General features: G+C 42.2%; 48 protein-coding genes and 11 tRNA genes (2 of these 59 only partly in view). 25 read left to right on the top strand and 34 right to left on the bottom strand.

The genetic code is table 11. The features are described 5' to 3' along the window. From S4054249_RS17845 to miaB, 8 genes are all read right to left on the bottom strand, one after another. Positions 1–74, bottom strand: the 5' portion of a protein-coding gene (locus S4054249_RS17845; RefSeq protein ID WP_046356164.1) for a hypothetical protein. 271 nt of this gene lie to the left of the window's left edge; the window shows 74 of its 345 coding nt (coding positions 1–74); it begins with the start codon at positions 72–74; its stop codon lies off the left edge, out of view. Between the two features lie 100 nt (positions 75–174). Beyond that, complete coding sequence (locus S4054249_RS17840; protein ID WP_046356153.1) at positions 175–711, bottom strand: GNAT family N-acetyltransferase; 537 nt, start codon at positions 709–711, stop codon at positions 175–177. A gap of 1 nt (position 712) precedes the next feature. Continuing rightward, complete coding sequence (locus tag S4054249_RS17835) at positions 713–952, bottom strand: hypothetical protein (RefSeq protein WP_046356154.1); 240 nt, start codon at positions 950–952, stop codon at positions 713–715. Between the two features lie 191 nt (positions 953–1143). Continuing rightward, complete coding sequence (gene lnt / locus S4054249_RS17830; protein WP_046356155.1) at positions 1144–2721, bottom strand: apolipoprotein N-acyltransferase; 1578 nt, start codon at positions 2719–2721, stop codon at positions 1144–1146. Beyond that, complete coding sequence (gene corC, locus S4054249_RS17825; protein WP_046356156.1) at positions 2699–3577, bottom strand: CNNM family magnesium/cobalt transport protein CorC; 879 nt, start codon at positions 3575–3577, stop codon at positions 2699–2701. Before corC ends, lnt begins: the two co-directional genes overlap by 23 nt. 18 nt (positions 3578–3595) lie before the next feature. Continuing rightward, positions 3596–4057 carry an rRNA maturation RNase YbeY gene (ybeY, locus tag S4054249_RS17820; protein WP_046356157.1) on the bottom strand — a complete coding sequence of 154 codons (462 nt, stop codon included), beginning with the start codon at positions 4055–4057 and terminating at the stop codon, positions 3596–3598. Then, a complete protein-coding gene (locus tag S4054249_RS17815) occupies positions 4054–5103 on the bottom strand; it encodes a PhoH family protein (protein ID WP_046356158.1) in 1050 nt (349 codons plus the stop codon). The genes ybeY and S4054249_RS17815 overlap by 4 nt, the downstream gene beginning before the upstream one ends. Before the next feature lie 54 nt (positions 5104–5157). Beyond that, positions 5158–6591, bottom strand: coding sequence for a tRNA (N6-isopentenyl adenosine(37)-C2)-methylthiotransferase MiaB (miaB, locus tag S4054249_RS17810; RefSeq protein WP_046356159.1), 1434 nt, complete (start codon positions 6589–6591; stop codon positions 5158–5160). 266 nt (positions 6592–6857) lie between these two features. Between miaB and S4054249_RS17805 the strand changes: the two genes are divergently transcribed. Continuing rightward, positions 6858–8021: an FAD-dependent oxidoreductase gene (locus tag S4054249_RS17805; RefSeq protein ID WP_046356160.1), complete on the top strand. Its 1164-nt coding sequence runs from the start codon at positions 6858–6860 to the stop codon at positions 8019–8021. A gap of 69 nt (positions 8022–8090) precedes the next feature. On the opposite strand, the gene S4054249_RS17800 is transcribed toward S4054249_RS17805, so the two are convergent. The 19 genes from S4054249_RS17800 to lolB form a co-directional block, all read right to left on the bottom strand. After that, on the bottom strand, positions 8091–8645 hold the full coding sequence (locus S4054249_RS17800) for a hypothetical protein (protein ID WP_052960962.1): 555 nt from the start codon (positions 8643–8645) through the stop codon (positions 8091–8093). Between the two features lie 2 nt (positions 8646–8647). Continuing rightward, a complete protein-coding gene (locus S4054249_RS17795; RefSeq protein ID WP_046356162.1) occupies positions 8648–8965 on the bottom strand; it encodes a hypothetical protein in 318 nt (105 codons plus the stop codon). Between the two features lie 105 nt (positions 8966–9070). Further along, positions 9071–9155, bottom strand: a tRNA-Leu gene (locus S4054249_RS17790). A 29-nt stretch (positions 9156–9184) separates the two neighbouring features. Next, positions 9185–9259 (bottom strand) — tRNA-Gln (locus S4054249_RS17785). 38 nt (positions 9260–9297) lie between these two features. Next, positions 9298–9382: transfer RNA gene (locus S4054249_RS17780), tRNA-Leu, on the bottom strand. 22 nt (positions 9383–9404) lie between these two features. Beyond that, positions 9405–9479: transfer RNA gene (locus S4054249_RS17775), tRNA-Gln, on the bottom strand. Positions 9480–9517: 38 nt separating this feature from the next. Then, positions 9518–9602 (bottom strand) — tRNA-Leu (locus tag S4054249_RS17770). 22 nt (positions 9603–9624) lie between these two features. Further along, positions 9625–9699 (bottom strand) — tRNA-Gln (locus S4054249_RS17765). 42 nt (positions 9700–9741) lie between these two features. Beyond that, positions 9742–9826: transfer RNA gene (locus tag S4054249_RS17760), tRNA-Leu, on the bottom strand. A 22-nt stretch (positions 9827–9848) separates the two neighbouring features. Next, positions 9849–9925, bottom strand: a tRNA-Met gene (locus S4054249_RS17755). A gap of 2 nt (positions 9926–9927) precedes the next feature. Then, positions 9928–10002: transfer RNA gene (locus S4054249_RS17750), tRNA-Gln, on the bottom strand. 138 nt (positions 10003–10140) lie between these two features. Next, a tRNA-Leu gene (locus tag S4054249_RS17745) sits at positions 10141–10225 on the bottom strand. 47 nt (positions 10226–10272) lie between these two features. Beyond that, positions 10273–10349: transfer RNA gene (locus tag S4054249_RS17740), tRNA-Met, on the bottom strand. Positions 10350–10669: 320 nt separating this feature from the next. After that, positions 10670–11761, bottom strand: coding sequence for a redox-regulated ATPase YchF (ychF, locus tag S4054249_RS17735; protein WP_039608386.1), 1092 nt, complete (start codon positions 11759–11761; stop codon positions 10670–10672). Between the two features lie 46 nt (positions 11762–11807). Further along, positions 11808–12392 carry an aminoacyl-tRNA hydrolase gene (gene pth, locus S4054249_RS17730; RefSeq protein WP_039608387.1) on the bottom strand — a complete coding sequence of 195 codons (585 nt, stop codon included), beginning with the start codon at positions 12390–12392 and terminating at the stop codon, positions 11808–11810. Between the two features lie 19 nt (positions 12393–12411). Next, positions 12412–13020, bottom strand: a complete 609-nt coding sequence (locus S4054249_RS17725) for a 50S ribosomal protein L25/general stress protein Ctc (RefSeq protein WP_046356450.1) — start codon at positions 13018–13020, stop codon at positions 12412–12414. 201 nt (positions 13021–13221) lie between these two features. Then, complete coding sequence (locus S4054249_RS17720) at positions 13222–14169, bottom strand: ribose-phosphate pyrophosphokinase (protein WP_023397324.1); 948 nt, start codon at positions 14167–14169, stop codon at positions 13222–13224. 84 nt (positions 14170–14253) lie between these two features. After that, entirely contained in the window at positions 14254–15108 is an 855-nt protein-coding gene (gene ispE, locus S4054249_RS17715) for a 4-(cytidine 5'-diphospho)-2-C-methyl-D-erythritol kinase (RefSeq protein WP_046356451.1), read from the bottom strand. Beyond that, the gene (lolB, locus tag S4054249_RS17710; protein ID WP_080928365.1) at positions 15105–15695 is read right to left on the bottom strand and encodes a lipoprotein insertase outer membrane protein LolB; all 591 of its coding nucleotides are present in this window, start codon (positions 15693–15695) and stop codon (positions 15105–15107) included. Before lolB ends, ispE begins: the two co-directional genes overlap by 4 nt. A gap of 83 nt (positions 15696–15778) precedes the next feature. Between lolB and hemA the strand changes: the two genes are divergently transcribed. The 11 genes from hemA (at position 15779) to rlmM (ending at position 26227) form a co-directional block, all read left to right on the top strand. After that, positions 15779–17035 carry a glutamyl-tRNA reductase gene (gene hemA / locus S4054249_RS17705; RefSeq protein ID WP_046356453.1) on the top strand — a complete coding sequence of 419 codons (1257 nt, stop codon included), beginning with the start codon at positions 15779–15781 and terminating at the stop codon, positions 17033–17035. 7 nt (positions 17036–17042) lie between these two features. Next, positions 17043–18128 (top strand): peptide chain release factor 1, encoded by a 1086-nt coding sequence (gene prfA, locus S4054249_RS17700; RefSeq protein ID WP_046356454.1) that lies wholly within the window; start codon positions 17043–17045, stop codon positions 18126–18128. After that, positions 18121–18972, top strand: coding sequence for a peptide chain release factor N(5)-glutamine methyltransferase (prmC, locus tag S4054249_RS17695; protein WP_187301392.1), 852 nt, complete (start codon positions 18121–18123; stop codon positions 18970–18972). Before prfA ends, prmC begins: the two co-directional genes overlap by 8 nt. Before the next feature lie 67 nt (positions 18973–19039). Next, positions 19040–20587 carry a DUF3369 domain-containing protein gene (locus S4054249_RS17690; protein WP_046356455.1) on the top strand — a complete coding sequence of 516 codons (1548 nt, stop codon included), beginning with the start codon at positions 19040–19042 and terminating at the stop codon, positions 20585–20587. A 7-nt stretch (positions 20588–20594) separates the two neighbouring features. After that, positions 20595–20969: a SirB2 family protein gene (locus S4054249_RS17685; protein WP_046356456.1), complete on the top strand. Its 375-nt coding sequence runs from the start codon at positions 20595–20597 to the stop codon at positions 20967–20969. 140 nt (positions 20970–21109) lie between these two features. Further along, positions 21110–21913: a tetratricopeptide repeat protein gene (locus S4054249_RS17680; RefSeq protein ID WP_046356484.1), complete on the top strand. Its 804-nt coding sequence runs from the start codon at positions 21110–21112 to the stop codon at positions 21911–21913. Between the two features lie 350 nt (positions 21914–22263). Then, positions 22264–23115 carry a 3-deoxy-8-phosphooctulonate synthase gene (kdsA, locus tag S4054249_RS17675; RefSeq protein WP_046356457.1) on the top strand — a complete coding sequence of 284 codons (852 nt, stop codon included), beginning with the start codon at positions 22264–22266 and terminating at the stop codon, positions 23113–23115. A 96-nt stretch (positions 23116–23211) separates the two neighbouring features. Then, positions 23212–24105, top strand: coding sequence for a transcriptional regulator GcvA (locus S4054249_RS17670; RefSeq protein WP_063360586.1), 894 nt, complete (start codon positions 23212–23214; stop codon positions 24103–24105). Positions 24106–24120: 15 nt separating this feature from the next. After that, positions 24121–24762: an alpha/beta family hydrolase gene (locus tag S4054249_RS17665; RefSeq protein WP_046356459.1), complete on the top strand. Its 642-nt coding sequence runs from the start codon at positions 24121–24123 to the stop codon at positions 24760–24762. Then, complete coding sequence (locus S4054249_RS17660) at positions 24755–25123, top strand: DUF423 domain-containing protein (RefSeq protein WP_046356460.1); 369 nt, start codon at positions 24755–24757, stop codon at positions 25121–25123. Before S4054249_RS17665 ends, S4054249_RS17660 begins: the two co-directional genes overlap by 8 nt. 18 nt (positions 25124–25141) lie before the next feature. Continuing rightward, positions 25142–26227, top strand: a complete 1086-nt coding sequence (gene rlmM, locus S4054249_RS17655; RefSeq protein WP_046356461.1) for a 23S rRNA (cytidine(2498)-2'-O)-methyltransferase RlmM — start codon at positions 25142–25144, stop codon at positions 26225–26227. Positions 26228–26307: 80 nt separating this feature from the next. Here the strand turns inward: rlmM and S4054249_RS17650 are convergent, their stop codons facing one another. From S4054249_RS17650 to S4054249_RS17635, 4 genes are read right to left on the bottom strand one after another with little or no spacing between them, the layout of a single operon-like run. Continuing rightward, entirely contained in the window at positions 26308–26754 is a 447-nt protein-coding gene (locus S4054249_RS17650) for a hypothetical protein (protein WP_046356462.1), read from the bottom strand. A gap of 57 nt (positions 26755–26811) precedes the next feature. After that, entirely contained in the window at positions 26812–27726 is a 915-nt protein-coding gene (locus S4054249_RS17645; RefSeq protein ID WP_046356463.1) for a hypothetical protein, read from the bottom strand. A gap of 11 nt (positions 27727–27737) precedes the next feature. After that, on the bottom strand, positions 27738–31643 hold the full coding sequence (locus S4054249_RS17640; RefSeq protein ID WP_046356464.1) for a DUF637 domain-containing protein: 3906 nt from the start codon (positions 31641–31643) through the stop codon (positions 27738–27740). 12 nt (positions 31644–31655) lie between these two features. After that, on the bottom strand, positions 31656–34022 hold the full coding sequence (locus tag S4054249_RS17635; protein ID WP_046356465.1) for a hypothetical protein: 2367 nt from the start codon (positions 34020–34022) through the stop codon (positions 31656–31658). A gap of 1093 nt (positions 34023–35115) precedes the next feature. Between S4054249_RS17635 and S4054249_RS17630 the strand changes: the two genes are divergently transcribed. The 6 genes from S4054249_RS17630 (at position 35116) to S4054249_RS17605 (ending at position 46491) form a co-directional block, all read left to right on the top strand. Continuing rightward, on the top strand, positions 35116–35466 hold the full coding sequence (locus tag S4054249_RS17630; protein WP_046356466.1) for a hypothetical protein: 351 nt from the start codon (positions 35116–35118) through the stop codon (positions 35464–35466). Positions 35467–35637: 171 nt separating this feature from the next. Then, on the top strand, positions 35638–42681 hold the full coding sequence (locus S4054249_RS17625) for an FG-GAP-like repeat-containing protein (protein ID WP_046356467.1): 7044 nt from the start codon (positions 35638–35640) through the stop codon (positions 42679–42681). Further along, positions 42663–43415 (top strand): ankyrin repeat domain-containing protein, encoded by a 753-nt coding sequence (locus S4054249_RS17620; RefSeq protein ID WP_145925047.1) that lies wholly within the window; start codon positions 42663–42665, stop codon positions 43413–43415. Before S4054249_RS17625 ends, S4054249_RS17620 begins: the two co-directional genes overlap by 19 nt. A 141-nt stretch (positions 43416–43556) precedes the next feature. Continuing rightward, positions 43557–43856 carry a hypothetical protein gene (locus S4054249_RS17615; RefSeq protein ID WP_046356469.1) on the top strand — a complete coding sequence of 100 codons (300 nt, stop codon included), beginning with the start codon at positions 43557–43559 and terminating at the stop codon, positions 43854–43856. Positions 43857–44374: 518 nt separating this feature from the next. After that, entirely contained in the window at positions 44375–46003 is a 1629-nt protein-coding gene (locus tag S4054249_RS17610; RefSeq protein ID WP_046356470.1) for an FAD-dependent oxidoreductase, read from the top strand. Positions 46004–46221: 218 nt separating this feature from the next. Then, positions 46222–46491 (top strand): hypothetical protein, encoded by a 270-nt coding sequence (locus S4054249_RS17605; RefSeq protein ID WP_046356471.1) that lies wholly within the window; start codon positions 46222–46224, stop codon positions 46489–46491. Between the two features lie 53 nt (positions 46492–46544). Here S4054249_RS17605 and S4054249_RS17600 read toward each other — a convergent pair whose 3' ends face one another. Both S4054249_RS17600 and cysZ read right to left on the bottom strand, forming a co-directional pair. Beyond that, positions 46545–47729, bottom strand: coding sequence for a glycerophosphodiester phosphodiesterase family protein (locus S4054249_RS17600; protein ID WP_230851922.1), 1185 nt, complete (start codon positions 47727–47729; stop codon positions 46545–46547). Between the two features lie 94 nt (positions 47730–47823). Next, positions 47824–48549 (bottom strand): sulfate transporter CysZ, encoded by a 726-nt coding sequence (gene cysZ, locus S4054249_RS17595; RefSeq protein ID WP_046356473.1) that lies wholly within the window; start codon positions 48547–48549, stop codon positions 47824–47826. Positions 48550–48780: 231 nt separating this feature from the next. Here cysZ and S4054249_RS17590 point away from each other — a divergent pair, with 231 nt between their 5' ends. Together S4054249_RS17590 and S4054249_RS17585 are read left to right on the top strand one after the other, a co-directional pair. Then, positions 48781–49053 (top strand): hypothetical protein, encoded by a 273-nt coding sequence (locus S4054249_RS17590; protein WP_046356474.1) that lies wholly within the window; start codon positions 48781–48783, stop codon positions 49051–49053. Positions 49054–49105: 52 nt separating this feature from the next. Continuing rightward, positions 49106–49693, top strand: a complete 588-nt coding sequence (locus S4054249_RS17585; protein WP_046356475.1) for a hypothetical protein — start codon at positions 49106–49108, stop codon at positions 49691–49693. 83 nt (positions 49694–49776) lie between these two features. On the opposite strand, the gene S4054249_RS17580 is transcribed toward S4054249_RS17585, so the two are convergent. Next, complete coding sequence (locus S4054249_RS17580; protein WP_046356476.1) at positions 49777–50070, bottom strand: hypothetical protein; 294 nt, start codon at positions 50068–50070, stop codon at positions 49777–49779. Positions 50071–50286: 216 nt separating this feature from the next. Here S4054249_RS17580 and S4054249_RS17575 point away from each other — a divergent pair, with 216 nt between their 5' ends. The 5 genes from S4054249_RS17575 to S4054249_RS17555 all read left to right on the top strand — a co-directional run. Continuing rightward, the gene (locus S4054249_RS17575; protein WP_046356477.1) at positions 50287–51018 is read left to right on the top strand and encodes a TrmH family RNA methyltransferase; all 732 of its coding nucleotides are present in this window, start codon (positions 50287–50289) and stop codon (positions 51016–51018) included. A gap of 43 nt (positions 51019–51061) precedes the next feature. Then, positions 51062–54451 (top strand): chromosome segregation SMC family protein, encoded by a 3390-nt coding sequence (locus S4054249_RS17570; RefSeq protein ID WP_046356478.1) that lies wholly within the window; start codon positions 51062–51064, stop codon positions 54449–54451. Between the two features lie 18 nt (positions 54452–54469). After that, positions 54470–55183, top strand: coding sequence for a cell division protein ZipA (gene zipA / locus S4054249_RS17565; RefSeq protein ID WP_046356479.1), 714 nt, complete (start codon positions 54470–54472; stop codon positions 55181–55183). A 97-nt stretch (positions 55184–55280) separates the two neighbouring features. Beyond that, entirely contained in the window at positions 55281–57302 is a 2022-nt protein-coding gene (gene ligA / locus S4054249_RS17560; protein ID WP_046356480.1) for an NAD-dependent DNA ligase LigA, read from the top strand. A 79-nt stretch (positions 57303–57381) separates the two neighbouring features. Then, a protein-coding gene (locus tag S4054249_RS17555; protein WP_046356485.1) for a DUF2919 domain-containing protein crosses the window boundary here: on the top strand, positions 57382–57671 show its 5' portion. Its footprint extends 184 nt past the window's final position; the window shows 290 of its 474 coding nt (coding positions 1–290); it begins with the start codon at positions 57382–57384; its stop codon lies beyond the right edge, outside the window.

Here is a 57671-nt window from a genome sequence, read left to right as displayed (position 1 = left end):
ACTTTTGCCTGTGCAGCGAAGGTGCTGCCAAGAATGCAAAGGCTGACTAAAGCGCTTAAAGTATGAGTTTTCATTTTTTCTTCCTTAAGTTTAATGGATGCCAACATTGGCGCTAAGAAGATTAAACCTTTGCGATGAATAATTTGTGTACTGTGCATTTCATTTTCATTTAATTTACATTTGTTGAAGCCCGTCACTATCAAGGTATTTATAATAGTAACTGGTGCTATGCAGTTGACCGTGTTTATCGGAAACATAGCAGGGGATCTGACCGGCTTTGGTGTAACCTATGGCTTGATAGAATAGCTCTGCCTTATCGCCGCTTTGGGTATCTAAAACCAGCAGCGTTCGCTTATTTTGCGATGCACTTTGTTCGATATGGCGCATTAATATTGTGGCGTAGCCAGTGCGTTGTGTATTCGGATGAACCAGTAGCTTTTTGACTTCAGCTCGATGCTGACCATTTTCTTTTATGCACAATGAGAGTTGGACTGTTGCAACCAAGGTTTCTCCTTGGAAGAGCGCAAAGAGTTGGCGCTCTTTATTGATGATGGCTTGTGCAACTGATTGCCAATATTGCTGCACCGTATCGAGGTTGGCCGGATCGTGAAAGCCAAGGGATGCGCCTTGCTCAATACAGTCTGTCAGCAGTGCACACAGCTGAACATGCGCATTTAAATCTATGCTATCGAGTTGTTTGATTATTAGCATGCTAACTTCCTTTGTTGAGCTGTTTGATGTCAGCTTCAATAGCATTTAATTGCTGTAATAACTTTTGCTTTTGTTTATAGAGCTTATTTAGTTGTTGTGTATGGCAGGTATTGTGCGTACGTACAGCGCGATATAACGCTTGCTTAGATATTTGATAAGTTTCGGCTATATCACTAATGCTTAATCCATGATTGCTCACCATAGAAACGGCGTGTACGAGCTTTGGCGTATTATTTATCAAGCTAGGTTCCTTAACTGACTTAGTCGTTATATTGAACCTCAGAGTAAGAAAGAATAGTGCCAGAAGTATAAAGTTATAAATTTCAATATATTAACTTTTTTGAGGGTGAGTTAGATGCGCCAAAAAAGGGCTATGTTTCTGAATTTGCACCACATTGAGGCGCATATTGAAGGGTTATGAAGTAAAAGGCATTAAAAAAATGCCTTTTCCATTTTTGAAGATAAGTAACGTTTACTATTTACCAGCAATACCAGTAACAATAAGATACCAACTAAGAGCCACGCAGGTGTGTGACCATGTTTACTAAAAAAACTATGGCCGGATATCAGTTTTAAATCTGTACTGAGAATTCCACTGGTAAACTGCGCAATGGTGACTTGTTGGTTCGAGATAGGATCATATACTCCGCTGATCCCATTATTTGTGACTCTGACCATCGGCCTCTGTAGTTCTAGAGCGCGCATTCTAGCAATTTGCATGTGTTGATGTGGACCATGCGAGTCACCAAACCAAGCATCATTACTGACGGTAAATAAAATATCCGATGAGGTCGTATAATTACCTCTGACCAGTTCACTGAAAGCAATTTCATAGCAAATCGCTGGTAATACATGAATGCCATTTGCAAGTAGATTATTTTGTACCGCGTCCCCACGAGAAAATGATGACATAGGTAAATCAAATAGCGGAGCAAGAGGTCTAAGTAAGTTCTCAAAAGGAACAAACTCACCAATTGGCAGGAGTTGATGTTTTTGATAGCGATTTTTATGTAAGTACTGATATTGCCCTTCGGTATCTTCGTGGTGCTCTTTACCAAGCACAATTAGGGTATTGTATACATTACGTGTGTCGAATTGATAATCAGGAATGCCTGTTATCAAAGCGGTATTGTTAAAGGCAGCGGCTTTATCTAAATTGACCAAATAATCAAAAGCATAATCTTCAATCTCAGGGATTGCTGCCTCTGGCCATACTACCAAATCAACATCAGCCCAATTTGGCCTCGTCATATCTTGATATTTGGACATGGTTGGCCAAAATTGTTCAGGTTGCCAGCGCAGGCTTTGCTGTATATTCCCCTGCACGAGCAATGTTTTTAATTGGTTACCACTGTAATGGGTGTCTGTGCTCTGAGTAGAAAGAACATAGGCGATACAGACTGGCAGCATCGTCATAATAGCCGCTTTATATTGCTTGTAACGGATCAACCAATAAAATGTATAGGCGATCATAATACACAATAAAGTTAAGCCAAATTCGCCTATCCAGGGGGCCAATGTATTGAGTGGAGAATCAGTGAGCGTATAACCAAAACTGAGCCATGGAAAGCCTGTTAAGAGTGTGCCTCTTAAATACTCTGTGATTGCAAAGCCACTGATTAAAAGCGCAAATCGTTGCCAAGGAGATTTACTATAACGGGTAGCAAACGCAAATGCCAAAGCTGGATAAAGCGCTAAGTAAGCACATAACATGGCCATAGCCATGAGTGACAGTACAATGGGCAACCCACCAAACTGTGCAATAGACACATGCACCCAGCTAATGCCCAAGGCAAACCATCCAAAGCCAAATAAAAAGCCGTATTTAGCAGCTTGCTTGGGGGTTGGTTGATCTGTCACGTAAAAGGCGATGGCAAGGCAGACAAAAGTCAGCGGCCAAAAGCCAAAGGGAGCGTATGCAAAAGTCAGCGCACAGCCTGCAATAAGTGCAAGCCATGCGTTTTTATCTTTTGTAAGCGAGGTGAGTTTACTCCGTTGTGTCTTCAACATGTTCTGTTTTTGGAACTGTGACCTGAAGCTGCAATATACGGCGATTATCTGAATTAGTTATTTTGAATTGCAGCGGTCCGACATCAATGGTTTCTCCTTTGCTCGGCATATGGCCAAATGCATGTAGGATGATACCCCCAATGGTGTCAGCTTCTTGTGTATCATAGTCTGTCTTAAAGAATTCATTAAACTCTTCAAGCGGTGTTAATGCTTGCACATTAAACACATGCTTTGACAACTGACGAATATCTTGTTGATCGTCTTCATCATCATGCTCATCCTCAATTTCACCCACAATGGTTTCAAGGATATCTTCGATAGTGACAAGGCCCGATACGCCGCCATATTCATCAATTACAATCGCCATATGGTAGCGTTTTTGTCTAAATTCATTGAGTAAAGTGTCTACACGTTTACTTTCTGGTACTACAATAGCCGGACGCAAATACTCTTTTATTGCAGGTAGCGCACCATTCTGCTGCACTATCAGGGGTAAGAGATCTTTTGCAAGCAAAATACCTTCTACGTGGTCTTTGTCTTCGCAAACGACAGGGAAGCGAGAGTGACTAGACTCTACCATAGCAGGGAGTTGTGATTCCAAGTCTTGCTCAACATCTAGCGTTATCATCTGAGAGCGCGGGATCATAATATCGCGAACTTTAAGTTCAGAGACGCTCAGCACGCCTTCCATCATGTCTTTTGTCTCAGGGTCGATAAGTGCTCGTTCTTGAGCGTCAGCAATGACTTCTACCAACTCTTCTTTATTTTGGGGTTCCCCTTGCAGCATCTGAGTGATGCGTCCCAGCCAGTTTCTGCTAGAAGAACCCTGGCTACTTTGCGAGTTATCGTCGCTCATTGTAGTTCTTTACTCCACTTAGTTAATGTCATCACGATATGGGTCTGCAATGCCCAGATCGGCTAAAAATTCTTTTTCTAGACTTTCCATTTCCATGGCGTCTTGTTCATTTATATGGTCAAAGCCTAACAAATGCAAGCACCCATGTATGACCATATGTGCAAAATGATCATGGAAAGTTTTTTCCTGCTCCTGTGCCTCATTAAAAACCACCTGAGGACAGATAATTAAGTCACCGACTAACGGCAATTCAATGCCAGGCGGTGCTTCAAATGGAAAAGACAACACATTGGTTGGCTTGTCTTTTCCACGATATTGGCTGTTAAGCTCTTGGCTCTCCGCCTCATCGGCAATGCGAATAGTCACTTCGGCGTATTCTCTATACGGCAAAAGTGCTTTTTCGGCCCAACTTTGAAATTGCTGTTCATTGGGTAAATTGTCAAACTCACAGGCGAGTTGTAAATCTACATCGACACTCATGATTCAGGACCTTGTTGCTCAGCAGCTTGTTGTTTTGCCTTTTGCTTAGCGACTTTTTCTTGACGCTCTTGCTCTTCTTTAGCTTCATAGGCTTCCACAATTCGTGCCACAACTGGGTGACGAACGACATCGTGAGATTTAAAGAAGTTAAATGAAATCTCATCGACATTGCTGAGTACTTCAATGGCATGACGAAGACCCGAACGCGCGCCTCTAGGTAAGTCGACCTGTGTAATGTCACCCGTGATGACGGCTTTTGAATTAAAGCCGATACGCGTTAGGAACATTTTCATCTGTTCTGTGGTGGTGTTTTGGCTTTCATCCAAAATGATAAAGGCATCGTTCAAAGTTCTACCACGCATGTATGCCAGCGGTGCTACTTCTATGACATTTTTTTCAATTAAGCGTTCAACTTTTTCAAAGCCAAGCATTTCAAATAATGCGTCATATAAAGGACGTAAGTATGGATCTATTTTTTGCGTTAAATCACCCGGTAAAAAGCCCAGTTTTTCACCAGCTTCAACCGCTGGACGCGTGAGTAGAATGCGTCTGATCTCTTGCCTTTCTAGCGCATCGACTGCAACTGCTACGGCAAGATATGTTTTACCTGTGCCTGCAGGGCCAATACCAAAACTGATGTCATGCGTTAAGATATTTGCCACATATTGGCTTTGATTTGGGTTACGTGGTTTAACAACACCACGGCGAGTTTTAATGAAAACTTCTTTTTCCCATACATTCGGTGCATCTTGTTCTAGGCAATTTGCTTCGGTGATGGCGAGGTGGACATTGTCTGGCTCTATCTCTTTGGCTTTGCCTTTCACTGGCTGAGTATCAACATATAGAGACTTTATAATATCAACAGCGGCTTTTGCTGTAACTTGATTACCCGTTACTTTGAACCAGTTATCTCTGTGTGTAACTTCAACACCTAGGCGGCGTTCAATTTGTTTTAGATTATCGTCAAAAGGACCACAAAGAGAAGAGAGGCGGTTGTTGTCGGCAGGTTCTAGATAAAACTCAATATTTTTTACTTGATTGCTCAAAATGACTTCCTAAGATTGATTGCGCCAGCAAAATGCTGGCGCAAAACAAGTGTTTTATGGTGTAAAGGTTGCAACACCAATCTCATTGGCTTCCGGTTCTGACGGTACACGACTAAGGATATCTGATGGTGCAACATCACGTCGCAAGTCCATTTCAGTCTCAGTTCGGATCAATTCTCCACGCAATGAGTTTGGCAGCGCCTCAGTAATACGCACGTCAACGAACTGACCGATCACTGAGTGTGGACCTTCAAAGTTTACTACACGGTTATTCTCTGTACGGCCACGCAGTTCCATTGGATTCTTTTTCGAAGGGCCTTCAACAAGAATACGCTGTTCAGTATCAAACATTTTACGGCTGATATCTTGTGCCATTTGGTTGATACGGTTTTGTAATAGATACAAGCGCTCTTTCTTTTCTTGCTCTGGTACATCATCCGGTAAGTCTGCCGCTGGAGTACCTGGGCGCGCTGAGTAGATAAAGCTGAAGCTCATATCAAAGCCAATCGCATTGATAAGGTTCATAGTCTCTTCGAAGTCTGCTTTGCTTTCGCCAGGGAAACCAATGATGAAGTCCGAGCTCATGCTTAGGTTTGGACGGATCTTGCGAAGTTTACGGATAGTAGACTTGTATTCAAGTGCAGTATGGCCGCGTTTCATTAAGTTAAGTACACGGTCTGAACCACTTTGTACTGGCAAGTGCAAGTGATCAACAAGCTCAGGTACGTCTGCGTAGGCTTCGATGATGTCTGGCGTAAACTCAACAGGGTGTGACGTGGTATAACGAATACGGTCAATACCATCAATCGCAGCTACATAACGCAGCAGATCAGAGAAGTAGCATACTTCACCATCGTGCATTTCACCGCGATAAGCGTTTACGTTTTGACCCAGTAAGTTCACTTCTCGCACGCCTTGCTCTGCAAGTTGCGCAACTTCTAAAATTACATCGTCAAGTGGACGGCTTACTTCTTCACCACGGGTGTAAGGCACAACGCAGAAAGTACAATATTTAGAGCAACCTTCCATAATTGATACGAACGCCGTAGGGCCTTCCGCTTTTGGCTCTGGTAGACGGTCAAACTTTTCGATTTCAGGGAAAGAAATATCGACTACAGAGCCTTCTTTGCTTTGCACTTGTTTGATCATTTCTGGTAGACGGTGCAGTGTTTGCGGACCGAATACGATATCTACAAATGGTGCACGTTGACGGATTGTGTCACCTTCTTGTGAGGCGACACAGCCACCTACGCCGATAACCAAGTCAGGGTTATCTTCTTTTAATAACTTCCAGCGACCCAACTGGTGGAATACTTTCTCTTGTGCCTTCTCTCGAATTGAACACGTGTTGAGTAGGATCACATCCGCCTGTTCAGCTTCTTCTGTCAGCTGATAGCCGTTAGTGGCATCAAGCAGATCCGCCATTTTCTGGGAGTCATATTCGTTCATTTGACAGCCCCAGGTTTTGATATGCAATTTTTTACCCATTGAAATAAAGCCTCGTTTTCAATTCGATGATCAGCACAACGCCTTGCCAGTTATTAAAAATACCCCAAGAACTGGCAAACACTTACTAAAATAGCTTAAAAAGAGGCGTATTTTATCTGACCTATAGTCACTAGCCAAGTATAGATTTCATCTTTCAAAATGGGGATCAAGGAGGGTTGTAATTATTCGGCTACAATCATGCAAAGAGATCTTTTTTTCACGAATTAAGATACAATGTAATTACACCAGCTAATTTAGGCAAATTTATGAAAAATAACGTGTTGATCGTCGGTGGCGGCATGGTTGGCGCAGCGGCTGCGGTGGAGCTTGCTCGTCAAGGATGTCAGGTCACTGTGATAGAAAATAATCCCATAGATCCGAAAGCCATACTTGAAGGCGAGCAGGTTGACATTCGAGTCTCTGCCATCAACCGTTTTTCAGAAGCGTTATTAGATAAACTAGGTGCAATGCCACTGATAAGGGCGAGCCGCAATGCGCCTTACCACCAGTTAGAGGCGTATGAACGATGCAGCGAGCATTTAGTGTTTGATAGAGCCGATGTATCCACTTCTCATCTAGGCCACTTAGTAGAGAATAGTATTATTCAAGCGTCGCTTTGGTCACAGTTTGAAGACAATGATATTCAGGTGGAAACTGTCACTGAGGCCCCCATCGCGATTGAGCAGCACTTAAGCAGTATAGATCTGGTTTACCCTCAGCAGCGTTTTAGCGCGGACCTCGTTATTGCAGCCGACGGTGGTCGCTCTGCGCTTCGCAGTCTTGCAGGCATTGGCGTAACAGGGTGGCAATACCAGCAGCACTGTATGGGCATTCTGATCAAGCTTGATGGACCGCAACAGGTGAAAACGTGGCAAGAGTTTAAACCCACCGGCCCAATCGCCTTTTTACCCATGCAAGCACCTTATGCCAACTTAATTTGGTATCACCATGGAGCTGAGCTCAAACGCTTAAAAGGGTTATCTAATGAGGCGTTAAAACAAGAAATATTAGCGCACTTTTTTGACTTACCGGGAGATTTTACCGTTGAGCAAAGCGCTGTATTTCCACTTGCGCGTCAACATGCCAATCAATATAGCAAAGGACGTTTGGTGTTAGTGGGTGACGCAGCCCATACGATTAATCCACTTGCGGGGCAGGGCGTTAATCTTGGTTTTAAAGATGTGGCCGCACTTGGCGGGTGCTTGCAAGGCTTTGATGATGTTGGTGAGCTTGCTCGTCTTCATCAATATGAAAAAATGCGTCGCAAAGATAATTTGTTAATGATGAGCATGATGGACGCTTGCTATTTTGGCTTTTCAAATGAGATTAAGCCGCTCAAATCACTGCGAAGTCTTGCGTTAAAAGTGGCAAATAAAGCGGGCCCCATTAAACGCGAAGTGCTTAAGCATGCGATGGGTGGTAGTTTTTAATTAAATTATTAGGAGAAGAAATTTGATAAGCTATCCAAGGTTGTTTCACTCTTCTCCTACTTTCCTACGTTATAAACTGCCAATTAATCGAGTTCTATCTATCACCTGGATTAGTGCTTGTTTATCAAACTGACCGTCAACTTGAAGCAGCCAATCACTATTTTCAGATAACAAGAAAGCAGTGTTTTGACCGGATGAACTCAGGGCTGAAAATATATAACTCTCTTTTCGTTTTTGAACATATAGTTCGGACCCATCAACTTGACCAAAAATAGCGCTGATCTCCTGACCACGTTTATTCTGTTGTTGAACAGTGCCATCAAATAATTGCTCTAGAAAGGCGCGTGGGGTTAAGCCATATTTTTTTGGCAAACCAGCAAGTGCAATAGAAGCTGGCAACCAATTAAAAAATAGCTCTGAGCGTTTATCATTTATTATGAGAGAATAAGTAGCGTCGCTAAAAGTATGAAATGAGAGTTTACTAGTTTGCTCTGGGGAAGCACAGTACGTGAAGTGCTTTAGTGAGACTTCAATATTTGGAGATGCACAGTAGTTTATTGTGACTGTTTTAGCACTGACTAATACAGGTAATAATGTCAAAATGAGCAAGGCGAATGTTTTCACTGTTATATTCCTAAAGCAGCGACTTGTAAGTGTCTACGGTAGCCCCAGATCACCGATTTCGCACAAGAAAGGGATTGCTTTTGCTCTAATTGTGCTAATACGCTTTGTGTAAAGTTTTTCGCTATCCATGAAATAGAAGCTTTTCCACCTGTTGGTTCTGGTACCCAATTGAGAGCTTCTGTGCACTCTTTTGTTTTTTGTACCATTTCACCGAAGATCTCTGCTACTTTTGGATTTGCTTCGCCTTTAAAGGTTAAATTTAATCCTGCGCCTTTGTAAAATGAGTTAATTGCTGCTTTGACTTTATCTTGTTCGGTCATGAAAATAATCCTTTATTCTCAACTAAGAATGAAAGAACATAACATGTCTATTTTTGGTTATAAATTGAGATTTAATAAAGATGTGATATCTAGATGAGTTAAACATGGTGCGGAAGGAGAGACTTGAACTCTCACATCCGAAGATACTGGAACCTAAATCCAGCGCGTCTACCAATTCCGCCACTTCCGCAATGTTTAATAATTATCTTTGAAGATAATTGGCTGGAGTACCAGGATTTGAACCTGGGAATGGCGGGATCAAAACCCGCTGCCTTACCGCTTGGCGATACTCCAACTGGGGTAGTCGATTATTTCAGTTCTTATCGAGAACATGGTGCGGAAGGAGAGACTTGAACTCTCACATCCGAAGATACTGGAACCTAAATCCAGCGCGTCTACCAATTCCGCCACTTCCGCATAGTGTTATCTCATAAAGAGATGGCTGGAGTACCAGGATTTGAACCTGGGAATGGCGGGATCAAAACCCGCTGCCTTACCGCTTGGCGATACTCCAACTGAGGTAGTCGATTATTTTAGTTCTTATCGAGAACATGGTGCGGAAGGAGAGACTTGAACTCTCACATCCGAAGATACTGGAACCTAAATCCAGCGCGTCTACCAATTCCGCCACTTCCGCATAGTGTTATCTCATAAAGAGATGGCTGGAGTACCAGGATTTGAACCTGGGAATGGCGGGATCAAAACCCGCTGCCTTACCGCTTGGCGATACTCCAACAAAGGTAGTCAAAGTTGTTTTAGTTCAAACTTTAAGAACATGGTGCGGAAAGAGAGACTTGAACTCTCACATCCGAAGATACTGGAACCTAAATCCAGCGCGTCTACCAATTCCGCCACTTCCGCATGTATTTTCTTATAAAGAAAATGGTGGCTATGCCCTGATTTGAACAGGGGACCCCATCATTATGAGTGATGTGCTCTAACCAGCTGAGCTACATAGCCATTGGCTGGAGTACCAGGATTTGAACCTGGGAATGGCGGGATCAAAACCCGCTGCCTTACCGCTTGGCGATACTCCAACGAAACTTCAAACCTAATTTGTTGGTCCCAGGATTTGAATCTGGGGGTGAATGAGTGAGGGATCAAAACCTCTCTCTTCTGTCCTTACCGCTTGGCGATACTCCAACGAACGATTATTTTAGTTCTTATCGAGAACTTGGTGCGGAAAGAGAGACTTGAACTCTCACATCCGAAGATACTGGAACCTAAATCCAGCGCGTCTACCAATTCCGCCACTTCCGCACATTAGGGTAGTTAGTTTTAAAGTTGCTAATCAACTTGAAAAATCATGGTGGCTATGCCCTGATTTGAACAGGGGACCCCATCATTATGAGTGATGTGCTCTAACCAGCTGAGCTACATAGCCATCTCTTTTTCGATTATCACCATCGCTGGTGCGGGGCGTATTATGCGTATATGCCCCCATGCCGTCAACACCTTTTTTCGAAAAAATTTCGTATCACAGATTGTTTGCAGATAAATTAAGCGAAACGGCTTGTTTTTATACCAAAACAAACAGGAAAGTACAATTATCGACAACAACCAAGGTTAAAAAAATATAGGCATGCTTTGTACCTTTTAAGGTAAAAAGTGCAATAGGGGCGTTTTTGAATAGATAAAAGCGTCGAGCGGACACAAAAAAAGCCCTGAATGAGGGCTTTTTTAGTCATTGTATAAGAGAGGTCATTAAACGTTGAACAAGAAGTTCATTACGTCGCCATCTTTTACGATGTAATCCTTACCTTCTTGACGCATTTTACCTGCATCTTTTGCACCGCTTTCACCTTGGTATTCAATGTAGTCATCAAAACCAATTGTCTGTGCACGAATAAAACCACGCTCAAAGTCAGTGTGAATTTTACCAGCAGCTTGTGGTGCCGTTGCGCCAACAGGAATGGTCCAAGCGCGCACTTCTTTTACACCCGCAGTAAAGTAGGTTTGTAATTTAAGAAGTTCGTAACCGCCGCGGATCACTAAGTTAAGACCTGGCTCTTCAAGACCAAGATCAGCCATGAACTCAAGCTTGTCTTCTTCTTCAAGTTCAGACAGCTCTGATTCAATCGCAGCACATACTGGGATCACAACCGCGTCTTCAGCAGCTGCAATTTCACGCACTTTGTCTAAGAATGGGTTGTTTTCGAAACCATCTTCTGTGACGTTGGCGATATACATTGTCGGTTTGATCGTTAAGAAGTTAAGCGGCTTGATAGCAGCAAGTTCTTCTTTAGTTAGCTCTAAAGAACGCAGTGTTAGGCCTTCATCAAGGTGTGCTTTAACTTTTTCTAATACGTCGTTTTGGAATTTCGCTTCTTTATCGCCGCCTTTTGCTTTTTTAGCATTACGTTGTGCTGCGCGATCTGCTGCTTCCATATCTGATAAAACAAGCTCAGTATTGATAACGTCAATATCATCAGCAGGGTTAACTTGACCCGAAACGTGTACGATATTTTCATCTTCAAAACAGCGAACAACATGGCCAATGGCATCTGTTTCGCGAATGTTTGCTAAGAACTGGTTACCTAGACCTTCACCTTTTGAAGCGCCTTTTACCAGACCGGCAATATCAACAAATTCCATCGTTGTTGCGATGGTCTTTTGTGGATTAACAATCGCAGCCAGTTGGTCTAGACGAGGATCCGGAACGGCAACAACGCCTGTGTTTGGTTCGATTGTACAAAACGGAAAGTTTGCGGCTTCGATCCCCGCTTTAGTTAATGCATTAAATAGGGTTGATTTACCAACGTTTGGTAAACCCACAATGCCACATTTAAAACCCATAATTTTGAACCTTCAGTTAATCAAATTGTTGCCGTATAAAAATACTTTACGGCTTAAATGAATGTAGTCTGTTTTGTGCTTTTAACACACCGTCTTTCGCTAAAATTTCCATGCAACGAACCGCTTCATCAACGACCGCATCAATTTTTTCTTGGTCAGCTTTTGGTGCTTTACCCAATACCCAGCCCGTGACTTTGTCTCGGTGGCCTGGGTGACCAATGCCTATTCGCAAGCGCATAAATTCTTTGTTATTGCCAAGCTTAGAAATAATGTCTTTCAAGCCATTATGTCCACCATGACCACCGCCTTTTTTAATTTTGGCTATACCTGGGTCCATATCCATTTCGTCATGTGCAACGAGAATGTTTTCAGCTGGAATTTTAAAAAAGTTTGCAAGGCTTGAGACCGCTTTGCCACTTAAATTCATATAAGTGGTGGGAATAAGCAATTTGAATTCTTGATTATTGATAAGTACTTTGCCCGTAAGGCCATGATACTTAGAGTCGGGTTTGAGAATGCAATTGTAGCGTTTTGCCAGTTCTTCTATGAACCACGCACCGGCATTGTGACGAGTGTTTGCATATTCGGGGCCTGGATTAGCCAGGCCCACAAGCATTTGAATATTATTCAAGGTGTTAACACCTTAAAAATTACTCAGCAGCTTCTTCAGCTTCTTCTTCAGAAGCAGCGCCTTTAGGAGCGTTTAAAGTAACAACAGCTTGGTCGTGGTCCGCACCTTTAGCTAGTTCTACTGAAACAACACCTGCAGGAAGTACAACGTCAGAAAGGTGTACAGTTGCACCTACTTCTAGCGCAGCAACATCAACTTCTACGAACTCAGGAAGCTGAGCTGGTAGACATGTGATTTCGATTTCTGTTACGTGGTGAGCAACAGTGTTACCGCCTTTAGTAGCAGCTTCTTCGTTGATGAAGTGTACTGGTACTTTAGTGTGGATCTTCTGAGAAGCATCAACACGTTGGAAGTCTAAGTGAGTGATCTTAGGCTTATATGGGTGACGCTGGATGTCTTTAACGATAGCTTCAACAGACTCACCGCCAATGTTTAGCGTAAGGATGTGAGTGTAGAAACCTTCGTCTTCTTGCATGTGGATCACTTTGTTGTGATCTAGAGTAAGAGAAACAACTTCTTTACCTAAACCATAAAGGATTGCAGGAACTTTCTCAGCGCGACGTAGGCGGCGGCTCGCACCAGTACCTAATTCTACGCGTACTTCAGCGTCTAAAACGTATTGTGACATAACTGTCTCCAAAATATTTAAAGTTAATAATGTCAGAAAACTCGCGACCAAATTTTCTGGCGTATACCTATCAAGCTGACAAGTTTGTCTGCCCAGTAGGTAAAAAAGGCGCGCTAATATAGCACTATCATGGCTAGATTAAAACCATTAGAGCAATAAAAAAGCACCCAACGGTGCTTTTTTATTTAATCTTGCAATGAATTAGTGTTCAAACATTGCCGAGATTGATTCTTCGTTGCTGATACGGCGAATAGTTTCTGCCATCATGTCAGCTAAGGTTAACACTTTAACCTTATCAATTGCGCGAAGCTCGTCAGACAATGGAATAGAGTCTGTTACGATCACTTCGTCGATCACTGAGTTACGTAAATTCTCAGCAGCATTACCAGATAAAACTGGGTGCGTTGCATAAGCGAATACACGCTTAGCACCATGCTCTTTCAGTGCAGCAGCAGCTTTACATAACGTGCCACCTGTATCAATCATATCGTCAACGATAATACAGTCACGGCCTTCTACGTCACCGATAATGTGCATTACTTGTGATACGTTCGCTTGAGGACGACGCTTGTCGATAATCGCAAGGTCTTTGTCGTCTAGTAGTTTTGCAATAGCACGCGCACGTACTACGCCACCAATGTCTGGTGATACGACAACGACATCATCGAAATCACGCTCTTTCATGTCTTCGATAAGTACTGGGCTACCAAATACGTTATCTACTGGGACATCGAAGAAGCCTTGGATTTGTTCTGCATGTAGATCCACAGTTAAAACGCGGTCAACACCTACACTTGATAGGAAGTCTGCTACCACTTTAGCGGTGATAGGCACACGTGCTGAACGAACGCGGCGGTCTTGACGTGCATAACCAAAATATGGGATCACTGCGGTAATACGGCCCGCAGAGGCACGACGAAGTGCATCAACCATTACGATAAGTTCCATTAGGTTATCGTTTGTTGGCGCACAAGTTGATTGAATAATAAAGACGTCTGAACCACGTACATTTTCATTGATTTGAACGCTGATCTCACCGTCACTAAAACGGCCTACAACGGCATCACCTAACTCAATAAATAAACGTTTTGCAACTTTTTGAGCTAGCTCGGGTGTTGCGTTACCAGCGAAGAGCTTCATGTCGGGCACGGTAGGGTTCCTCAGGCACTGAATTTTTGGACTAACATGCAAAGACTAAAATAGCACAGTCAATACAGGCTAACTTAAACTAATTTACTTCTCTTTGTTTAGCCACGTAGCTAATTGCTTGTGAGTAATTGACTCACTTGCACTTTTGGCTACAAAGCCTTGCCAAGATGACGGCATTTTCTGGAGTACACGCAGTGCTGTTTGCTCGTCGTCAAAAACTGCAAAACAGCAACTTCCAGTTCCAGTCATTCTTGACGGCGCATATTTTAGCAACCACGTCAGGGTCTTTTCAACCTCAGGGTAAAGCTTTTTAACTAACTCTTCGCAGTCATTGTGTGTATCGGCCATTTGCCATGGCGTTTTTAGTTTCGCTGTACTGCGTGGTAAGTCCGGATCTGTGAACACTTTTACGGTACTAACATGGACGCCTGGTGCGACGACTAAATACCACTTTTCAGGGTAATCAAAAGGGGTTAAAACTTCCCCAACACCTTGGGCTAGCGCGGTTTTACCGTGAACAAAGACAGGGACATCTGCACCGAGTTGTAATCCTATTTTTGCCAGCGCTTGCAGTGTCAGATTACATTCCCAAAGCGTGTTTAGGGCAAGTAGGGTAGTCGCCGCATCAGATGAACCACCGCCCACTCCTCCGCCCATAGGCAAGTGTTTCGTTAAATGTACGTTTATCCCTTTTTTCACCGCTCGATAGGGTAAAAGCGCTTTGGCTGCTTTGTAAATAAGGTTATCTTTATGATTGATCCCCGCCACATCACCTTCAATTTGGATGTCATCGTCTTCAATTAGCTCAAAACTAAGTTCATCGCCAAAGTCGAGCATCGTGAACAGGCTTTCCAATTCATGATAGCCATCCGCTCTACGGTTATTGATATGCAAAAAAAGATTGAGTTTCGCGGGCGCTGTTAAAGTGAGTTTGGTCATTGTGAGTCGAACTGCCATGCATTAATTTGAACTTTGATTGTAATATCTTGATGCGTGAGTGTCAGCCTTGCTGGCAGCGTTAGGCCATTGAAATTACGATAGCGTTGATAATTGATGGTCCAAATCTGTCCTTGCTCATCCTGCCAGCTGGCTTGTTGGATATTGCCCGCTTTATTGAGCTTATAGGCATCCTCAAAGCGAGTTGCAGTGAACCAGTTTGGTGCTTGCATTATTGGCAATTGCCAACCACTTACACGCCGAATAAGTGATGCGCTTTCGGGTCCTGTATAAGACTTGCCATCTACGACCAGTTCACTATATTGATCTAGTTCTACAAGTTTTAAAACTTGGGTACCGATGAAGCTGGTAAGGGTGAGAGTTTGTTTATTATTGATGTATTGCCAATTGAAGTTGACTGACTGTCTATCGTCGGGGGCAATAAAGGCGATTTTGCCCCGCGCTTGCCATTTACTAAACTCGGCAAGGGTATTTAACGTCGCTTGTCCCTGAACCGGGTGCTGTGGAGACTGCGCACATCCGCCTAGAAACAAAAAAAACATGAGCAAAATCAAATGAAATTGTTTCAAATGAGGTTCCTTACTTTCCATATTCGATTGATTTTTGGTAAAATTGGCCGCTTTAAAGCAGGGCTTGGGCAACACTGGCATTTATGACCATCATCGCACTTGGTATTAATCACAAAACCGCTTCCGTCGAATTACGAGAAAAAGTTGCTTTTTCACCAGAGCAATTGTCTCGTGCTTTGGAGCAGCTCAATCAGTTACCAGAATTTCATGAATCTGTGATTGTGTCTACCTGCAACCGTACCGAAATCTATTGTAGCCTCGACAACACTAATTCCCAAGCGGTTCTCGATTGGCTTGCGAATTTTCACGCAATCTCGCAGCAAGAGTTAGCGGATAATGTATATATTCATCAAAATCAAGATGCCGTAAACCATTTGATGCGAGTAGCTTGTGGTTTGGATTCGTTGGTATTGGGCGAACCACAAATTCTTGGCCAGATAAAGCAGGCTTATAACAGCTCGAAACACCATCATGTTATCCAGCCTATGTTTGAGCGCTTATTTCAAAAAACTTTCTCTGTGGCAAAGCAAGTACGGACTGAAACAGAAATTGGCGCCAGTGCTGTTTCTGTCGCTTATGCTGCGGTGAACCTTGCAAAGCATATCTATGGTAAACTCGATAAGACGAAAGTATTGCTGATCGGTGCAGGTGAAACCATAGAGTTAGTTGCTAAACACCTCTCTCAACATCACCCGCAGCACATTACTGTTGCAAACCGAACGATTGAGCGGGCTAAAAATCTCGCTGAGGAAATTGGTGGAGATGTGATCTCTCTTGCTCAGCTGCCAGATGAATTACAGCATGCCGATATCGTGATAAGCTCGACAGCGAGTACTTTACCTATAATTGGTAAAGGGGTGGTAGAACAAGCATTAAAGCAAAGAAAGTATCGTCCTATGTTGTTTGTTGATATCGCAGTGCCAAGGGACATTGAGAGCCAAGTTAATGAATTGGATGCTGCTTATTTATACACGGTTGATGACTTACAAGCCATTGTTAATGAAAACATCGCCAGTCGCGAACAGGCGGCAACACAAGCACAGGCGATCATTGATGATAAAACCAGAGAGTTTGCAGATTGGCAGCGCTCTTTAAAATCGGTTGATGTGATCCGCCAGTACAGAACATCAGCACAAGAAATAAAATTAGAGCTCGTGGAAAAGGCTGTAAATCAGCTACAATCGGGTAAAGATTCAGAAAAAGTCATGCTTGAACTAGCAAATAAGCTAACCAATCGACTCACTCATGCTCCAACACACGCGATTCAAAAGGCCGCGAAAGAAGGGGATATGGAGCGATTGATGGTACTTAAGCAGGCATTAGGTATTGAACAGGAATAAAATTTAGATGAAAGAGTCTGTCTATCGTAAGTTAGAAACCCTAGTAGAGCGTCATGAAGAAGTAGAAGCGATGCTAGGCGATCCTGAAGTGATTGGCGATCAGAACCGCTTTCGCGCACTTTCTAAAGAGTACTCAGAGCTTGAAGATGTCGTAAAAACATTTACTTCCTACCAGCAAGCACAAGAAGATGTTGCTACAGCAGAAGAGATGTTGAAGGATTCGGATCCAGATATGCGCGAAATGGCGCAAGAAGAATATAAAGAAGCGAAAGCCGCGATTGTTGAGCTAGAAGATCAACTACAAGTGTTGATGCTACCTAAAGATCCGAAAGATGATAACAACGTTTATTTAGAAGTACGTGCGGGAACCGGTGGTGACGAGGCTGCTATTTTCGCCGGTGACTTATTCCGTATGTACAGCCGCTATGCTGAAACGCAGAAGTGGCAAGTAGAGGTCGTGAGTGCCAATGAAGGTGAGCATGGCGGTTATAAAGAAGTAATTGCTAACATCAAAGGTGATGGTGTGTATGGCAAGCTGAAGTTTGAGTCGGGCGCACACCGTGTTCAACGTGTCCCTGAGACCGAATCACAAGGCCGTGTTCATACTTCTGCGTGTACTGTGGCGGTAATGGCTGAAATCCCAGAGGCAGAAGCCATTCAGATTAACCCTGCTGATCTAAAAGTAGATACGTTTAGAGCATCAGGTGCCGGTGGTCAGCACGTTAACAAAACAGACTCTGCAATTCGAATCACCCACATTCCAACTGGTGTCGTGGTAGAGTGTCAGGATGAGCGTTCTCAGCATAAAAACCGTGCTAAAGCCTTGTCTGTACTTGGTGCTCGACTACAGCAGGCTGAAGATGAAAAGCGTCAAGCCGCAGAGGCCAGTGAACGTCGTAACCTAGTGGGTAGTGGTGACCGCTCTGAGCGCATCCGTACATATAACTATCCTCAAGGTCGTATAACGGATCACCGTATCAACTTAACTTTATATCGTTTAAATGAAGTGGTTGGTGGTGAATTGGGCGCCATTATTGATCCACTCCTTCTTGAGCACCAAGCAGACTTACTTGCTGCGATGGGTGATGATTAAGGTGAGTTCCATCTCCAATGCCCAAGCAATTGCTTGGGCAACGCAGCAACTAATTGATCACTCTGACTCCCCTAAACTTGACGCAGAAGTCCTGTTACTTCACATTCTTGATAAACCTCGCAGCTACTTGTTTACTTGGCCTGAAGCCGAGTTATCTGATAAACATCATCAATTGTTTGAAGAACACATTGCAAGGCGGATGAATGGCGAACCAGTTGCGCATATAACCGGAGAGCGCGAGTTTTGGAGTCTCCCATTCTACGTCAACAACAGCACTTTAATCCCAAGACCTGATACCGAAACGTTAGTAGAGTACGCCCTTGGCTTAGCACTGCCTCGGACTGCAAAAGTTCTTGATCTAGGTACCGGTACGGGGGCGATAGCCTTGTCATTGGCCAGCGAGATGCCAACTTGGCAGGTATGGGCTGTTGATTACTCAGAGGATGCAGTTGCGTTGGCACAACGCAACTGCCAGAGACATACACTAAACAATGTGACTATTGCACAAAGTGATTGGTTTTCAAATGTACCAGATCTGCAATTTGATTTGATTGTCAGCAATCCTCCATACATTGAAAATGATGACATACATCTATCGCAAGGGGATGTGCGCTTTGAACCGCTTTCAGCTTTAGTTGCCGAAGAAAGTGGCTATGCGGATATACGTCATATTGCATCGCAAGCCAGAGAATACCTGAGCTCAGGTGGTTTTATACTGGTAGAACATGGATTTGAGCAAGGCAGTGGTGTGAGAGAGATTTTTGCACAAATGAACTATCGCAATATACTTACAATAAAAGATATGGCAGGCTGTGATAGAGTAACTGTGGCACAGATGCCATAGTGATGCGTTGAATGCATTAAATATTTTTGAATTATAGCCCGCGTCAAATAAGCGTTAAGGACTCTCTATGGATGATTTTTTGTTTTCAGATGAGCCGACTGATATCACAGAAACGGAGCAGAGTGGCACTTGGAAAGTCATTATTGTTGATGATGAACCAGAAGTACATGCGGTCACCAAACTGGCGTTAAGTGATTTTGAGTTTCAAAAGAAGAAACTTGAGTTTCTCAGTGCATACTCAGGGGAGGAAGCAAAACAAGTAGTGACAGATCACCCTGATGCAGCGATTGTACTGCTCGATGTGGTGATGGAAACCGATGATGCGGGTTTAAAAGTAGCGCAGTTCATTCGCGAAACGGCCAAGAATAATAACATTCGTATTATTCTCAGAACCGGACAACCAGGCCAAGCTCCTGAGCGACAGGTTATTGTTAATTACGACATCAATGATTACAAATCCAAGACTGAACTGACCGCACAAAAGTTATTTACCGTGGTGATGTCTAGCTTGCGCTCTTACCGTGATATTTTATCCATCGACCAATCTCGTCAAGGTCTTGAAAAAATTATCACCGCTTCTCGTGATATTTTTGCGACGCACTCGATTGAACAGTTTATTGAAGGCGTAATGCAACAGCTTACCTCGCTATTAGGGACTGTAGATGAAGCCATGTATGCAACGTCTTTGGTTGCCAGCAATGAACCTGATACCTGTAGTGAAGACCTTGTGGTATTTACGGGTCGTGGAGAGTTTGCTAAGAGTGAAGGTAAACCTATCCAAGACGTGTTAAATGAAGAGCAAATTCAAGCGTGTAAACAGGCGCTGAATGAAAAAAGCATTGTATACAAAGACAATTATTTATTCTCGTACTGCTCAAGTGAATATAATCACGCCTCTATGCTATTTGTTTCTGGGATCCCAGAGTTTTTAACCGATACGCAAAAACATTTAATCGAAATTTTTTCTCAAAACGTACAACTTGCATACGAAAATGTGCAGTTACAGGCGGAAATTGAAGATACGCAACAAGAGCTGGTTTACCGCCTAAGTGAAGCTTTGGAAATGCGCTCGACAGAATCAGGCAATCACGTAAAACGTGTTGCGCACATTTGTCATGCACTTGCCGTTGGGTATGGACTTGGAAATCGAGAAGCTGATTTAGTTCGTATTGCCTCACCGCTTCATGATGTAGGCAAAGTCGGTATTCCGGACGCGATATTGAATAAGCCTGCAAAATTGGATGACCAAGAATGGACGGTCATGCAAAGCCATGCTAAAAAGGGCTATCAGTTATTGCGCGATTCAAAGCGCGAAATTGTCAATGCTGGAGCGTTAATCGCCAGAGATCATCATGAGAAGTGGGACGGCACTGGGTATCCTAAAGGAACAAAAGGTGAAGATATACACGTGTTCGGCCGTATTGTAGCAATGGCTGATGTATATGATGCGCTGCGTCATCGCCGTTGTTACAAAGAAGCATGGGATTTACCTGAAGTTGTGAAAGAAATAAATAATCAAAGCGGAAAACACTTTGACCCTAAACTAGTCACCGTGTTTAACGATATTATTGATGATCTAGAAGCAATTCTTGCCCGTTATCCAGATAAACAATGAGGTTAATGTGGACTACCTTGTACTCAAACATACGCATATGGTGTTTGCGATACTTAGTATTGTATTGTTTTATACCCGCTCAGTATCACGCTTAACTACGGGTAAGCTTGCAAAGAATAAGTTGGTTTTTATTTCCAGTCATGGCGTGGATACGCTGTTGCTTGTGTCTGCGGTATATTTAGCCGTAACACTTGGGATGAAGCCATCTTCTCAGCCATGGTTGATGGAAAAGATCATATTAGTTGTTGGCTATATCGGGCTTGGGTTTGTCATTGCAAAGTCAAAACATAAATCAAAACAAATCCCTGCGCTTGTAGGAGCTACATTAGCTTTGCTTGCCATTGGCTACCTTGCCAGCACAAAGAGTGCGTTTATTCTTTAAAGTTCTTCAATAATACTTACCTCATGTGACTGAGCTATCCGGTAAGTTGCATGAGTGTGAGTAAAATTTCCCCTTGGGAATGGACTAAAAAGTGTTACACTAGCGGCTTATTATTTTCACATGGGTTAGCAGTACAGTCTATGACGGATACTTGGTTTGATGAACAACAAGAATTAGGTATGGATTATTCCGTTCCTGCATTAATTCGTAGCATTTATGCTGAACAGCGATGGGATGCGCAAGCCGACACCGAACAAACGCTGTGCCAATTGGCTGAGCTAGAGCTGGCAGTTGATGAAATGCGTGTGAAGGAAAAAGACCCTCATAAACGTGTCGACTTAATACTGGATACGTTTTATACCAAATGGCTATTTAGTGGTACAGGTCAAAAGGTACCAGAATATCTACTTAATAATATTAGTTATGTGATTAAAATGCGCAGTGGTACCAGCACTGCTTTAGCGATTTTACTTTCGCATTTACTAGAACGTGCAGACTTTAATGCCACGGTTGCACTGCTGCAAAGTGAAGTGATGGTACATGTTGCACTAAGCAGTGAAGAAGGCTATATCATAGACCCAAGCTCTGGTCAGCAATCATGGTATGTCACGCCTGAAAATGATACTGAGCAAGACCAAGAGCCAATGGAATTGGTAATTGGCGATGAGATATTTAAGCTTTATCTTGCGCAGCAAAAGTGGTCTTTTATAGCCGCGGAAAAATTTAGTCATGCATTAAGTTGTGTTGAGTTACTGATGGAGTTGTTGGGGGATGACCCGTATGAACGGCGCGATCGGGGCTATCTGCTCAATCAACTAAACTGTCCAAAAATGGCCAAAGATGATCTACAGTATTTTGTAGATGAGTGCCCAGATGACCCTACCATTGAGCTGATACAAAGCCAAATAGAAGAACTCGCTGACCATAATAATATACTGCACTAGTCAGTTATTTATCATTTTAGCCTCAAGTGTTTCAATACACTTGGGGTTTATATTACTGAAAGTAAAATTCTCACGTTCGACTATGCGCGAGTAGTCAAACTACACATAAGGCTATATGCTCAAAACACTTTATTACAGCTAGCGACTGAACTAAGTCTCCAAAGTGACGTACAAATCGATACTTGCGACAAGGTGCAGTTATGTCTTAAACGATTTATAGCGTGTTAATTAATTAGGGACTATGCTTGGATTGTCACTCGTGCATCCCTCTTCTAAGAGAATAAAAAATACAGTGTGCTTGGTAATCGAGTTGAACATCTGCTTGATACCAGTCTAAATTGGATTGAAATATGAATACACAGATTATAAAAGTTGGAAACATTGAAGTTGCAAACGACAAACCGTTTGTCCTATTTGGTGGAATGAATGTACTTGAGTCGCGAGACTTGGCGATGCAAATTGCAGAGCATTATGTAGAAGTCACCTCGAAGTTAAATATTCCTTATGTTTTCAAAGCGTCGTTCGACAAGGCTAATCGCTCTTCGATCAATTCATACCGTGGTCCAGGTATGGAAGAGGGGCTGAAAATTTTTGAAGAAATAAAGAAGACCTTCAATGTTCCTGTGATCACCGACGTACATGAACCATTTCAGGCAGCGCCAGTTGCTGAAGTGGCAGATGTGATCCAGCTACCGGCATTTTTAGCGCGTCAAACAGATTTAGTTGTCGCCATGGCAAAAACAGGCGCGGTGATTAATGTGAAAAAACCCCAGTTTTTAGCGCCGCATGAAATGCGTCATATCATTAAAAAGTTGAATGAAGCGGGCAATGACCAAGTCATTTTATGTGAACGTGGTAGTAGCTTTGGTTACAACAATTTAGTGGTTGATATGTTGGGTATGGATGACATGAAACATATGGCGCCAGTGATTTTTGATGCAACGCATGCATTGCAGCGCCCTGGTGGTCGAGCTGATTCTGCTGATGGCCGCAGAGCACAAGCCGCAGAACTTGCACGCAGCGGAATGGCATTAGGCTTAGCTGGATTATTCATTGAAGCACACCCGGATCCAAATATCGCTAAATGTGATGGCCCATGTGCGCTGCCTTTGGATAAATTGGAAGGTTACTTAAAGCAAATGAAAGCGGTCGATGAATTAATCAAAAGCTTTGATGCGCTAGATACAAGCGCAAGCGTTTAACTCGGCTAATGAGTTAGGCCGGGCAGTGACCATAGGATGGTGGTTGCCCACTGATACAACAACATAAAATATAACAACATGTAAAGGCGTCCTGCTATGGCAAGAAGGTTACCACCACTGAATGCTTTGAAAGCGTTTGAAGCAGCAGCCAGGCACTTAAGTTTTACCAAAGCCGCTGAAGAACTCTTCGTGACACAAGCGGCTATCAGCCACCAAATAAAAACGCTTGAAGAACACTTGGGGTTAAAGCTGTTCCTCAGAAAAAATCGCTCTTTGTTACTGACTGAAGAGGGGCAAGGCTACTTTTTAGATATAAAAGACATCTTTTCTCAGCTCATTGATGCAACTGAAAAGCTACTTGCTCGAGGTGCGAAGGGGTCACTCACTGTGAGCTTAACACCAAGTTTTGCAATTCAATGGTTAGTGCCAAGGCTGAGTAAATTCAACGAATTGTTTCCTGATATTGATGTGCGTATTAAAGCCCAAGATCAGGACGAAAATTCGCTGACTGATGATGTCGATGTGGCAATTTATTATGGTCGTGGCAATTGGAGTGGTGTGCAAACCCACAAATTACACACAGAGTATTTAGTACCCTTGTGTAGCCCTTTATTACTTAATGGTCCAAAGCCGCTAGATCAACCCAGCGATTTAGCAAACCATAATTTATTGCACGACACTTCTCGTCGCTCTTGGAAGTCGTGGCTCAAAACGGCTGGGGTGCGAAATGTGCCTGCCAATACGGGGCCTATTTTTAGCCACTCTTCGATGGTGCTACAAGCCGCTGTGCATGGTCAAGGTATTGCATTGGGCAATAGTGTACTGGCGAAACCGGATCTGGATGCAGGTCGCTTGGTTATCCCGTTTAGTCACAGCTTGGAAAGTAAAAATGCGTATTATCTTGTTTGCCGAGAATCTCAGGCAGAACTGGGTAAAATCGTGTCGTTTAAAGATTGGATGCTCAGCATGGTTGAGCAAGAACAAATATAACAAGGTACTTTAACTATGAGTGATAAGGTCGTCATTGAATGGCACAAAGCCCAGAGTCCTGTGGCACAGTTTGTCTTTGCCCATGGAGCAGGTGCAGGGTGTGATTCAGACTTTATGCAAGATATGGCGACTAAGCTCGCTGAGCAAGGCATTAACGTTGCGCTGTTTGACTTTGAATACATGGCGACGGCTAAAGCACTAAATAAAAAGCGTCCGCCGGACAGAGCGCCTAAATTATTAGCGTGTTACGAACAGGTCTTGTCACAGCTTGATGATGCGTTACCGATATTTATCGGTGGTAAGTCAATGGGTGGGCGTATGGCGTCCATGCTGGCATGTGAGACAGCAGTTAAGGTTAAAGGCGTGATAGCGTTTGGCTATCCGTTTCACCCTCCGGGCAAGCCTGAAAAGTTAAGAGTTGAGCATTTTAGTGATATTCCATGCCCGTTTTTAGTGTTGCAGGGTGAGCGAGATACATTTGGTAATAAAACCGAAGTCAGTGCGTTACAATTGGATGCTACGCCAGAATATTATTGGTTGCCAGATGGCGATCATTCATTGAAGCCACGTAAAGCGAGTGGCTTAACTGAAGCGCAAAACCGTGACGCCGCGGTACAAAAAACCGTGCAATTTATTCGAGATATTTGCCATGGCTAACCTATTTTTATTAGCTGGCAGTGTCTTTTGCATGTTGTCAGTAGCATTAGGGGCGTTTGCTGCCCATGGTTTGAAGCACCATGTGAGTGATTATGCAGTGGGGATCTTTAAAACTGCGGCACAATATCAAATGACACATGGCTTAGCCCTTATTGCTGTGGCGCTCTTGATTAAGTGGGGCATGCAGCTTAAATGGGCTGGCTTTGCATTTATAGTGGGTATTTTGCTATTTAGTGGCAGTTTATATTTATTGGCCCTGACTGGTGCAAAGTGGCTAGGGCCTATCACTCCTATCGGTGGAGTGTGTTTTATTATTGGTTGGCTAATACTGATTGTTAAAGCCGCTAAGCAACCTCTTTAATTTGGAAATATTGAAACAATGTCGAGTGTAGTTATTTACTGTCGTAGCGGTTTTGAAAGTGATGCGGCTGCTGAAATTAATCACCATGCAATGCAACAAGGCGTTGCTGGGTATGTCAAAGCCAAGCCAAATACTGGGTTTGTGACCTTTGAGTGCTATGCCAAAGACGAAGCAGAGCGGCTGGTTAAGCAAATCGATTTTAAAAGCTTGGTATTTGCAAGACAGTGGTTTGCAGGTACTTTGCTGACAAACATGCCATTGGAAGATCGTGTCGGTGAGATTAAGCAATGTGTCGCGGATTTCCCGTTGTGTGGAGATTTACGTGTAGAAACACCTGATACAAACGAAGGCAAAGAGCTGTCGAAGTTTTGTAAGAAGATTTCGACGCCATTGGCCAAATCGCTTGAGAAGCAAAATAAGCTAACGCGTAACGTCAAGCCACAAAAGCCTGTACTACATATTCTGTTTTTAGCAAACGATACTGCTTATGTGGGCTACTCATTTAGTGATAATAACTCACCATTTTTTATGGGGATCCCTCGGCTTAAAATGCCCTCAGACGGTCCAAGCCGCTCGACGTTAAAGCTAGATGAAGCGTTTAATGTCTTTTTAACCAAAGAGCAAGCAGAAGATCGTGTTCGTCCGGGTATGCGGGGTGTTGATTTGGGCGCTTGCCCAGGAGGCTGGACCTATCAACTAGTTAGACGTGGTATGTTTGTCGCCGCCATTGACAATGGCCCGATGAATGACAAGCTGATGGAAAGTGGTCAAGTGAAGCACTTTAGAGAAGATGGCTTTAAATACCGCCCAGAAAAACGCAATATTGATTGGCTGGTGTGTGACATGGTTGAAAAACCAAGTAAAGTAACTCAGCTGATGATTGACTGGATAGTCAATGGTTTTGCCAAGGAACTCATCTTCAACCTTAAGTTGCCAATGAAAAAACGTTTTGATAGTGTGTATGAGTGTTTGCAGCTGATTGATGATGAGCTGGCTCATTATAATGTCGGTTATAAGCTACAAGCCAAGCACTTATATCATGACCGCGAAGAAGTCACCGTGCATATTCAGGTCTTAAAAGTCCCGCAAAATTTGTATAGCTAGTTGTCAAATACGATACTTTGACGAGCTGGATGTGATAGCGCCACTGTGGTTGGCGCTATCTATTTGATTGAGAGTTGTAATTAGTCTTGAAATGACTCTACATAAATTGGTAGCAAAGATAGGCCTCTTTTTTCAAGGTCAACAAATAACACGCTGACACGAATACTACGTGTATCAATCGCTTGCTCAAAACGCGTGAGCGTTGCTTCATCAAGGCCCTTTGATTGACGCATAGCGAGTACAATCATTTTTAGCCATTCGACACTGCCTTGCATAAACGGCCCCATGGCGTGTGGGTCAAGCTGAATACCTTCGCCTTCTGGCTGGATCTTGGTGCCAAAAAAGAGCAAGAATTCGCCATTCTCTTCACCAATCGCAACGTGGTCATTATTATACTCACCGCCATAGCGTCCAGGTAAAAGTGTCAGATTCTGATTTTTTACAAAGTTATAAAAAAACTCACTGCGGTTTTTGGCATCTTTTGAAAACTCATTTAATTGTAATGGTGTGTTTTGTTCTTCTGACATCGGTTGCCTCTATTTTACTTAAAAAGGGCAAGCTAATCGCTTGCCCCATTTAGTTGGTTAAGGTCGCTTTTCGTTCGGTTTAGATTGAACGGTTATATCGATATTATACTGTCCTGGCGGTTTTGGAGTAAATCTTTCTATATCAGCAAAGCTATCACTCTTAAACTCAGTATATATGTCTAGCGATTTAATGTAGTCAAACTGGTCGTCATATTCGCTTAATGGCGCTATTTTTACCAGCTCGTTAGGGTACATTTCATCTTCAATATCAAGCTCATAGCCAGATAAGTTGGCGATTTTACCAAGCATCAATGAGGTTGGAGACATAAAGTGCTGAGATGGGCAGTTTGAGTCAGAAAAGTTACGCTTTCTCACCCCAGCTTTGCTGCATAAAAAGCGAATGGCTTCTGCCATTTTTTCCATATCCCCAGTAGCCAAACCCAGGTAAAACTCATGGTCAACTTGATACTTGAGGTTTGCTTTACCAGGTGGGTTTGCCAAAATATACTCAGCGCGCTCCCCCAATAAATCAAACTTTCCTTGCAGCGCCAAATGGCGCTGTAAGTAAAGGTAATCAAGTGACCCCACTTTGTTGCGATGCAGCACCCGATTGTGGTCACTATAAATATATGTGACATACTGACTATACCAATGGAGTAACTCAGCATTGTCACTGATGAGCACGATATTGAGCATATCCACTGTGTCTAGGGAGCTCAGAGGTTTCTCTTGCAATTGGATGATTTTTGCTTTTGCAGACAAATAGGCATATTGCTTAGCTTTCAGTAAATCAGACTCTGCAAAATAGGCATGCTGAGCGATTTCTGCCATATCACCACTAAAAGTTAAGCCACAGCCTGAACGACTACCTTCACCTCGGTTCAACAGCTCAAGTGCTTGTGGGTAATGTTCAATCCCACTGTTTTTATGCACCTCTAGGCACCGTAAACCCTCTATTTTATCAACTTTCATTTTTGCTTCACTTAATCGTCGAACGATTTAACTGGTACAATTATCAACTTTTGGCTGCGAGGGTTAATTGTCGCGACACCTTTAATCAACGTATTGTTGTCCAATGCCTTTGTTATGTGGTTTGCCGCATCGACTTTACCAGCATCTTTCAGGTGTTTTGCCACGGCTCTAAACCAATCATCGGTTAATTGTACATTATTGCCAGCCCCTTTGGTTGATAGTTTAATTGAACCATGTCGAGTATCTGACCAGTTACCACTTTGCTTATTTTGCTTACTGTCTAAAGCTAGTACTGCTTTCACATTGCCGTTACTGTCTTTAAGCAGGTGCAAGTGGTCGACACCATTTATGTTTCTATAAGTTCCATCAATAGGCGTTAAGTTACCGTCTCTGGTTAATACCGACTCGACGATTTCCTCTAATTTTTGACCACGTTCGTGGCTTTTCATGGTTGAAAGGTTCTTTGAAAAATCATTAACCATGTGCTGTTCATCTGTTTCAAGATCAATTTCACAGGCAGAGCCATTGATACTACATTTATTAATATGCCCTCTTTCAGAGACTTTTGCTGCATCTTTTTCATTAAGTGCACCAACAATATCACGAGACTTGTTTGTAGGTATTTTGTGGTTGTTTATTCCACTTGTACTATTAGTTTGCGATGCACCAATTGAGTAATTGTTTGGTGTTCCGTTCGTAAAGTGACCATAGTAGCTATTTACCTCAGTGAGTAGCGTTTCTGGTATCATATTGGATTTGCGGGCTTTTTGAATAAGCAAATCAAGCCCTTCGGAAGCGGTTTTACCCACTACAACTTCAACGGCAAGTGTTTTACCTAGTTCAAATAATATCTCTTCTCTTCTGTCTTCCCCCGCATTGGTAAACTCTTTTAGTAATTCACCGGTAGCTTGAACAGTTTGATAGACATCGTATGCTTTTAAAGTCAGGTATGCAGCCTGCAATACAAACCAAAAGGCGTTATTTTCAGCGGCATTTTCTGCGGTACTCGTTGCAATATTTGCCTCAGCACCAACAATCAATGCAGAAGTTGCAGCAGCTAGTTTGCCTAAATCGACACCTGTTTCCTTGATTTGATTTAAGGTTTTCAGCTGATTGTCAATGTCCGCTTTTTGGTTAAACGCCGCTTTTGACTCTTCAAAACTTAAGTCTTTGTATGTTTCAGCAGTTAACCCCAACGCTTTGAGCTGATTATCTAAGTTTTTCTTTCGAGTGTCATACCCTTGTGATGATTTGTATTTGTCAGAGATCACTTCGCCTATCACAGCCCCAGTGGCACCTGAAGAACAACCCAAGTTAGAGCTTACAGAGTCACTTTGATCTGCCTTTGCGACACCAATTGCGCAGCCTAAAGCAGCATGAGATACATATCTAAGCCCTTCACTTATCGTGTCTGCATCGGCTAACCGTCCGATTTCTTCAGCCATTTGTTTGCCTAATGCATCGATTGCAATGTTGCTTAGCGAGTTCATCAAGGCATCTTTAATCATGCTGGGATCACCGCCTTCCATCAATGTTGTTACACTGGCGCTGATAGTTGTATTAATAACAGAGTCAACAGTTTGGTTACCCAAAGCTATAAGCGTATCTTTACTGATTAGGTCAGCACTAGGACTTGCTTGGCCAAAGAGCTCAAGTGCGCCAATTTCAGCGACGATACCAGCCGTGACCATAGAGGCTGCAAGAGAGCGAATATTGTCACTACTGACTAGTTTTTCGATTGTGCCATCAATACCATGTCCACTCGCTAAACTAGTTGCAGCTTGTGTTGCAATTGAAGTCGCGCCAGCTTGCAGTGCACCGGTTAAAAACTTACTCGATGTAACACCAATTTTGCCACCAGTGCCGACAAGTTCCATTCCGCCAGGTCCCATAGCAACTGAGACTGCAATCGCAATTACGGCCATCGCTGCTGGGCTTAATGTGCTGGTGGATTTGTCCACTTGGATGCGTTCTAGTTTCTTTTGTACGACGTCAATTAAATTGCCACTACAATTAGTAAAGTCACTATCCGCACGCATCATTTGGTAGATGTCAGGGTGGATACCACTGTGATGGTGAGCAGAGCTTAGGTTTGGACATGCCACCTTATTGTCATCATAAATACTCGCCATCCACTTAAGGTTTGTAGAGTCTCTGAAACCATCGATTACATTTGAAATCGTTTGACCTTCATATGTGCCAAGATCCAGTGTAATGCCGTGTGTTGCATTCACTTGAATACCACCAATGACTTGGTTGTAAACAGGGATATCTTCCTGATTTTGAATGGTTCTTGTTTTTATCTTCCAAGTACCTTTCTTAACTTTGTTGTAAAAGTAGTTATTTTGCTCTGTAGCAAGTAATAAGTTGACCCGGCCATTGTGTGCACTAATTTGAGTGCCATCTGTAGATGTTAGTTTTGCTGCTCTTAGCGTAATATCGCCAAAGTTAGAAGTAATTTTGACTCCTTTACCTGCCTCTAAAGCTGAGCGAATAACAAAAGACTCGAATATTTGCTCATCAACGGTGGTTTTTCTAAACTTCTGGTGCTTCGTACTTTGGTGTTGACCTTTGGCATCTAGGATCTGAATACCATTGTTTGCAACCAATTCGATGGCACCTTGGTCTGAGCCAATGATTGCAGCATCAAGTAAAATGGCGCCAGATGCCATTAAACTAATGGTTTCTTTGGCTGATAATTTACTTTGAACAACTTCAATATCTGATTGTTGATACTTATACCCTTGCCCAGAAGAGTTAGAACTAGAGTTCAGAGCGATTGATTCAATAGAGATGTCGCCAGTCGCATTCATCTCAATGAAACCAGAAGGTGCGACAATTTGTGCGCCTTGCACCTCAATATCACCATAGGTGCGGATCCGTATATTGCCGTTATGAGCTTTTATTGTCGCCGGAGTATCTAAGTACTCTGTGAGGTATGCACCATTGCCATACTGATGGTGAAATCTATGAACAAGTGTTTTATGCTCAAGGTTTGTTGCAAGAATATTGACGTTTTCGCTTGCGCTCAGTTGACCTGAAATATTTTTAAGAGTACCTCCAACGTGCAAGTTCAAATCTCCACTAGAAGAGATGTGACCACCGTTGTTGGTTAAGTCATTCAAAGTTCGTAAAATGGTGTCTCTGCCAGTCAATAGGTCTTGACCATTTGAAGTAATACTGCCCCAAGTGACCTTACGTCCTTCGAACTTAACAACATGACTATCAATCTTATTATTTTTAATGGTGTCCTGAGTAAGATATACAATCGGTACGAGTACTCTTTCACCATTGATCTCTCGATACTCAGGCCAGATCATATCAAAGGACTGAGTTGTTCCATTTAACGGTTCACCGAATACTTTTTCATTATTAATGGCAAAGTCCAGAGCATTGTCATAAAGCTTTTGCACTTGCGCTCGTTCGTTTTGTAATTGGGCACTCGATGATCCATCGCCTCCAGTGAAGTCGATCATTTGTTGCCCTAATTGGCTAAATATCTGCGAGCGTATATAACGAGATTGTACATATGCGTCGCCAACTTGTTTATCAACTTGATAGAGAGGAATGATAGCGGCTACGCCGCCGGTCATGATCGGCAGATAAATAGGAGAAGGTAAATAACGTCGATAACCATTATTTAGACGATTATAAAAAGTCTCAATTGTTGCAAAGTTATTTAAATTTTCTTCGACATACTCTATTTTCTTGTATTGATATTTTCTGTCATTGACACGTTCAAACTGTAAAGTGCTCTCTAAATCTGTTTTTATTTGATTATTAGAGATGAGTTGTGCCGCCATAGCGACGGATGGAAAAGTAGCTTGAAATATAAAAAGGAAAACTAAAAATGCAGAAGTGAGTTTATGCCACTTCTGATAATACTTTTCTTCTGGATATAAATGATTAATTGACATTCATGTTCCTTACTAGCTGAAGAATGCGATTACAGAGTCAATCCAACGTTGGATAGTGACGTTAAATTTATCAATATAGCTTTTTACCTCTGCCCAAAACTTGTCTGCGTCCCATACGACGTCTTTCACAGGAAGATTGCTATTGGTGCAAAAGTAGTCTGATTTTTCGTACCAACAGTGTTTTCTATTGACGGTATAATTGATTGATACATCGCCATTTTCTGGGTTTTCGGTAAAGCCATCAAAGGAAACGAACCTGCCTTCGTCATACGTTTTTGCGTCGCGTCGAGCAAAGTCAATTAAGGCTAGCTCTTTAACTCGATATAGTGGGTCATGGTTACCCAAAACAAGCTCAGCTTGGTTTGCTGCGACATTGCCTGCAACATGGAAGAGAGTTTCCTGCTGCTTAGGGTCGACAGAAACAATACTGTTATTGATTGTTGTAGTACTTGCCGTGGTCGGGCAATCTACAGGCGTGGATGATGTACTCCATAATTGTAGGTAATGACAATATCCGCTGTTGTCGAAATATTGTGTCGTGATTTTTTCTCTTAGTTCATCACCCATATTGATACCAATGCTTTTAACTTTAGCAGCAGGGTAATCAAAAGTTGCATCACCAAAGACTTGAAAAAATCCTGTGTTGTTTGTAAAGCCGGTATTTCCTTTTGCATGGAAGTTACCAAACGAGTAGATAAACCCAGGGGGCGAATAAAAATGTAGATCTGCTACAAGCTTTTTCTCTGTATCTGTTTGGATATAGTCAGCAAATGCGTAGACTCGATATCGCTCGTTATCAACAAAGTTTGAGTTTATTCTCAATAATCCAGATTCAGAGTTTACGCCCATCACAGCTGAAACATTTAGTACGTATTTAGGCGCATCAATTAATAAGCTGTTTTCACCATAAACGGCTACTTGTTTTGATTTAAATGAGTTGAGAGGAATACCATTGTCCCATGCATTTGCATTTTTTTTCCAAACAAAATATGGGTTTATATTTTCGAAGCGATTAGCAATTATTTTGACATTATGGCCAAATATCAATGCTGCAGGTGAAAAATTGAGTTTATGACCTTCGTATAAACCAGTAAAACCTAAAAGGCCAATATCAAGATCATCCTCTTCTTGCAACCAGTTAATATTTTTATCTAGACTTTCATCATCGTCAGGTTCGTAGCTATAAGCGCTGCCATTCCTTACAATACTGTTTTTCGAGTAGAGCTCTACGTCGCTACCAACAATGGATGCACTGTTTTGGTTTATGATTTCTTGCTCAGTAGCTAAAATAATTGAGTGACCGCGAATCTGCCCATTATTTTGATTATAAATTTTACCAGATGAAACATTTAAATCACGATGTGCTTTAATACTACCAGTAGTATTAGATGTCGATGAGTAAGTGTTATATATGCTTGTTCCCGTTACAATTTTTATATCAGTTGCTTCTAATTCACCAGCATTGAAAAGCATTTTTCCGGAAATAAGGTTTAACTTGCCTTCGGTTTTTATTTTACCGTAATTACTGATCACGCCATTAAATGCAGTGAGGGTGATTCCTTCTTGAACAGGTTGGAAATGACCTCGATAGGTACCTGAACTGAGTGCATTTGCACTAGTATCAAGTACTGTTATTGGGTCGCTAGAGCTATTTCTAGCAAATTTAATGGAGCCGCTACTAGCAACTTTAATGGTTGAGGCGGTTAAATTTACGTCATTTATTGTTAAATCAAGCCATTTATCCTCATAAAGAACCTTGATAATTTTTTGGTTTTCATAATCAATGGTTAGCTCACCATGGAATATGTTGATACTACCTGATCCGATGGTGTGAGTGCCGGAATCACTCATTTCATATCCACCTTGAGGTAATCTATTTGCTCGCAAGTTGGTATTAATGTCGCCAAGAGTTAAAGAGTCTGACAAGATATCAACAGAAAGCGCGCCCGGAGCATGTAGGTTTTTTACGACAACACTTTTATCTATTACTGGTGTTAAATTACCTATTTTGTTGCTGGTAGCATTAACTGTTGAGTTCGCTGTGGCAAATGTTATGCGAGAAAACTCTTTAAGTACACAACCGTCACAGCTAACTGACTGTGGAGATAAAAATATAATATCGGCAGGTTCACCTATCAGCTCTATTTCAGCGTTAAGTTGAATGTTGCTAGATTTAATTACGATTGTTTGTGCTGCTTTATTACTTTCTCCATAAAAATTTCCGGTATTTATGATTTTTAAAGAACGGCCGTTTAATACAAACTTATCAAGACTATTGAAAGATATACCATGAGAGTTGGGCTTTGTTAGAGTCAATATGTCTGAAGAGGTACCAGAACCTCGAAGTAGTTTAATGTTACTGGAATCAAATTTTCCCATATCCAATGCGTAGGAATATATAGGGATTGAAATCATAATTAATGTGAGAATTTTTGATATTCTCACTATTATTTCTCGCATTTTTTCACCATTTTATGTTTTTTTGGGGTTTTAATTATATCCTTTGTTGTTATTTTTTAATTAATAAGTTTTGTTAAATAAATCGGTGTTTTTTATTTTGTCATGGTGTTTTGTTATTTTTGTTGGTTTTTTTTGTTCTCTATGGGTTTTTGTTTTTTTTGCCTTTGTAATTTATTGGTTTTAAATGTTTCTTTTTTGGGTCCTGTTTAAAAGGCCATTACTGTCCAATGAATGTCATTTTTTTGCCATAGCAATGTTGTGATTAAGCTGATTTATATGATTTTTAAATCAGTTTTTTTGACTGAATTATATACATTTCATTTTTATTGTTACGTTAGAATCATCGATGGCTTGATTTTTTCGGATTTTAATAGTGGTAGGAGATGTGTTTGAATATTAATCGATATATAAATATAGCCACTTGTATATATAGCTTGAATACATAGTTTTAAGGTGGAAATGCAGAAACCTTTGTCTTATAGATTTACAGCGCGCATTGACATTAAAGTAAACTAATCAGTTTGGTGATTTTATGATGTTTTTTATAACTGCGTGCGGGTTATTTTGTCGGACTTATGTAGATAAGCATATGCCCATAGGACTGATCGAAACATAAATATACGGAATTATGATAGGCGCAAGTCGATTCACATGCGAACTTCTTGATATTTTTCTTAACACAACCTAACCATCACATATAACCTAAGCACGGTTGTTTTCAATCTTTTTCACTATGTCTACTTACTGATTTTTCATATGTTTTGAATAGATGTTGGGTGAAACTGTGAAAACTGAAGATAGTGTATTGAGTGTAAAGCATGAGGTGCTCTATTGTGGCTGTTACAGGTGAGCGGTGTATTTTCTTATCGGACTGATGTTGTTAATTGAACTTTTGATCAATATGCATTAACAATTTTTACGTTTTTTGTGTTTTTTATACTAATTGTTACGTCTTTATGATAGGGTTTGGCTGAAAATTAAACAATATAAAAACATAATAAAGGATAAAATTATGAAAACTGCTTGTACACTTTTTACTTTTGCCCTTCTACTTGGCGCTTCTTCTGCACAGGCTAGCTGTAATAAATATAGCTGCGAAGGCGTATCAAACGTTGTATTTTCTTCTGTTATCGCTGATAGCGATGCTGTAAAAATTAAATTCCATGAAGGCACTAACGCGACATTAAGTTGCAACCTCGATGCAGATAATGCTGCAGTTTTAGATAAAAAAAGCCCTAATTTCCGCAATATGCAATCTATGCTGCTAACGGCAATCGCAGCGAACTTACCTATTGGTCTTTCATTTAATAGCGCTTCTCCAAGCTGTTCAGTGCAATCTGTTGAAGTCAAAGTTGTTGAATAACTTTTCCTAACGCACTTCTGATATCGAGCAACTAAGTGTAATCATAAGAGTATAACTTTTGGCTAAATAGTCAAGGTGAGTAGTTACGTCTTTACGTTACGAAGTACTTTATTGCTTTGTGATCAATGCCAATTTGCGGCTTAGATATACAACAAGAAAAGTGAATTCTATATGTTAAAGAAAAAAGGGTTAATGGCCCTATCTTTTGGGCTATTCAGTTGGTGGGGTCATGCCAGCCCCGTCACACCGACAAATAATGTATGGCAAGACAACAGTGGTAATCTTTATTATCAACAACCTGTAAAACAAGTAACGACTGCAGATGAAGCACCGGTTAGTATTCGTGTATTTGAATCACACCCTTATGTACAAATAATCCAAACGGCGAACGGTTTTGAATTAGAAGGCCTTTCTCAAAGTGAGTTTTCGGCACTACGCAGCGAAATGGATGTTGTAGGTAAACGGTTACGCAGTGATTTTGATGGTGATGGACGTCCGGATGCGTTGATCCAAACTGATTTGGGTCATGAGCTATTGATTTCACGTAATCGTGTTAAACCTTATAAAATCGGGATTAATATCCGAGACTTTGGTCAGCAAATGGAAGTACGGGATCTGAACTATGATTTTCGTGCTGATATTGTCGACACGAAAAAAAGTAAAGTGCACTATGCGCAGTCCACAGGGCTGAGTCATGCCATTAATACCAATGATTATGTTGGCTCTTTACCTGCCCAAAGTAATGTTTCGCCAGGCGGTGAATTTACCTACAATATTCCGATCACCTTAGGCGAAGCGACTGGTGGACTGAAACCAAATGTATCACTGAGCTATGCATCTAACCCGCGCAATGGCCACGTTGGGGTCGGTTTTAACATCGATGGGCTCAGTGCCATCACTCGATGTGAAAAAAATATGGAGACCGATGGCGTTGCTGGATCAGTAAATCTAGATCAGAATGATCGCTTTTGTCTAGATGGGCAACGTCTGATTGTAAAATCAGGCCGCACCTATGGCAGCAACAACTCAGAATACCGAACTAGGCAGAATACTGGGCAAAAGATCATTGCTCATACATCTAGCACGGCTACGGGTCCATATGCGTTTACTGTGTATGATACACAGGGAAATAAACTGACTTATGGTAAACACGGCTCTGCACAGGATGCGCTAGTTAAGGCCAGCAATGGCCGAGGTTATACTTGGGCGTTAAAGCGTGTCGAAGATGCGTCGGGTAATTACTATGTTTATAATTACACCAAGGTGAACGGCAGTCTTGAGTTTTATCCTACATCTATCAAGTACTCAGGTCATGGGAGTGGTGCGACTCGAAATGAAGTGCGTTTTAACTGGGAAGATCGCCTTGATAAACGCCGCCTAGCTTACTTGAAAAAAAATAAAATAACGCTTACTAAACGCCTTAAGAATATTGAGTCTTATTATTCGGGTCGTCTATTACGTCGTTATAATTTAACTTACGGTTATGTAGGAACGGGTGTAACAGAGAGTGTACTGAAAAAAGTGCAGGCATGTTCAAGCAGCAATAAGTGCTTGTCACCCACCGTGTTTAACTGGAAGACACGCGGAACAGTAAGACTTGGTCGTGACATTGGCCGTGATTATTCAAGAAATAGTCGATATAAAGCACACCAGTTTATGGACTTTAATGGCGATGGTTTAACCGATATCGCTTATGTCAGAAATGATCGTGGTAGTTCATCAGATCACCTTTACATGATCCCTAATACAGGCCGCGGGTTTGGAGATGAGCGTCGCTACAATGATTTGGCGAATAAGACTTTTCGTAGAACATGGAAAATAGTGGATTATGATAAAGACGGCAAAGATGACATTCTCTTTCTTTCTGGCAGTAATCAGCATTGGAAACTGATGCGCCATACGTCTGGTATGAACTTCTCATTTACATCGTTGACGTCAATTAGTAAACCCAACAATGATCAAAATACGCGCTTTTTAGACATTGATGCCGATGGTTATCCGGAACTACTACATTTTGTTGGTAATAAGCTATCGTATCAAAAAGGTACGAAAACGGGATTAGCGAGTGGGGCCGCAAAACCTATCAAGTTTAATCTAAATGCGCCGAGCGGGTCGACTGCATCAATGATGTCCTACGATAAGGATGATAATACTTTTCCTGCGATGGATTTTAACGGAGACGGTAGAGCGGACTTTTTAGCGAAAGTAAGAGTCTCGACTTACAATGATGACCCATTTCCACCGTGCGATAACCCATGGCAGTGCGAAGATCCAAGGGTTATTGAACCAAGATCACAAGCTGTGATGACAATGAGTTATTCGAATGAGAATCAGGCACTAGTACCTGTTTCGCCTAAACAATTAAATCCTGTGAACGTAACAAGTGCCCCAGTTGTTGAAGTACAGCAGTCTATGGCACAGCAAAGCTCACCGATTACAACACAAGGATATAGCCATAGTTATAGTTGGAAAATTCTTGTTTCTCAGGGAAGTGATACATTTGCTGAATTTGTCACGGTTGCTTCAACTTATAATATTAAGGACATACAAGCTGTTGAATTAAATGGTGATGGTCTCGCTGATATTTTGTATAGAAATAACAGTGACAACTGGTATGCGAGAATTAATAACGGGCATGGGTTCAACAGTGCTATTCATCTATTTAAATATAATAAGGCCGCTTTAAAAACGTTTGATATTAATGGTGATGGTACCGCTGAAGTCTATCGAGAAGATCACGGCGATCACTTTTATTTTTTCAATGGCAGCGGTTTTACGGCGAGAAAGTTGACTTCACAAGGGTCTAATTTCGATTTTACAACCTTTATGGATGTAACCGGTGACGGCACACCTGATAAATTAGTTTTCTCTGGGCGAATGGGGTTGTATCAAAATAGTGATAGCCCTGCGACGCTTCTTTCTTCAGTTACTGATGGCTTTGGTGTGAGCACGTCAGTGTCATATTCAACGCTCAACAACCGCAGTGTATATGTACCTGATTATGATGCTAGACATAAGAACTGGGGGAATGGCAGGGTCACAGACATTAACAAAGGAGCGCGTGTTGTCAGTCTATTGCGTAAAGGAGAGGATCTCTTTACTTATAAATATTATGGCGCTAAGGCACAAGTAGGACGAGGCATGCTCGGCTTTAGGCAGGTTGTAATAGAGAGTCGAAATGCAGGTACTAAAGTTGTTAGCACGTATCGTCAAGATGGCGATTATCGTGGCTCTGTGTCGAAAGTACAGACATACGTTAAGTTTGGCAGTGATTCAAGCTCAGGTGGAGGCGGAAACCCTCCTCCTCCCCCTATTGATCCGTGCGATGAAATGCCTGAAATGTGTAACTGTAATTGGGAACCTGGCCAGCGTTGTGAGCTACCAAGAAGTATCCCGGTAGATGAACTTATCGCATCCCCACTGATTGCGATGAGCAGCTCTGAACTGAATACACAAAGGGCATCAACGAGCAGTATTTGGAGACTTAAGTCTGAAGTTACAAATACTCAAAGCAATAAGAGAGACACTGGCTTTAAAACGGGCAACAATACTTATCCATACATGGTTTACCCTAGCCGGTCGGTGACGAAAACTTACAATACGGATACCAGCAGCCAAACGCTAATCTCTACCAAAACAGAGCAATTAACCATAGATAGCTTCGGTAATCCTGTATCGAAAAAAAGCACTATTGATAGTAAAAATGGCTATGCACATACGGCTGAGTCACATACCTACTCGTACAGTAAATACGGTGGAAGATTAACTAAGAAGCAAACTACAAAGCGCTATTTAAACCGCCTCAATGGCAGTAATCGTGGTAATTACCAAAATACGCAAACGGTAAACTACGCCTATGATAGTAAGGGGAGGGTGATTAAAACAACGGCTGATAATGGTGTGGTGACGAGTTACACAATTAATAGTTATGGTTTGGTAACTAAAGAAACGGTGTCATCGCCTAGTTTAGCAAATAAGACTCTGACGAAATATTATGACAGTACGCACCGTCACTTGACGGGAGAGTCGAATAGTCTGGGTCATAGAAGCAGCATCGGTTACGATAATCTTGGTCGTAAGCATTACGTGCAAACAGCGAATGGTCAACGTACATACAGTACCTATAATCAACTTGGACGTGTGACGGGAGAAGTGTCAACACCAGCCAACAATGCCAGTATTTCAGGTAGCCAAGCATTGAGTACGAGCAAGGTGCAGTATTGGTGTAAATCGGTAAACCACTGCCCATCAAATGCAACTTACTTTGAAGAAACTACGGTTGAGGGTACGCCTGATTCTAGGGTTTATTTTGATAAGTATGGCCGAGAAATACGAAAAGGCAGTGTATCTCTAAGCGGTACATATGTATATACCGACTATAGCTATGATACTAAAGGTCGTAAGTACAGAGAGTCCCTTCCTTATTTTTCTGGTGATACCATCCGCTGGACTGTTTATCAATACGATAAGCAAAATCGAGTAATTAAAATTACTAAAGCAGATGGCTCTATCTGGAAAACTGAGTATAACGGTGAATCTGTAACGAATATTAACCCTGCTGGTCGTCGCAATACACAAGTTAAAAATGTCATGGGCCTATTGGTTAAGGTTACCGATGCGAACAACAAGTCAGCGGATTATCAGTATGACGAAAACGGTAAATCGCGAAACATTAAGGGACCAAAAGGCAACCAAATTCAGGTAACGTACGATAAATACGGTAACAAAGTACGTGTTGTAGATCCTGATAAAGGCACCATTAACTACACCTATAACAAATACCATGAGCTGGTTAAAGAGACGGATAGCAATGGTAATGTTATGACCTATAAATATGATGCACTGGGTCGTATCATTGAATCTGTTCGTAAAAAAGGCTCGGTACTTGAGCATCAAACTGTGACCAGCTACGACAGTGGCAGTTATGCCAAAGGGCAAGTTTATACTGTTCATGACAAAGTATCTGGCTTTATAGAGCGTTATTATTACGACGCATTTAGTCGTAGTCGTGAAAAGCAAACTGTGATTGATGGTGATACCTATAAAGAAAAATGGGAATACAATAGTGCCGGACAGCTGACAAAAGAAATTGATGCGTCTGGTAAGAGTGTTGTTTATACCTACAATGCCCACCAGCACCTCGCATCGCTCAAAGATAGTCAAACTAACTCGGTGGTCTGGAAAGCTGAAACGGTGGATGCGTTTGGCAACTTAACCAAAGAACGTTTGGGTAGCCGAATTGTTCGCAATAAAGGCTTTGACGCAGAGACAGGCTTATTAACCAGTATGACAACAACGGGTAGCGGCACGTTACAAAACTTGCGATATGACTGGGATAACCTAGGTAATCTGAACTATCGACAAGATTTAGTAGCTGGTAAAAAAGAAACTTTTTCCTATGACGCACTCAACCGAGTAACTCGTAGCACCATTACGGGTGCTGCAACCACTGATATTCGATACAACGAGTTAGGTAATATTACGTATAAGACTGGTGTGGGTAACTACCATTACCAATCAAGTAGGCCACATGCTGTCACTGAGGTCACTGGTGCCCGTGCGAATAAATACCAGTACGATGCGTCGGGCAACATGGTTAAAGACAATGATAGGACTTTAAGCTATAACACTTTCCATAAGCCAACCTACATTAGTAAAGGTGATTACTGGGTTGAGTTTAAGTATTCAGGCAATGGAAAACGCTATAAACGCCTTGAGTACGGTGGTGAGAAAGGCGCATTAATCCCTATCTTGAATGGTGATTTGACCACATTTATCCCTATTGCTCAGGAGACTCGATATGTTGGTAAAGTTGAGTTTATTAGATATGGCGGTCAAAGCACTTGGGTAAGCAAACGCTATATTGCTGGAAAGGTATTAGTTACGACCGTCAATAATCAGGCGACTACACGATATATCTTGGATGATCACTTAGGATCGACTCATGTCATTGCTGATAGTAATGGCCGGTCTGTGCAGATAATGAGCTTCGACGTATTTGGTGCGCGTCGTGATGCCAAAACATGGGCGCGTGATTTTAGCGATACTAACAAATTTACCAGTTTTATTACGCTGCGCGGATATACAGGCCATGAGCAATTGGATGAAGTTGGCTTGGTTCATATGGGGGGCAGGATATACGATCCCATCCTCGGCCGATTCTTGCAAGCCGATCCTATGGTGCAGGCACCTGAAAATATTCAAAGCTTAAACCGCTACTCTTATGTTGTTAATAATCCGCTGAATAAAACCGATCCAAGTGGATATATTTGGGTGACGTTAGCGATTACCGCACTTAAGGCCATTGCTGCAAGTTCAGCAGTAAGTGCTGCGGTAGCAACCGCAATTAGCTATGCGCTGACAGCATACACTTATTACGGTTATGCACAGTTTGCAATTAGTGTTAACAACGCCATTAAGGGAGGGGGAACGGCAATGGCCAACTTCTTAGGTGGCTTGAGTAAGAGTTTGGCAAAACAGTGGTTGCAAGGCAAAGTCATGGATGCAACAGGTATGACGCAAGCAGTGGAAGAGATAGACAAGAAGTTCTCTTTGAAGGTGACTCCAAGCGCTATTGCAGACTTACCTAAAATCGAAGCTGCATCTTGTGTGTATGAAGACTTTGCGCAATGTCAGGGGACTGATAGTTATAAACGACTTTCAGATCAGGAGCTTGAAGCAATGAGTTTAGATCCAAAAGCATTCAATACTGAAAGTAGTATGAACGCGGCTTTGTTTAAAGATGATCAGGGTAAATACCTGCTGGTTTATCGCGGTACTGCTGAGTTGCTACCTGATGTTGGTGCGGATATTACGCAGGCATTTGGCATTGAAACAACACAATACAATGAAGCGATGGACTTAGCTCAGGTTGTGGTGGATAAGTTAGGTGATAATGTTGAGTTTGCGGGACACTCGCTCGGGGGGGGACTTGCTGCTGCTGCGTCGATGTTTACCGGCAACCCTGCAACCACGATTAACGCTGCGGGTGTTCATGATAGAACGATGACTCGAAAAGGCGTAAACATGTCAACCGTTGATCCATCCAAGATCAAAGCATATTACAACACGACTGATTTACTGCATATTGGGCAATTACTCCCCTTCTTGCCATCTGCAAATGGGCAGCAAATTGCGCTGACGCCATTGAGTTCACACGGTGTAGTTGGTGCGTGTTCATCTATGGGAGGTAAACCTTGCGACTATTCCGACTAGCGATGGTTGCGCCAATGTTCCTGCTGACCGGTTGTTTACAACTTGGTCATGCAGTAACAGGCGGTATTTATAGTATTTTACCTGAGCAAGAATATACGGACCAAGTGTGCTTAAGGCTTGCCCGTGCAGCATTAAATGGAAATTTAAAACGTTTAAATACGTTGCTTGCGACGCCAAATCATCAAGTGAACTGTCAAGGGGAAACAGGGTTTACGCCTTTGTACTTTGCTATAAAAGGCAGGCAGCTTGATACCTACACAAGGTTACTTGAAGCGGGCGCAGATCCCAATATTCCATACGGTGAAAGGGGTGATAATGTTACGTTTCTGGCAAGCTGGATAGGGATTGAATACTTACGACCCGCAGCTGAGCATGGTGCTGATTTTAATAAAAGGAATGCACTAGGTAGAACACCTGTCTATAAAATCATTAGCTCAGATACGAACGAGGCGTTTTTGTTAGCTCTGAGCAAAGGATTTGATGTCAACAATGTTGATAACTCTGGAGGAACGCCTATTGTCAGAGCGCTTGGCTCTTATCGGTTTTTTATGGCGTGGAAGTTATTGGAGAATGGGGCCGATATAAATTTGAATCCTCTGTCCAATGTAGGAGATGCGTGTTTCCAGCTAAATAGAGCCATTGAGCGCAAGCATGAGTTAACGCACTCTGCACAGTTGGAGATTGAAAAATATTATCAACGTTTGGCGGATGCTGCTAAATGCAATGATGATTAACAATTTAATCTTAGATGATGATTAATAATTTAATCTTAGATGATGATTAATAATTTAATCTTAGATGGTGATATAATTTTACTTTTATTTTTATAATAAACTTTAACTTTTAAAAAAATGAATAATTTGAGGGTATAAAAAATGAAAAAAATGATCGCTCTTTGCTTCTTACTTCTCTGTAGTGAAGCGTCACTGGCTTATAACGCTAAACCGAGTACGGAAATTAAAAACATTAGGGTGAGACCTAGTGTTGCTTATGTATTATTTGAAGGGTGCAGCAAGTATGCTCGTATTTACTTGTCTAACGATTATTATAAATCTATGTTTTCAGTAGCGATGATGGCCGCAGCATCGAATAAGAAAGTAGCGATAGAGTTTCAAGAAAATAAAAGTTGTGCCTCGACAGAGCCTTTGATTAATTATATTGATATAGCTATTTAATTATCAATGTTATAAACGGGCTTAGCTTTATGCTAAGCCTTTTTTTTAGGTTGTAGATGCACCTTAAATTTTTATGAATTCCTTTTAATAAAACTCTTCCACCTTTATGAAGGTCGCTTTTTCTCATAGATGCTTACGAAACTTTAATCTAACCGTGCCGATAGCTTCTGATAATGGACTGGCTTTTTTATCTTTGCGATAGCGTTCATTACTTCGCTACAGGTCACATATTTTATTTCTGGTTAGATTTTGAATAGTAGAGCACATCTCCAAGTTAAAGAAAGTATGAAATATTTTGATACATACTGATTGTTTGTACTTACTATCATTATGGACCCCTTAAGTTAAGGGCTATTTTATTTGTCGTTAATTTTTCACTCTACGTCTTTAGTCTAATTTATATACAATTCTTGTTTTGTTTATTGCTACATTGGACACGTCGCATGCCGGAGCGTGTCGGGTTTGGATAGTGGCAGGACGCCGTGTGGCCAATAACAATAACATGTAAGGACAGTACTATGGATAATAAAGAACAAAAGTTGGTTTTACCATCAACAGAGCAAACATCTCGCCGTAGCTTTTTGAAAAAGTCACTGGCGGTTGGAGGGGTGGTTGGGGCAGCACCTTTGGCGTTGCAATCCACCTCTGCAGAGGCCCGTGGGGAGTATGGTCAATATCATAAAGTATTCGGTAATGATCCGCGTTATATCTCTATGTTGCTGGGATCAAATATGCGCTTTTTAAGTCAACCGACCTACATAGGAGCCTGTAGCTCAGCCCATGAAGTATACATGGCTGCCCGTGATGCAATCACGCAGGGTAAACGCATTACCGTGCGTGCTGGTGGGCACTGTTATGAAGGATTTGTTGATAACGATAATGGGGTGGTAATCGACATCAGTAATATGGATCGCATTTATAAAGATGGTGATTATTATGTGGTGGAAGCGGGGGCTAATTTAGGCCACACCTATAAAACCTTATTTAAAGAGTTTGGCAAGATAATTCCAGCAGGGTCATGTTTTGGTGTTGGCGTTGGTGGTCATGTCTGTGGTGGTGGATTTGGCATACACTCTCGTCAGTATGGTTTGTCGAGCGATTATTTAGCTGGTGTCGAATTGGTGGCATTTAATGAATGGGGTGGACAGGCAACTTACCCGCGCAAATATTTCAAAGGTCAATCTGCTCAGGCGGATGAAATTATTTGGGCGCACCAAGGCGGCGGTGGTGGTAATTTTGGTATTGTTACTAAATATTTTTTCAAAGACTTGCCAGATGTACCTGCTTTTATACATACACAAGAAGTGTCGTTGCCATGGGCCAGTTTAGACTATCCTCAATTTGCAGCTTTAATTAACAATTATGGTGAGTTTTGGACCCAAAATAATGGCCCTAAGAGCCGATTCAATGCGCTACATACTTCTATGTCTATGCCAAAATCGGTTGGCGGTGGGGGCAGTATACGCTTGCAATTATTCTGTGCGGGTGATCCTGGATTAATAGATGAATTTTTGGATGCTATTTTCTCTGCGGCGCAATTAGCCCAAGCTAAACTTGGATTGCGTACATCAGATCATATGGGTATACAGAGTCAAGAGGATGCACCACCCAGACCCACACCTCCGGGCAGTTATTTTAGTTTGCCTTGGTGGTATGGTACACAATACGCGGCGGGGCCACTGATAGGTGCGCGCGGTAAAAACAAGTCAGCCTATATGAATAAGCCTTTTCCTGAAGCGCAGATCCGTACTTTGTGGGATGAACTGCGCCATGGTGACTACTTAAATCCAAGCGGTACATTGCAGCTATCATCTTACGGTGGTCAAATTAATGCGCTGTCACCTGAAGACACGGCGGTATCTCATCGAAGCTCTGTGATGAAGCTGCAATATCAAACTTATTGGTTTGATCCCAGCCAAGATCCATATCATTTAGAGTGGATGAATCATTTTTATCATAAAATGTATGGCAAAGAAGGGCCTGTGCCAGACGGTGTAATGGATGGGTGTTATGTGAATTATGCGGATATGGACATAGCGAATTGGCAATATCTATATTACAAAGGTAATTACCCTAGGCTACAAAAAGTAAAACGTTTATTAGATCCTGCTGATCGTTTAAATCACGGACAATCCATCGAAGTGTAAACTCTCTTTTCTTATCATAAGTAAGGCAAATAGCGCTGAATATTTGCCTTATTTTTTGTTATTAAATTCTAATTATTTGATTTTTATTAGAATATTAACATGCTAAAAAATGAGCACTTTTATTATGAGGTGTAATTTTTTATTTTTATAGGGTTTTATAAGTTGCTGAATTTTAATCGGTTCGTAGTATTTGGGATGATTTTAATTAGGAGCTTAAAATGTTAAATCTTAAAAAACGTAAATTAAAGGCGCTTTCTCAAGATGCTGCTGTTATTCCATCAAAGATGACCAATCACATTGGTGGTGCAAATGGTGCTTATGTCAATGTGGGAGGCGATCATATCGGCACTGTCACGCCACATGGCACGATTATTCAGACAGGTCCAACTGATCCTGATGGTCCTTATACTGGCACAATCACGAATCCAGGAACTATCACAGGGCCAATTACAGGCCCGGGCACGATTGGTACGAGCAAGTATTTCTAAGCATGTTATAAGGTGTGATGTGCAAAGTATATTGCACATCACATTAAAAGGGTTTAATACAGGTTCATGCAGTTTGCATAAAAGGTAGTGGTTGCAGGCCAGTCGCTAAAGACGCCCTTTACGCCCACTTGTTTTGCCAGCACATCCAATACGGTATAGACGTCGCCTTCATTTTTGATAGCGTCATTGATCCCTTGGTAATACCATCCCCCGTTTTGAGAAATTAAACCTGAACGTTCAAGTGTCCAAGTAATAATATCCAAATTTGCCGCGTTAGCTGCTTTTGCATACTGTGAGGGGACGAGCTTACCTGTTTCATCTAAGGTCAATAACACCCACAGTGGCGGTGCGACAATATTCACTCCACTGGCTTTTATTTCATCCATACTTGGCTGCCAGCTCTGAGGGCTATTGGGATCAAAATTTTCGTCACGGTAGCGTCCATCTAGATACACTCCTTGTCTACCAAAGCGAGTTTGATGTCGCCAATATTGTACATCTTCAATGTTGAATGATTGAGGGAACACTTTACGAGGAGATACGCCTGCCGAGCGATACTCATTGATCATCTTCTGTGCATAATCTTCTTGAGTCATACCGTTAAATGGCATATCGACCGCTGGGGCTTTTAATTCTGGTGTCATTTTGACACGCAAAGACTTAAACAACTCAATACTTTGCGCGTGCGTCATTAAAGTCCCTGAAGCAGAATATAAGTCAGTTCGCCAATTGGCAGTTCCTTTAACGTACTCTTGAGGCGATTGTGCGTTAGGGTTGGCGCCATCCATTTTGCCCTTAAGTTGCATGAATTCATCAAGCGTTAAATCTGATGTACAGCATTTCGCGCTCGCAGGTGTGCCCGTTTTCATGTCTGCAGGTGTGAAAGGTTGGCTACATTTAGCGGCAAGTTCTGGACGCAGCAAAATGTCGGTACTGGTGTGTAAGTCACACTGTGCATGACGGCAAACGAGTTCTTTATCTTTGGTAAATGTGACATCACACTCGAGGATACCCGCTCCCATTCGCGCAGCTGCCAGATATGACTCTTTTGTATGCTCAGGGAATTGTGTTGGCGCACCACGGTGGCCAATAGAAAAATCACTTTTAAATACGGGCCTATTCATACAGCGTGATAGTTTTGTTTTTAAAGTGCTAGGGGCCATTTGATCGACTAAATAAAAAGGTCGAGGACCCAGCTGAGCAGTGGCGTGTGAATAGGCACTGCACAGCAGTGCCATGGTAAGTACGATAGTAGTTAAAATTTGCATAACGTCCAAGTAAGGTTGTTTTTTTAACTATTATCGGTATGAATTATGACGTTTGTATGAGCTATTAGCGGTAGTTACCGCGATAATTTTCTACCCAAAGTTTGGTTGCCCCGCACACTGCTGCTGGCATCACAATCAAGTTAACAAATGGGATGGCTGTGAGCACAAAAACAGCAAACCCAAACCCATATGAAAGCCCTTGTTGGCCTTTGAGATCTTGCTTCATTTGGGTGAAGCTAATCTTGTGATTATCAAAGGGGTAATCATTATACTGTACGTTGTACATCCAGCAGGTAAAGAGGATCCATAAAATTTGTCCAATGACCGGCAGCATCCACAACATTAAAAAGAAAATAATCGCGCGAGGCAGGTAGTAACAGAGTTTAGTCCACTCTCGGCCCAACATACGTGGCACATCTTTGACGATATCTGCAAAGCCATCGTCATTAATAGGCTGACCTGTTAGATGTAGTTCTACTTTCTCAGACAATAATCCGTTGAAGGGCGCAGCGATAAAATTAGTAATCACCGTAAAGACCATGCTGTAGCTAAATAATATAATTAAAATTGCCAGTGGCCAAAGTAACCATTCGAGCCAACTGAGCCAGCTTGGCAAGGCGGTACTCAAGTAGTTAAACCCTTGTGTTAACCAGTCGAATAAGAAAAATAGTGAGCCGCCGAATAAAACAATATTGATCAAAAGAGGAATAAAAACGAATCGTTTTAACCCTTTTTGGCCAAGCATTGAGAAGCCAGCGATAAAGTACTCCATCCCTTTGGTAATTTGCATAAATAAACTCTAAATTGGGAACAGTTAACGCTTATTATAATCGGTATTGTTACTTTCGTGCGTGATTTTTTTATGCCATGGCTTTGTGCCAAAGGCTTGATATTCTTGGGAGCGTGAACTTATGTCACACTATCTTACAATTATCTTAGGTACATATTAACCGTTTACCCCTTGTAAACGATTAGGTGAGTCCATACACTAATTAATATATTCTTTTGGAGAAAAAACAGCATGCGTGTCTTTCACCTTTTGTTTGCAGTCAGCTTAGCGACGTTGCTTTGTGTAACGGCGGCGGGAGCGCATGCAGCAGAAGAAAGGCAGCAAGTTGTAGAGCTTATTGCAGATTTAGATATTCAGTACTTGGATATCGATTTTGATGAAGCTGTGCCGTTTGTAGCATCAAAAAGTACCCACTATGATGCTGAACAGATCGGGCTTGTTTTTTCTGCCACCTTTCACTCACAGCCACACAGTACTCAAATTCGCGCCCCCCCTGCTCATTAATCCCCTTGTAAAACAACATTATTAATTCTAATTAATCGTCGTGAGGTGGATCATGAGTTTTTATCATGCATTAAAAACAGCAGCCGTTGATAATGGCGCTGTTATTAACAATACATTCAATGTCGTCACAACCAATACAAAAACATTTGAACAGCTGCCAGCAGAGCAGTTTTTACGTCCATTGCCAGCGATACACATCGATGTCGATGCGTGTTTGGACGATGCAACTCTGGTTTTAAATAAAACGCATCAGTCAGTGGCATTAGTTATGAACTCCGCCAATGAGCCTGTTGGGTTAATCGCATTAGCTCAGCTAGGCAGTCGTAACGTTTTAGAAAAAGCACAAAAAATGGGGGTAAGTCGCAGTGAGCTGGTGGTTTCTGACATGATGGTACCTATTGCTTCACTACGCCAAATCTCGACTGCACAGGTGGTTAACGCACTTGTTGGTGACATCAAAGCAACGATTGAAGCGGATGGGTTATCCTATTTATTTGTGCAAAATAGCCAGAAAAAAGCGGTGGGCTATTTTGATATTATTGATCTTGTTAAACGTAGTAACGGTGTGATTTCAACGTTGAAAGCGAGTCATGATTTTAAAGATGTAGTTGCACAAATACTACATAACAAAGAAATGTAACAGTTCCCCCAAAGTTAATGTAAATTAAAGCCAAGGCATCTATATGATGCCTTTTTTAATGTCTTTTTAGTGTTTTTTACAGCTTAAGGGAGTTTGACATTATGGCGTTTGGCATACCAATAAAATAATGGCAGTTCGATGATGGTGAAGCTCACTAAGGTAAACCACGCCCAGCTTACCTCAAAAAAGAATAAGGTAAATTCAACGCCTGTTGCAAAATAAACCGACCCTGCAATACCCAAAGAGACCATTGAGGCAATAAAGTCTTGAGTAGAGATTTTTTTAAAGTCATTTCCCGCATATGTTGGATATATCGCAAAATAAGCAATAAATAAGATGGCAACATTCAAAAGAATTATGTGAAGCTCTGCGGACATAACTGCGTCTCAACTAGGGATTGGTCGGGGTGATATCAAACAGTATCACATTTAAATTGTGCCGCTATTGTAATCACTCTTTTGAATGAGTGCAAAGTAAGCTGCATGCGATTATTTTGCTTAATTTGTAGCGCATCCTGCCTAGCTCTGGGCAATTACACTGCCTTTTATTCTATATTGTGTATATACTTCGCTCCTTAACCAAATGAGGTGTGTATGCTGTCTAAAAATCAACAAAAACTTGTTCGCGCTCTGGCACAAAAAAAATACCGTAAACAACATGGTTTATATCTTGTTCAAGGTGAAAAAAATGTCTTGGAATTATTGCAAGCCGGTGTTGAAGTACAGCAGATATTTGCCACGCCACAGTTTATCAGTGCGCATCATGCAGCCTTAAAGCAGTGTCCAATAACTGAGTGTGACGAGCAATCACTCAGTAAGGTGAGTACCTTAGTAAGCAATAATGCAGCGCTTGCCATCGTGCCAATCCCCAAAGAGAAAGAGATTGATAAAAGTGGTCTTATTTTAGCACTTGATGGGGTATCTGATCCGGGCAATCTTGGTACGATTATTCGTTTGGCAGATTGGTATGGACTTAAGCAAGTTGTGGTCAGTGAAGATTGTGCGGATCACTTAAATCCAAAAGTGATCAGCGCCACTATGGGCTCATTTGTTAGAGTGAATGTGGTTAGAACTGATTTAACTCAGTTTTTAAGTCAGTATGATGGGCCGATTTATGGCGCTTATCTAGATGGACAAAGCGTGCATAAAACACCATTCTCAGCTCAAGGTGTGTTGGTGATGGGCAGCGAATCACACGGGATCCGCGAGCAAGCGGGGCAGTACGTTAACCAACCTATTACGATCCCCGCGTATGGACAAGCAGAGTCACTGAATGTGGCGATGGCCACGGGTATCATACTTGATAACTTTCGCCGCTCAATTTAATGTACGACTGTTACTGTAGTAATAAAAATAAATAACTCTGTCTATGCGTTTAAGTCACATTAAGCTCGCCGGATTTAAATCCTTTGTCGAGCCAACCAAGATCCCATTTCCTGATCAGATGACCTGTGTGGTTGGGCCAAATGGCTGTGGAAAATCTAATGTTATTGATGCGGTACGCTGGGTATTAGGTGAAAGTTCAGCTAAGAACTTGCGCGGTGATGCGATGACGGATGTAATCTTTAATGGCTCGACAAATCGTAAAGCCATTTCACAAGCTTCTGTTGAGCTGATGTTTGATAATACCCGAGGGACATTACCAGGTTCGCTTGCAGACAGAAATCAAATCGCTATTAAACGTTTAGTGACCCGAGACGGTCAATCTTTGTATTTCTTAAACGGCAGTAAGTGCCGCCGTCGCGATATTACGGATATTTTCCTCGGCACAGGCTTAGGGCCTCGTAGCTACTCGATCATAGAGCAAGGCATGATCTCGCGGCTTATCGAAAGTAAGCCTCATGAACTGAGAGTCTTTTTAGAAGAAGCGGCCGGTGTCTCTAAGTACAAAGAGCGTAGACGAGAAACGCAAACGCGAATAAAAAGCACGCGAGATAATCTTGAGCGTTTATTGGATATGCGTAAAGAACTGCAATCGCAGCTTGATAGATTGGCCCAGCAAGCGGAAGCCGCAAGAAAGTATAAGGAATTAAAAGCCAAAGAACGGACCTTAAAAGGTCAATTGGCAGTGTTAAAGTGGCAGGACTTTAACGATAAATTGCAACAAAAAGTGCAGCAAATCGCTAAATTAGATGAAAAGTTACAGTTTTTAGAGCAAGCCCATGGTGGGCAAAACGATGTGGTAGCGAGTTTTGAGCAGCAAGTTACACATTTAACGGATGCACTGGGTGCTTTGCAGCAAACGTTGCATAAAACACATACTGAGCTGACCCGTGCTGAACAGCAAAAAATTCACCTTACAGAAAAACGTATTGAGCTCAATGAAGCAAAAGTAAAATTAACGTCAGAACAAGTAAAAGCGCAGGCATTATTGACAGAGCAGCAAGCCAGTTGTGCCATACATCAACAAAAGAGTGAGGAGGCAGCTGAGCGTTTGGCGCTTGCAGAAGCTGAACTTGAAGAACGAGTGGCCGTGTATGAGCAAACGCATCAACTCAATAATGATGTTGATAGGGAATTGCATGAACTGACAGAACAAGGCTCTGTCGCAAAAGAGCAACATGCGGCCAGTAATGTGACTTTGCAACAAGCAAAACAGAAGTTGCGTCATCTCGAGGAGCGTCATGCCAGCTTAGTCGCCGATAGCGAGACACTGACAGCACAAAATAGCAGTGAGTTATTAGCTGAGGAACAGAGCAAGCAGCAGTCGCTGGTGAAAGAAATGGCTGCGCTGCAAAGCCAATCGCATAAGCTGCAGGAGCAGCGCCAATATAGTGAAACGCAAATTCGTGTAAGCGAAGGGGCTGTGCAAAACGCGCAGCAACAACTACTACAAAGTACTGCTGAACGAGACACTTTAAATACGCTTTTAGGCGCGGACGACGGTGTTGATCTCCCTTCATTTTTAGCGCAATTAAAAGTCTCAGCAGGGTATGCGCAAATTGTTGAATGCGCACTGCTTGGGCTGGATGTATTATCATTACGTGATGAACCAAATGGACCAGGACTTTGGGAAAAATCACGACAGCCTCATGTTGAAAGTGTCGCACAGTTCATCGTATCAGGGGTTTTTCCTACCTTTTTAAATCATGTAAAGTGGCTGGGGACAGCCAGACAATTTGTGCCTACGCAACATTTTATCCTCGCAATTGATGATGAAGGGTGTGTTTATGGTGATAACTTTACAATGCCCAAGCCGCAGGGCAGTGCGAGCCAGTTGGTCAACTATCAAACGTTAGATACCTTAAACTCAAAGATCCCTATACAGGAAAAAGGCTTAGCTGAAGCAGAGCAACATAGTCAAATGTTGATTGCCAAACATGCTGAATTAGATGAGAGTGTTGAGCAAAATAAGCAAGCGGTGCACAGCGTGGCACAGTTGGTGGCTGCCAATAAAAGCCGATTAGAAATTTTGGAGTTGCAGCACCAGGGTTGGCAGGCACAATCAGACAAACTTGCCGGAGAGTTAACGCATATTCGCCAAGAGGTCGCTTCGGCGCAAACATTGGTGCAGCAGGAAACTGAGTTACACCAAAAAGCACAGGAACATCTGGCCGTAGTGCAGCAAAAATTGGTTGATAAAAAACTGTTAGCTGAGGCGAATAAACAGCAAGCCCAAGCGACACTCATTGGGAAAACACAAGCCCAAGAGCAGGTGCATCAAGCAAAAATGGCCCTACAACAAGCACAAAGTGATCAACAGATCAGTGCGACAAAATCACTCCATTTAAATGATAGTATGCAGCAAAGTATGTTGGCGTTAGAAGGCAATGCTGAGCAACTGATGTTGCTTGAAACCCCCTTGTTAGAAACACAAACACAGATCTCAACATTACTGACAACGCATCAAGTGCAGCAACAGAAACTCACCGACGTGGAGCAGGAGGTTACAAAGGCAAAACAACAATTAGCTGAAAAGCAAAGTAGTGTGCAGGACGCCCAGGCGAATAGTCTTAAACTCAAAGAACAAAAACAACAGCTACAATTACAAGAGCAGAGCTTAGTTGTAAAAGCGCAAGCTGCACTGGAGCCTTTACTGGAGCTCAAGCAAACGTTGAAAGGTGTGCTGGCTACATTGGATGAAAAGTTAAGTGTTGGGGTCTATCAAAGTCAGTTAACTGCGACAACACAAAAGCTATCTATGTTAGGGGCCGTTAATTTGGCTGCCATTGAAGAGTTTGATGAAGCTCTAGCTCGAAAAACCTATCTTGATGTGCAGTTAGATGACTTAACTGCGGCATTGGAAACGCTTGAAAATGCGATCAGAAAGATTGATAGAGAAACAAAAACAAGATTCAGAGCGACCTTTGATCAGGTAAACCGTGATTTAGGAGAGCTGTTTCCAAAAGTGTTTGGTGGCGGAAATGCCTACTTAGAGCTCACCAGTGATGATTTGTTGGAAAGTGGTGTTACTATAATGGCGAGGCCGCCGGGTAAGAAAAACACGACAATTCATCTGTTAAGTGGTGGAGAAAAAGCGTTGACCGCATTATCATTGGTATTTTCTATCTTCAGATTAAATCCGGCACCGTTTTGTATGTTGGATGAAGTAGATGCGCCGCTAGACGATGCAAATGTTGGACGCTTTTGTCGTCTCGTAGAAGAAATGTCTCAGGCGGTGCAATTTATATATATTAGCCACAACAAAGTGGCGATGGAAATGGCCGCAAGGCTGACGGGGGTGACTATGGCGGAACCAGGTGTTTCACGTGTAGTTGCTGTTGATATAGAGCAAGCAGTGCAGATGGCACATACATAACAAAAGTAAAGGTGAACAATGGCCACAGAATTAAGATGGGCATTAATCGTGATCAGTGCGTTGATCATAGGTGGACTACTGATACATGGGCTATGGTCTGTTAGAAAAAAAGAAGACAAAAATGGTCGTAGACAAGAATTATCAACTGCGAACGAGGACACTAAGCCAAAAGAGCCTGAACTAAGTGATATGAGCTTTGCTGCTGTCGAGGAAGAACAGCACCCGAGTACAGTTGACACAGAGCAAATGGATACACAGCCACAGCCTGCAGAGCAGCAAAATGCTGAGTCCTCAACCCACAGTACGCAAGCAGCACCTGAGCCGCAAGACTTTATCATTTTACACATCCAAATGCCTGAAGGGCTAACGATGGCGGGCTCCAAGTTACTACCAAGTGTATTAAGCCTTGGTTTTAAATACTCTGAAGAGGGCTTTTTTAATCGACACTTAGAGTCTTCGGGTAATGGCCCAGTATTGTTTAGATTGGTAAATATGTATAACCCTGGCACATTTGATATTGATAACATGGAACAGTTCAGCACAGCTGGAGTGAGTTTGTTTATGACTTTACCGTGTGAGGGCGACAGCATGGCTGCGTTTAATATGTTACATGGTGCAGCGAAAAAGTTATCAGATGAGTTCGGTGCGCAAGTATTAGATAGCAATCGCGAACCGTTGACAGTTGATACAATTCGCACGTATGTCGAAAAAGTACGTGAGTTTGCAGCATAAGTTTTAGATGCAAAGATGACCCGTGTGTCGGGTAACAAAAAAGATAGAGTAAGCCACTGGTAAGGACCGGTGGCTTTTGTTTTATTAAGAGGTTGAAATGTCGGAATCTATCAGCAATAGAATCAATGAATTAAAAGCACAACTGGAAGATCATAATTATAAATATTATGTATTGGATATGCCCACCGTGCCGGATGCAGAATATGATAGGTTAATGCGCGAACTCACCGAACTGGAAATAGCGAACCCGGCGCTTTTAACCGCCGATTCGCCTTCGCAGAAAGTGGGCGGTGTCGCACTGAGCAAATTTGATCAGGTGACGCACAAAGTACCGATGTTATCTTTAGATAATGCGTTTGATGAGGCTGAATTTAACGCATTTAATCGCCGTATTAAAGAACGTTTATTGGAATCCAGTGAGCTGGCATTTTGCTGTGAACCAAAGCTAGATGGTTTGGCAGTGTCGATTTTGTATCGCAACGGTATATTAGTTCAAGCCGCAACGCGTGGTGATGGCCAAGTGGGCGAAAACATCACAGAAAATGTAAAAACCATTCGCAACATTCCATTGCGTTTAAGAGGTGACAACATTCCTGAGGAGGTTGAAGTACGTGGTGAAGTCTTTATGGATAAAGCCGGCTTTGAAAGACTTAATGAAACGGCATTAGCGAAAGATGAAAAAACATTCGCCAATCCAAGAAATGCTGCGGCAGGTAGTTTGCGTCAACTAGATTCTAAGATCACCGCAAAACGACCTTTAATGTTTTATGCCTACTCCATGGGTACAGTGGAAGGTGCTGAGCTTGCTGAGACACATTATGGCCAGTTAGAGCAATTAAAACAGTGGGGCTTACCCATGTGTCCTGAAACGAAGCGTGTGGAAGGGGTATCTCAAGCACTGGCTTATTATCAAGATATTTTAACGCGCCGAGATGCATTGAGCTATGAAATTGATGGCGTGGTCATCAAAGTCGATGACAAGCAGCAGCAAGCTCAATTGGGTTTCGTTGCTCGTGCACCTCGATGGGCAATTGCATTTAAATTTCCTGCACAAGAGGAAATGACTCAATTACTGGATGTCGAGTTCCAAGTGGGGCGCACGGGAGCGGTGACCCCGGTAGCAAGGCTTGAGCCTATTTTTGTCGGCGGTGTGACCGTATCGAACGCGACTTTGCATAATCAAGATGAAATTGATCGCTTGGGTATCAAAGTGAAAGATCATGTCATTATCCGTCGTGCTGGAGATGTTATCCCGCAGATCACACAAGTTGTATTAGATAAGCGACCTGAAGAGGCTTACGACATTGAGTTTCCAAAGACGTGTCCAGTGTGTGACTCACATGTTGAACGTGTGGAGGGAGAAGCTGTTGCGCGTTGTACGGGCGGGTTAGTGTGCCAAGCGCAGAGAAAGGAAGCGATTAAACATTTTTCATCGCGAAAAGCCTTAGATATAGATGGGCTGGGCGATAAGATAGTTGAGCAACTGGTGGACAGAGAACTAATAAAAACGCCTGCAGAGCTGTTTAAGTTGCGTCAAGGCCACTTTGAGTCCTTAGAGCGAATGGGCCCTAAATCAGCTAAAAACTTAGTAAATGCACTGGAAGCTGGCAAGCAGACAACATTAGCGAAATTTTTGTATGCGCTAGGCATTAGAGAAGTGGGTGAAGCAACGGCACAAAATTTAGCGAATCATTACTTAACACTTGAAAATGTTATGAACGCCTCCATTGAAAGTCTACAAGAGGTGAGTGATGTTGGTGTTATCGTGGCACATAATATCCATGCGTTTTTTGGTGAGCAGCATAATCAACAAGTTGTTGCTGAGCTTCAAGAGGTGGGCGTTCACTGGTCTGATATCGAAGCACCCTCAGAGCAATCTCAGCCGCTTGAAGGTCTAACGTATGTATTAACCGGTACTTTGAGCCAGTTAAATCGAAATGATGCAAAAGCGAGGTTACAAGCATTAGGGGCCAAAGTCGCTGGCAGTGTTTCCAAAAATACACATGCTTTGGTTGCAGGTGAAAAGGCTGGTTCTAAACTGACAAAAGCACAAGACTTAGGTGTTGAAGTGATGGATGAGGCAGCTTTAATCGCTTTATTTGAACAGCATCAAGGGTAAATGATAATGACAAAGCTCATCCTCAGGACGGGGAGCTAATAAAACATACAGAAATAGAGAGGGCAGTGTGAGTAAGTTAATTGGGCGGTTTGGGCCTGAATATTGGGATAAGTATGGCGTATATCGTACACCGCTTGGGTTCAACTTAACTTTGCTTGTTTTGCTTCGCCCTTTTTTTGTCTGGTTGATGTCAGCACTGACTTGGCGCCCAGATTTAGACATTATGAGTTTGTTCTTTCCCTCTAAAACTAACTTTTTGGTGGCAATTAGTATCGCTGCAATCGCTTTGCTACCAGCCGTTGTATATTCCATGCGCAGGCCAACTAGTTCGCAAAAATGGGGGCGTGTATGGCGTTATATGCGTTGGCC

It is taken from the genome of Pseudoalteromonas luteoviolacea, assembly GCF_001750165.1.
Classification (GTDB): domain Bacteria; phylum Pseudomonadota; class Gammaproteobacteria; order Enterobacterales; family Alteromonadaceae; genus Pseudoalteromonas; species Pseudoalteromonas luteoviolacea_G.
Note: the sequence above shows the minus strand (reverse complement) of the source record. Positions and strands in the feature narration are given on the sequence as shown.

Excerpts from the sequence above, each read along its gene's own strand:
- S4054249_RS17585 (WP_046356475.1), top strand. The coding sequence starts at position 49,106 with ATGAGTTTTTATCATGCATTAAAAACAGCAGCCGTTGATAATGGCGCT.
- S4054249_RS17665 (WP_046356459.1), top strand. The coding sequence starts at position 24,121 with ATGAGTGATAAGGTCGTCATTGAATGGCACAAAGCCCAGAGTCCTGTG.
- ychF (WP_039608386.1), bottom strand. The coding sequence starts at position 11,761 with ATGGGTTTTAAATGTGGCATTGTGGGTTTACCAAACGTTGGTAAATCA.
- S4054249_RS17660 (WP_046356460.1), top strand. The coding sequence starts at position 24,755 with ATGGCTAACCTATTTTTATTAGCTGGCAGTGTCTTTTGCATGTTGTCA.
- S4054249_RS17670 (WP_063360586.1), top strand. The coding sequence starts at position 23,212 with ATGGCAAGAAGGTTACCACCACTGAATGCTTTGAAAGCGTTTGAAGCA.
- S4054249_RS17645 (WP_046356463.1), bottom strand. The coding sequence starts at position 27,726 with ATGAAAGTTGATAAAATAGAGGGTTTACGGTGCCTAGAGGTGCATAAA.
- S4054249_RS17570 (WP_046356478.1), top strand. The coding sequence starts at position 51,062 with ATGCGTTTAAGTCACATTAAGCTCGCCGGATTTAAATCCTTTGTCGAG.
- kdsA (WP_046356457.1), top strand. The coding sequence starts at position 22,264 with ATGAATACACAGATTATAAAAGTTGGAAACATTGAAGTTGCAAACGAC.
- S4054249_RS17590 (WP_046356474.1), top strand. The coding sequence starts at position 48,781 with ATGCGTGTCTTTCACCTTTTGTTTGCAGTCAGCTTAGCGACGTTGCTT.
- S4054249_RS17625 (WP_046356467.1), top strand. The coding sequence starts at position 35,638 with ATGTTAAAGAAAAAAGGGTTAATGGCCCTATCTTTTGGGCTATTCAGT.
- S4054249_RS17795 (WP_046356162.1), bottom strand. The coding sequence starts at position 8,965 with ATGACCGAACAAGATAAAGTCAAAGCAGCAATTAACTCATTTTACAAA.
- prfA (WP_046356454.1), top strand. The coding sequence starts at position 17,043 with ATGAAAGAGTCTGTCTATCGTAAGTTAGAAACCCTAGTAGAGCGTCAT.
- S4054249_RS17840 (WP_046356153.1), bottom strand. The coding sequence starts at position 711 with ATGCTAATAATCAAACAACTCGATAGCATAGATTTAAATGCGCATGTT.
- S4054249_RS17650 (WP_046356462.1), bottom strand. The coding sequence starts at position 26,754 with ATGTCAGAAGAACAAAACACACCATTACAATTAAATGAGTTTTCAAAA.
- S4054249_RS17600 (WP_230851922.1), bottom strand. The coding sequence starts at position 47,729 with ATGGCACTGCTGTGCAGTGCCTATTCACACGCCACTGCTCAGCTGGGT.
- hemA (WP_046356453.1), top strand. The coding sequence starts at position 15,779 with ATGACCATCATCGCACTTGGTATTAATCACAAAACCGCTTCCGTCGAA.
- miaB (WP_046356159.1), bottom strand. The coding sequence starts at position 6,591 with ATGGGTAAAAAATTGCATATCAAAACCTGGGGCTGTCAAATGAACGAA.
- corC (WP_046356156.1), bottom strand. The coding sequence starts at position 3,577 with ATGAGCGACGATAACTCGCAAAGTAGCCAGGGTTCTTCTAGCAGAAAC.
- S4054249_RS17690 (WP_046356455.1), top strand. The coding sequence starts at position 19,040 with ATGGATGATTTTTTGTTTTCAGATGAGCCGACTGATATCACAGAAACG.
- ispE (WP_046356451.1), bottom strand. The coding sequence starts at position 15,108 with ATGACCAAACTCACTTTAACAGCGCCCGCGAAACTCAATCTTTTTTTG.
- S4054249_RS17610 (WP_046356470.1), top strand. The coding sequence starts at position 44,375 with ATGGATAATAAAGAACAAAAGTTGGTTTTACCATCAACAGAGCAAACA.
- cysZ (WP_046356473.1), bottom strand. The coding sequence starts at position 48,549 with ATGCAAATTACCAAAGGGATGGAGTACTTTATCGCTGGCTTCTCAATG.
- S4054249_RS17680 (WP_046356484.1), top strand. The coding sequence starts at position 21,110 with ATGACGGATACTTGGTTTGATGAACAACAAGAATTAGGTATGGATTAT.
- S4054249_RS17805 (WP_046356160.1), top strand. The coding sequence starts at position 6,858 with ATGAAAAATAACGTGTTGATCGTCGGTGGCGGCATGGTTGGCGCAGCG.
- prmC (WP_187301392.1), top strand. The coding sequence starts at position 18,121 with ATGATTAAGGTGAGTTCCATCTCCAATGCCCAAGCAATTGCTTGGGCA.
- S4054249_RS17725 (WP_046356450.1), bottom strand. The coding sequence starts at position 13,020 with ATGTCACAATACGTTTTAGACGCTGAAGTACGCGTAGAATTAGGTACT.
- lnt (WP_046356155.1), bottom strand. The coding sequence starts at position 2,721 with ATGTTGAAGACACAACGGAGTAAACTCACCTCGCTTACAAAAGATAAA.
- S4054249_RS17630 (WP_046356466.1), top strand. The coding sequence starts at position 35,116 with ATGAAAACTGCTTGTACACTTTTTACTTTTGCCCTTCTACTTGGCGCT.
- ligA (WP_046356480.1), top strand. The coding sequence starts at position 55,281 with ATGTCGGAATCTATCAGCAATAGAATCAATGAATTAAAAGCACAACTG.
- zipA (WP_046356479.1), top strand. The coding sequence starts at position 54,470 with ATGGCCACAGAATTAAGATGGGCATTAATCGTGATCAGTGCGTTGATC.
- S4054249_RS17615 (WP_046356469.1), top strand. The coding sequence starts at position 43,557 with ATGAAAAAAATGATCGCTCTTTGCTTCTTACTTCTCTGTAGTGAAGCG.
- S4054249_RS17580 (WP_046356476.1), bottom strand. The coding sequence starts at position 50,070 with ATGTCCGCAGAGCTTCACATAATTCTTTTGAATGTTGCCATCTTATTT.
- S4054249_RS17605 (WP_046356471.1), top strand. The coding sequence starts at position 46,222 with ATGTTAAATCTTAAAAAACGTAAATTAAAGGCGCTTTCTCAAGATGCT.
- rlmM (WP_046356461.1), top strand. The coding sequence starts at position 25,142 with ATGTCGAGTGTAGTTATTTACTGTCGTAGCGGTTTTGAAAGTGATGCG.
- S4054249_RS17635 (WP_046356465.1), bottom strand. The coding sequence starts at position 34,022 with ATGGGAAAATTTGATTCCAGTAACATTAAACTACTTCGAGGTTCTGGT.
- S4054249_RS17640 (WP_046356464.1), bottom strand. The coding sequence starts at position 31,643 with ATGTCAATTAATCATTTATATCCAGAAGAAAAGTATTATCAGAAGTGG.
- ybeY (WP_046356157.1), bottom strand. The coding sequence starts at position 4,057 with ATGAGTGTCGATGTAGATTTACAACTCGCCTGTGAGTTTGACAATTTA.
- S4054249_RS17575 (WP_046356477.1), top strand. The coding sequence starts at position 50,287 with ATGCTGTCTAAAAATCAACAAAAACTTGTTCGCGCTCTGGCACAAAAA.